We start from the raw sequence: 53,487 nt of genomic DNA on the forward strand, positions 1-53,487 counted from the left end.
CGCTTCGCAACCCTTCGCGGACAAGTCCGCTCCCACGCCCTCCGGGCAGAAGCCCTTATTTCAACTATCGTGTGACGCAGCGCGTCCAGAAATGCCCATTGCAGCGTGAGGAACGAGAGTCGTTACTACTGAACCCGCCTGCAGAATAAAAAAAGGGAAGCCACCAGTGCTTCCCCGAGGTAAACAGTTGAATGTTGTGAACGGCTGATCAGCCTTCGATCTCGACCAGTATCTCGCCCGGATTGACGCGGTCGCCCTTGGCAACGTGGATGGCCACGACCTTGCCGGCCACCGACGCCTGGACTTCGGTTTCCATCTTCATGGCTTCGGTAATCAGCACGGCCTGCCCGGCCTTGACCACATCGCCTTCCTTGACCAGCACGTCGACGATGTTGCCCGGCATGGTGGTGCTGACGTGGCCCGGCGCGCTGGCCTGCTTGCGTTTGCTGGCACCGCCGCCGACAAATTCGTTGAGTGGCTCGAACACCACTTCTTCCGGCATGCCGTCGATGGTCAGGTAAAAGTGGCGCTTGCCCTCGGCCTTGACGCCCACGCCGGTGATGTCCACCCGATAGGTTTCGCCATGTACATCGATAACGAACTCGGTCGGCACACCCTCGCCGCCTGCCTTGGCCACGCTTCCGGCTTCGGGGATCGGCAACAACACTTCCGGCGTCAGGGTCCCGGCAGCGCGCTCTTCCAGAAACTTGCGGCCAATGTCCGGGAACATCGCAAAAGTCAGTACGTCCTCTTCGGATTTGGCCAGCGCACCAATATCGGCGCGCAGCTTGGTCATCTCCGGCCGTAGCAGGTCAGCAGGACGAACATCGATCAGCTCTTCGTTACCAATCGCCTGACGACGCAGCGTTTCATCGACCTGCCCCGGCGCCTTGCCGTACCCGCCTTGCAGATAAAGCTTCACTTCGTTGGTGATGGTCTTGTAGCGCTCCCCCGCCAGCACATTGAAGAACGCCTGAGTGCCTACGATCTGCGAGGTCGGCGTCACCAGCGGTGGATAACCCAGGTCTTTGCGCACGCGCGGAATTTCCGCCAGCACTTCGCTCATGCGATTGAGCGCACCCTGCTCCTTGAGCTGATTGGCGAGGTTGGAAATCATCCCGCCCGGCACTTGATTGACCTGCACGCGGGTATCGACTGCGGTGAATTCGCTCTCGAACTGGTGATATTTCTTACGCACTGCGTAGAAGTACAAACCGATTTCCTGCAACAGCTCCAGATCCAGGCCGGTATCGAACTCGCTGCCTTTGAGCGCCGCGACCATCGACTCGGTGCCCGGATGGCTGGTGCCCCAGGCGAAGCTTGAGATCGCCGTGTCTATATGGTCCGCGCCGCTTTCAATCGCCTTGAGTTGACACATCGCGGCCAGACCGGCGGTGTCATGCGAGTGAATGAACACCGGCAGCGACTGTTCGGCTTTCAGCGCCTTGACCAGCTCGCCGGTGGCATAGGGCGTCAGCAGACCTGCCATGTCCTTGATGGCCACCGAGTCGCAACCCATGGATTCCATTTGCCGAGCCTGCGCGACGAATGCTTCGATGGTGTGAACCGGGCTAGTGGTATACGCGATGGTGCCCTGCGCATGCTTGCCAGCCGCTTTAACCGCTTCGATGGCAACGCGCAGGTTACGCACATCGTTCATCGCATCGAAAATCCGGAACACGTCGATGCCGTTGACCGCCGCCTTGGCCACGAACGCTTTGACCACGTCATCGCTGTAATGCCGATAACCCAGCAGGTTCTGCCCGCGCAGCAGCATTTGCAAACGGGTGTTGGGCAACGCCGCACGCAGCTGGCGCAGACGCTCCCACGGGTCTTCCTTGAGAAACCGCACACAGGCATCGAACGTCGCGCCGCCCCACATTTCCAGCGACCAGTAGCCGACCTTGTCGAGCTTGTCGCAAATCGGCAGCATGTCTTCGGTGCGCATGCGGGTCGCCAGCAACGATTGGTGAGCGTCACGCAGGATGGTGTCGGTTACAAAGATCTTCTTGGTCATTGGTAGCTCCTTTCAAGCTGCACGTTTCAAGCTACAAGCCGCAAGTAAAAGCCGAGTCGCTCTTGCTTGAAGCTTGCAGCTGACAACTTGCAGCTGACTCATTCATAAGCCTGCATGTGCGGCAATGGCGGCAGCGATGGCCAGGGCCAGCTCTTCGGGTTTGCGCTTGATCGAATAATTGGTCAGCTCAGGGTGGCTTTCGACAAAGCTGGTGTTGAACTCACCGCTGCGAAATTCCGGGTTGCGCAGAATTTCCTGGTAATAGGCCGCAGTGGTCTTCACCCCTTGCAGACGCATGTCATCCAGCGCACGCAGGCCGCGGTCCATCGCCTCTTCCCAGGTCAGCGCCCAGACGATCAGCTTCAGACACATCGAGTCGTAGAACGGCGGAATCGTGTAGCCGGTGTAAATCGCCGTGTCGGTGCGCACGCCAGGTCCGCCGGGCGCGTAATACCGGGTGATCTTGCCAAAGCTGGGCAGGAAATTGTTTTTCGGGTCTTCTGCGTTGATCCGAAACTGCAGGGCAAAACCGCGATGAATGATGTCTTCCTGTTTGACCGACAACGGCAAGCCGGACGCAATACGGATCTGCTCGCGAACAATGTCGATACCGGTGATTTCTTCGGTGATGGTGTGCTCGACCTGCACACGGGTATTCATCTCCATGAAGTACACCTCGCCCTCGGCGAGCAGAAACTCCACGGTGCCGGCGTTCTCGTAACCCACAGCCTTGGCGGCACGCACCGACAGATCACCGATGTAAGCGCGCTGCTCCGGGGTCAGTTGCGGGCTTGGCGCGATCTCGATCAGCTTCTGGTTGCGGCGCTGAATCGAACAGTCCCGCTCGAACAGGTGCACAACGTTGCCGAAGCTGTCGCCGAGGATCTGCGCTTCGATGTGCTTGGGATTGACGATGCATTTTTCCAGAAAGACTTCCGCCGAGCCGAAGGCCTTGGTCGCCTCGGAAATCACCCGGGGAAAAGCCTGCTCCAGCTCTTCGCGGCTGTTACAGCGGCGAATGCCACGCCCGCCGCCACCGGAAGTGGCCTTGAGCATCACCGGATACCCGATGCGTTCGCCTTCGGCCAGCGCTTCTTCGATATCCGCGACATTGCCTTCGGTGCCCGGTGTTACCGGTACGCCGGCCTTGATCATGCTGCGCCGCGCTTCGGTCTTGTCACCCATGCGGCGAATCACTTCTGCCGAAGGGCCGATGAACTTGATGCCACGTTCGGCGCAGATGTCGGCCAGTTCAGCGTTTTCCGAAAGAAAGCCATAGCCGGGATGCAGCGCATCGCAGCCGGTTTCCACTGCCAGATTGACCAGTTTGCGTGGGTTCAGGTAACCCGCCAGCGGTTCAGCACCAATGCTGTAGGCCTCGTCGGCACGTTTGACGTGTAACGCATGACGGTCTGCATCGGAGAAGATCGCCACCGAGCGAATGCCCATTTCGGCACAGGCACGCACGATGCGGACGGCGATTTCTCCGCGGTTGGCGATCAGAATTTTTGTTATCACTGATGATTCCTCGACCCTAAAGACCAAACCGGTCAGCACATCCAGGCAAGCACTGCACTCGTGCTTCTTGCAACCAGGCATGCGACTCAATGTCGCAGACACACCCTATGCCGGATCGAGAATTAACAAAAATGAGTAAAAGTTGGGCGATGCATAAGTAAAACCTTATAGTTATCGACCAGCCCGACAGAAAGAATTTTTAGCTATGCGTAAGTCATTGATGCGCATCACATTGCGCCAGCTGCGTATCTTCAACGAAGTGTGTGATCTGCGCTCATACAGCCGCGCCGCAGAAGAAATGTCCCTCACTCAGCCCGCAGTCAGTTTGCAGATACGCCAACTGGAAGAGCTGATCGGGCAGCCGCTGTTCGACTACGTTGGTAAGAAGCTGTACCTGACGGAAGCGGCTGAAGCCCTGCAATCCGCCAGCCGGGATATTTTCGGACGCCTGGAAAGCCTGGATATGCAGCTTTCAGACATGCAGGGCTCGCTGCAGGGGCAGTTGAAACTGGCGGTCGAGTCGAGCTGCAAATACTTCATCCCGCATCTGTTTGCTGCGTTCAAGCGCAACTATCCTGAGGTCAGCCTGAACTTGATGGTGGTCAATCGTGCGCAGATCATCAGGCGATTGTCAGATAACCGCGACGATCTGGTAGTGATGTCGGCCGTGCCGCAGCACATGGGACTGGAGTTTCTGCCGTTTCTGAACAATCCGATTGTCGCCGTCGCACCGGCCGATCATCCATTGAGCAACCGCAAAACCTTGAGCCTGAAAGATCTGGAGCCGTGGCCGCTGCTGACGCGCGAACCGGGGTCGGGCACACGTCTGGCCTGCGAGGAATATTTCAAGGAAAAGCGCGTGCACTTCACGCAGACGCAAGAGGTGGCTTCCAGCGAAGCACAGCGTGAATGCGTGGTGGCCGGGCTGGGCCTGGCGATGCTGACGCGACACGCAGTCTGTCAGGAGCTCGCCACTGGCACTCTGGTGGAGTTGCCCGTGGCGGAGCTTCCGCTCTACCGAAGCTGGTGCGTGGTGCAGGCCAGAGACAAACGCCTGTCACCCGTGGCGCACGCGTTCCTTGCGTTCATCCGCAGCGAACGAGCGCAGATCAGCCAGCTTGTCGAGCGTTTCGACGGTCGACCGCGGGAGGCGTAACGGTCTGCCAGACGGTGTTTTTCACGCCATCCATGTAGTCACAGAGTTCTTGATTGAGCTGACGCGCTTCACTGTAGCTCTCGATTGCCCGACGAAATTCCATGCGACGCTGATCTTCCTGCTGACGGCGGGTTTTCACGGTGCTGTTGGGTAAATCATCGTAATGCCGAGCCATGTCCTGTCTCCCAATACGTTTTGTGGGAGCACCAGAATGGAGCGCGGCAGTGACAGTCAGACGGCGGACACATGACAGCTTGGTTAAATTTTGAAACGTGATAGCCAGCTCGGAAATGAGAAAAATATATATTTACCGCGCTCCAGTGCCCAAAACGACAGAAACTGGCCCTGCAGGACGCAATTAACTCATTGAATCAATTAATAGCAAGGAGCTACCCAATGACTGGCAAAAACAAAAACTGGATTGTGCGCGATGACAGAACGTCAAGCGTGAACACCCTGACAGTAGCCGGCCTCGTGCCAACTACCTCCAGCAACGCGATCCCGATGCTGGCTGTCAGCAACACACGGGGTGGTACCGGCCTACTGGCCCTGAACCTGACTTACAAGACAGAAGGTGCCGGCCTGACAGTCATGGGCGAGGCGCAGGTTGTATACACCCAGCCAAGCGACCCGACCATTACCACCGTCTGTATCTATAAGGATGGTGAGTTGGTGGTAAGCATTGACGACATAACCGTCATACGTTGATCGACGCGCAACAGCTTAAGAACAGCTCTCCCCAGACGCCTCAGGGTTTCCGGGGGGAGCTTTCTTCGTTGCTGCAGCGACTGCGAATAGCATCAATCTTCGTGGGTCTTGATCGACTTTGGCGACAGACGCAAGCCGCGCAGGCTGCGCTTGACGCTCTTGAGGTGGTTGACCAGGCTCGGCCCTCGGGCCATAGCAACGCCCATCGCCAGCACATCAATGACCACTAGATGTGCGATGCGCGAGGTCAACGGCGTGTAGATTTCGGTGTCTTCGTGCACATCGATGGCCAGGTTGACCGAGGACAGCTCGGCCAGCGGCGTCTGGCTCGGGCACAGCGTGATCAACGTCGCGCCGCTCTCGCGGACCAGGTTGGCGGTGATCAGCAAATCCTTGGAGCGCCCAGACTGGGAAATACACACCGCTACATCCGTCGGCTTGAGCGTGACGGCCGACATGGCCTGCATGTGCGGGTCGGAATACGCCGCCGCGGTCAGCAGCAGCCGGAAGAACTTGTGTTGCGCATCGGCAGCCACCGCGCCTGACGCGCCGAAACCGTAAAACTCGACCCTATTGGCGCCGGCCATTGCCGTGACCGCCAGTTGCAAGGCGTGAGGATCAAGGTTCTCGCGCACTTCCATGAGCGTGTGCAGGGTGGTGTCGAAAATCTTCAGGCTGTAATCAGCGACCGAATCGTCTTCGTGAATTGCGAACTGGCCGAAACTGGCTCCCGCCGCCAGACTTTGCGCCAGCTTCAGCTTGAGGTCCTGAAACCCGGTGCAACCAATGGCGCGGCAGAAGCGCACGATGGTCGGTTCGCTGATCCCGACGCTGTGCGCCAGATCAGCCATGGAACTGTGCATCACGGCCGCAGGGTCAAGCAACACATGGTCGGCTACCTTGAGCTCCGATTTGCGCAACAGGTGACGTGACTGGGCGATGTGTTGCAGCAGATTCAAGGGGCAGACTCGGCAAGAGGAAAAGGGGCTGGCTGTAGCTTTCTTGTAGTTATACTACATGACCTGCGAGCCGCCCAGTTAAACGACGCCGGGACACCTTTCACGGGCTTGAAAAAGATAATTCACAAAAAAATGTGGGAATAATCCTACATCACGTATCAGCTCGAGCCAGCGTAGCCTGAGCACAATCGATTCACGCAGCAGGCGACGACCGGTCGTCAGCGCCTCGGTTTTTTTAATGCCTGACGCAAAGCATGGTTTGCCCGTCATCGCGCGGCACCCTAGAATGCGCCGATGCGCGATGATCTCTCTCTCCTTCTGAATTCCCTCAACGATGCCCAACGTCAGGCCGTAGCTGCCTCGCTGGGTCGTCAGTTGGTTCTGGCCGGTGCTGGCTCCGGCAAAACCCGTGTGCTGGTGCATCGCATCGCCTGGCTGATGCAGGTCGAGCAAGCCTCCCCGCATTCGGTCCTGTCGGTGACGTTCACCAACAAGGCGGCTGCCGAGATGCGCCACCGCATCGAGCAACTGATGGGCATCAGCCCGGCCGGCATGTGGGTGGGCACTTTCCACGGTTTGGCGCACCGCTTGCTGCGGGCGCACTGGCAGGAAGCCGGGCTGGTGCAGACCTTCCAGATTCTCGACAGCGATGACCAGCAACGCCTGGTCAAGCGCGTGATGCGTGAGCTGGGCCTGGACGAGCAACGCTGGCCTGCGCGCCAGGCGCAGTGGTTCATCAACGGTCAGAAAGACGAAGGCCTGCGCCCGAAACATATTCAGGCCAGCGGCGATCTGTTTCTGACCACCATGAAAAGTGTCTACGAAGCCTACGAGACCGCCTGCCAGCGAGCGGGCGTCATCGACTTCTCCGAACTGCTGCTGCGCGCCCTGGACCTGTGGCGCGATAATCCGGGCCTGCTCGCGCATTATCAGCGCCGCTTCAGGCACGTGTTGGTCGACGAGTTCCAGGACACCAACGCTGTTCAGTACGCCTGGTTGCGCCTGCTCGCTCAAGGCGGTGACAGCCTGATGGTGGTCGGCGACGACGATCAGTCCATCTACGGTTGGCGCGGTGCGAAGATCGAGAACATCCACCAGTATTCGTCCGACTTCCCGGATACCGAAGTGATCCGCCTGGAGCAGAACTACCGCTCAACGGCGAGCATCCTCAAGGCCGCCAACGCGCTGATCGTCAACAACAGCGGTCGCCTGGGCAAGGAGCTTTGGACCGATGTCGGTGACGGCGAACTGATCAATCTGTATGCCGCCTTCAACGAACACGATGAAGCACGCTACGTGGTCGAGACCATCGAAAGCGCGCTGAAAACCGGTATCTCACGCAACGACATCGCCATTTTGTACCGTTCCAACGCCCAGTCGCGGGTGCTGGAAGAAGCCCTGCTGCGCGAGCGCATTCCGTACCGCATCTATGGCGGGCAGCGCTTCTTCGAGCGCGCCGAGATCAAGAACGCCATGGCCTATATGCGCCTGCTCGAAGGCCGTGGCAACGACGCGGCACTGGAGCGAGTGATCAACGTTCCGGCACGCGGCATCGGTGAAAAAACCGTCGAAGCGATTCGTGAGCATGCGCGACACGCCGACGTCTCGATGTGGGAAGCCATGCGCCTGCTGGTCGCCAACAAGGGCCTGACCGGGCGCGCAGCGACTGCCTTGGGCGGGTTTATAGAACTGATCGAGAACCTGTCGGCGAAGGTCATGGAGATGCCGCTGCACCTGATGACCCAGACAGTCATCGAGCAATCCGGACTAATCACTTATCACGAGCAGGAAAAAGGCGAGAAAGGCCAGGCCCGGGTAGAAAACCTTGAGGAACTGGTCAGCGCCGCACGCGCCTTCGAGAACCATGAGAGCGATGAAGAGCTGACGCCACTGGCGGCCTTCCTCGGCCATGCTTCACTGGAGACTGGAGACACTCAGGCACAGGAGCATGAGGAGAGCATCCAGCTGATGACCCTACACAGCGCCAAGGGTCTGGAGTTCCCGCATGTGTTTCTGGTGGGCATGGAGGAAGGGCTGTTCCCGCACAAGATGAGCCTGGAAGAACCGGGCCGTCTGGAGGAAGAACGGCGCCTGGCCTATGTCGGTATCACCCGCGCGATGAAACAGCTGGTAATGACTTACGCCGAGACGCGTCGTCTGTATGGCAGCGAAACCTACAACAAGGTCTCGCGTTTCGTACGTGAAATCCCGCCAACGCTGATTCAGGAAGTGCGCCTGTCCAACAGCGTCAGCCGCCCGTTCGGCGGCACCCCGAAATTCAACAGCAGCAGCCTGTTCAATGGCACCGGCATTCCAGAGACCGAGTTCACCATGGGCCAGCGCGTCCAGCATGCGGTGTTCGGCGAAGGCGTCATCCTCAACTTCGAAGGCGCCGGCGCCCAGGCACGCGTGCAGGTCAACTTCGCTGATGGCAGCAAGTGGCTGATGATGGGCTATGCGAAGCTGGTGGCGTTGTAGGGTAGGCCGGTCAATCATCGTCCATACGCCCCTGACTATCGTTCCCACGCTCTGCGCTCAGCGTTATACACAAGTCCGCTTTTGATTCTGGCCGGAGGCCGTGGGAGCGTACCGGGCGACGCTTCGCTTGNTGTTCGCGAAGACGGTGGTTCCAGCGATACATATTCGCGGAATGTACCGACCCCTTCGCGGACAAGTCCGCTCCCACGTCCTTCGGACAGAAGCAGGCAGTTGATTCGGCCCCAAAACCGCATCGACAGGCTTAACGCAACCCCTTGTGGGAGCGAACTTGTTCGCGAAGGCGATGTTTCAGTCGATGCATTTTCGGCGATTATAAAGACCTTTTCGCGAACAAGCTCGCTCCCACGCCCTTCGGGCAGAAGCCTAGAGGCCATTTATTCCGGGCGTTCCAAGACCTGTGTATAACCTCGTTGCGTGGGGTTAATCACAAGTCCTACGAAGCGCGCTGAAAAGTCCTACGCTGTCTGTGTAAAAGTCCGAAACACTAACGCGCTGTTCATGTGGTCATCGGCTGTGCAACATGACGCGCGTGCAATCACCAAACGGGAATACCCTTATGCAACGTTTTCTAAGCATCGCGATGGCGCTGTGCATCGGGCTCACCATGAGTCTGGATGTAAACGCCGCGCGCTTCGGTGGCGGCAAGAGCATGGGCTCGGCGCCTACCCATCAGGCGCGTCAGACCGCACCCTCCACTCCGGCAGCCGCGCCTAACGCTGCTGGCCGGCCTGCCGCTGCGGCCAGCGGTGCGTCGCGCTGGCTGGGCCCATTGGCCGGTATCGCTGCCGGTGGCCTGCTCGCGTCGATGTTCATGGGCGACGGCTTCAACGGCCTGCAACTGTTCGACATCCTGATCATGGGTCTCATTGCCTTCCTGATCTTTCGCTTCATCGCGCGTCGTCGCCAGCAGCAACAGCCGAAAATGGCCGCTGCCGGTGCGCCGTACCAGCGTGAAGCCAGTCAGCCTGGGCAAAACCCGATTTTCAGCAGCTCGGCAACTGCTTCCGCCGCGCCCGTGATCAACGCACCGGCCTGGTTCAATGAGGAGCGCTTTCTGGAAGCGGCTCGCGGTCATTTCCAGGCGTTGCAGCAGCACTGGGACGCCAACGAGATGGACAAGATCGCCGAGTTCGTCACTCCGCAGATGCTGCAATTCCTGAAAAAGGAACGTGCGGATCTGGGCGACGGCTTCCAGTCGACCTTCATCGACAACCTCAGCGTTCAGCTGGACGGCGTCGATGATCGTGCCGACAAGACCATCGCCACACTGACCTTCTCCGGTGTTTCCAAGACGTCGCGTTTTGATCAGGGCGAAGTGTTCAGCGAAAGCTGGAACATGGAGCGGCCACAAGGCGACAACCAGCCATGGCTGGTGGCAGGAATTCGCCAGAACGGTTGAACCAGATTCCGTTCTCGCGTTCAGAACCCCGGACATGTCCGGGGTTTTTTGTTTATCCGTTCGGATAGTTATTTTGAGAAAGGCTTTACGCTACTGTATAACCCGCGCCATCAAGTGAAAGGAGCTGTGTCGTGGAAGAAGTCATTGAACAACTGCGTGAAGCAAACGAACCCGTCCCGGTTCCGCTTGAGCTGCCCGATGAAGACCAACTGGTCGAGATCGAGGAACAACTGTTCATCAATATTCCGTTCGTCTTCAAGGAGTTTCTCCTGACGGTCAGTGATGTGGTGTATGGCAGCCTTGAACCCGTCACAGTGACCGATCCGCAGTCGCACACTTACCTGCCGGAAGTCTGCGCGACCGCCTGGGACCTGGGCGTACCGCGCGAGCTGATTCCGATTTGTCAGGACGGCGACGATTATTACTGCGTCGAGGAAGACGGCACCGTGCTGCTGTGGTCCGCTGAAGAAGAGCTGGTGACCGAGGACAGCTGGGAGTCGGTCTGGCATTGGGCTCGGGATGTCTGGCTGGAAAGCTGAGACACCCCTGCTGCACCGCCCCTGAAAAGATCGCCGGGCTCAGTGCCCGGATGACTCCGGATGGTTGCCCAGGGTCTCCAGCAGCGCGATCTGCATCCGCGTATGCACACGGATCAGCCAGCGCCACAGCAAGGCAGCGACCAGAGCGGCTATCAGCGCAATCACCAGCAGCAATTCGCTGGCTGGCACAATGCTCGCCGACAGCGCTGCCAGCATCACGAAGATCACCACCAGCGACAATAGCGGGATCACCTCCGCCACCACTTTGCGCACGCGCACGGTATGCCGACCTGCCATCTCGGGCTTGACCCCCATCTCTGCCAGCAGCATCGACAGCGCCTTGAGCTTGCGGTAGGCCGCGATCAGAAACGGCAACGACAGCAACAGTGCCGCGCCGCAGATCCAGGCTTTCTGATGGCTGATGTCTGGCACCCACTCGCTCATGTAGCCGCCAAGACGCTCGGCGAAGTAGGCACCGCTGAAAAAGATCGCCATCACCAGCGCCAGATTGACCCCCACCTGCAACAGAATTTTTCGGATCATCCCGGCAAGCACTGCGCTCTGCCCCTGCGGCTGAATGCTGCGCAGCCATTCGCCATACATACCGAACACCCGCGCCACTCGCCGGGGCATGATCGCCGCCAGCTTGAGCGACAACGGATCAGCGCCGCGAATCAGATAAGGCGTCAGCAAGGTGGTGATGGCCGAGACGGCGACGGCCACTGGGTAAAGAAAGTCGCTGGTGACCTGCAGCGTCATGCCCAACGCTGCGATGATGAAGGAAAACTCGCCAATCTGTGACAGTCCCATGCCCACGCGCAACGAGGTGCGGCCGTCATTGCCGGCGATAAAGGCCCCGAGACCGCAGGAAATCATTTTGCCCAACACCACGGCGACGGTGATGACCGCGATGGGCCAGGCATAGTCCAGCAGGATGTTCGGGTCGATCATCAAGCCGATGGCGACGAAGAAGATCGCGCTGAACATGTCTCGAATCGGCTCGATCAACCGTTCAATTTTCAGCAGTTCGCGAGACTCGGCCATGATTGCGCCGATCAGAAACGCGCCCAGCACCATGCTGTATTCCAGCTTGACCACCAGCAGGCAGAAGCCGAAGCACAAACCCAGCACAGTAATCAGCAACATCTCGTTGCTTTCGAACCTGGCAACGTAAGACAGCAGCCTTGGAACCAGAAGAATCCCGACGACCAGCGCCACGATCATGAACAGCGACAGCTTGCCCACGGTGGAGAACACTTCGCCCGAACTGACCGAGCCGCTGACCGCGATGCCGGACAGAAGCGCGATGATACCGATGCCGAGGATGTCTTCGACGATCAGCACGCCAAAGATCAACTGCGCGAAATGCTGGTTCTTCATCTTCAGGTCGTTGAGCGCCTTGACGATGATGGTGGTCGAGGAGATCGCCAGAATCGCGCCCAGAAACAGCGAATCCATGGTTTTCCAGCCGAAGAACTGGCCGATCTCGTAGCCGATCCAGATCATCAGGGAGATTTCGAGGAAAGCCGCGATGAACGCCGTCGCACCGACCTTGAACAGTTTGCGCAGGCTGAATTCCAGCCCCAGACAGAACATCAGGAAAATGACCCCGAGCTCGGCCAGGGTTTTAATGGTGTCTTCGTCGTGGATCAGGCTGAACGGCGGCGTGTGCGGGCCGATGATGAACCCGGCAACGATGTAACCCAGTACCACCGGCTGCCTGAGACGATGAAACAGAATGGTCACCACACCGGCCACCAGCATGATCACTGCCAGATCCTGAATGAAGTTGATGGCATGCATGGCGGCAAAGCTCCTTGTGAAGATGACGTCCTGAACCGCTAGCGCCACGCCATCAAAGGCATCAGCCATGCAGTTCGTCACCAAAATCCGATTAAAACGCAGGAAAAAACCCGATCCACGGGTTTTTGCAGGTTATCACTGCCCCCTTCGACATAAAGCCGGTGCAATATATGGAAACAGATAGTTATCAAGCGTGACGGCCGCCTGCCTTCCAGCGTCCCGATAACTGTCGCAAGCCCTTCTGAGCGCCAGCATAGGCGTCCTTTGAACACCTTGACCGTGTGAGTACGCTATGGAACCCGGAAACGCCCAGCTGTCGATGACTGTATTGATGACGCCGGACATGGCCAACTTCTCTGGCAATGTGCACGGCGGTACGTTGCTCAAGTACCTCGATGAAGTCGCCTACGCATGTGCCAGCCGCTACGCCGGACGCTATGTGGTAACGCTGTCCGTGGATCAGGTGATTTTCCGTGAGCCGGTGCATGTCGGCGAACTGGTGACCTTTCTGGCATCGGTCAACTACACCGGCAATACCTCGATGGAAGTCGGCATCAAGGTGGTGACCGAAAATATCCGCGAGCGCTCGGTACGCCATTCCAACAGTTGCTTTTTCACCATGGTTGCCGTGGACGACAACCGCAAACCCGCCAGCGTCCCGCCGCTGGAGCCGGAATCTGCCGATGCGAAGCGTCGTTACATTCAGGCACAGCAACGCCGCCAGATCCGCCAGGAACTGGAAAAGCGTTATCAGGACATCAAGGAAGAAGCACTGTAACCCTGCGGCTCAGGCAGCGATGCCTGAGCTATTGGCCGGGTCTGAAGATTACAAACGTACCGCTTCGAACTTCACCCGTGGGTGTGCAATACGATCCTGGGCGCGGACCAGTTCCAGCTCGTAGCTGCCGCAAGCCTGGGTTTCCAGTAGCACTTCGTGGACCGCTGCTGCGGTGAACTCGAACGCAGCGACCAGATCGTCGCCCAACAGAACCCGCGACAGGAACAACCCGGACGTCAGGTCGCCCACGCCAACCGGCTGGCGGGGAAATGCCAGCAGCGGACGACGCAGGTGCCAACTGGCATCGGCCGTCACCAGCAACATTTCAAAACCATCGGCGGCCTTGCCGGGGTAGTCGAGGTGTTTGACCACCACCGCTTTGGGACCCCGCGCCAGCAACGCGCGGGCCATCGCCAGACAATCGAGCAGTGATTGCGGCTTGCGGCCCGAGAAGCTGTCCAGTTCCAGCTGGTTGGGGCACATGAAGTCGGCCATCGCAGCGGCCTCGTCCAGCAGGAAGTCCCCGACTTCCGGAGCGACGATACAGCCTTTTTCGGGATGGCCCATTACCGGGTCACACAGGTACAACGCCTTGGGGTTGGCGGCCTTGATGCGCGCCACACCGGTCAGAATCGCGCGGCCCTGCGCCGCACTGCCCAGGTACCCGGACAGCACGGCATCACAGTTGCCTAGCTCGCCAATCGCCGCGATGCCGTCGATCAGCGCCGGGATCTGCTGCGGGGCCAGTACTTCGCCCGTCCACTGCTTGTACTGCGTGTGATTGGAGAACTGGACCGTGTTGAGTGGCCAGACATTGACCCCGATACGCTGCATCGGGAACACCGCTGCGCTATTGCCGGCATGGCCGAACACCACATGGGACTGAATGGCGAGCAAGTGGGGCGTACGTTTCATGGGTGTGGAATCCTGAACACGATGCAAATGCAGTAATGAGAAATATAAGTGGCGCAGTATGGCTGTAAATCACTCCGGGCAGTTAAGCTGGTCACTCCTTTGTTGGAGCACCCTGTCATGCTGACCCTGGGAAATATCTTCGTGCTGATGCTGTTCGCAAGCGCTGCGGCCTGGTGGTGGCACGCCCATGGTCTGCGCGAAAAGGCGCTGGCCCGCGTAAAACAGCACTGCGCACGCCTCGAACTCCAGCTATTGGACGACGCCGTCGCACTGCGCCGCCTGACCTTCGCCCGCGATGCACAAGGCCGCAAGCGTCTGGCCCGGGTCTACGGCTTCGAGTTCACGGTGACCGGCGAACAGCGTCACCCCGGCACCATCACGATGTTCGGTGCACATACCGCGCAAATCGAACTGGCCCCCTATCCATTTGAAATCAAAACACCACCACCCAGTGCGGAAGTCATCCAAATGAGTGAATGGCGCCAATCGCATCAGAAGTGGAAGCAGTAGCGGCTGGGCAAATGCAAATCGTTGTGGGGTCGCTTACGCCAGGCAACCCGCCAGCTGCCCCTGTAACTTATCCACACTCTGAGGTGTGGAAAAGATCAGTTCCAGGCGCGAATCCTGTCGCCATTCGCTGATTTGCCAGGCAATCGGTGCGCCATGGACCGCGTTGGCTGAGTACCAGCCGCCTTCGCTGTGGATAACCATCTTCGCCCTTCGCCACGTCAGGCCTTCCAGCCAGTGCAACACGCGCTGTAAGTCGAGCCGCTGCGACGGATGCCAGCGCCAGCCGATGCTCCAGCCTTCGGCACTGCTCTGACTCAGGCAAATGGGCCTACGTGGATCGGTCCACAACGCAGGCAGTTGACCGACACTGTCGGGCAGCGTCAGGTTATCCACAGCCTGTTTATCCACAACCGACCCGACGCTGAATCCGGGCAAGTGATCCAGCGGCAATTCCCCGTGCCGGGTCCAGAACAAACCGTGTGATTTCAACTGCGCGCCCAGCACCTGACGCGCCGCGTGGTCCAGTTGCTCGGACTTGTTCATCACCAACAGCCCCGCTACCGCCAGTGCGTCCTGTTGCGTGGCGGGCAACGGGTGACCTGCGGCCATCGCCGCCGCATCCAGCACCATCACGCCGGGCTGAACCGCTAACACCCCGCGCCACGGCGCTTCGCGCAATTGCGCCATAAGTTGCGCCGGATGACCTAACCCTGAAGGTTCGATCAATAAACGATCAGGTCGGGCCTTGCGCAGCAGGCGTCCCAAACCAATCTGAAAGGGCACACCGTTGACGCAACACAGGCAGCCGCCAGCCACTTCGCCAATTGCGATACCATCGGCAGCCGTGCTCAGCAGCGCGGCGTCAAGACCGATCTGTCCGAACTCGTTGATCAAGATCGCCCAGCGTTCGTTGTCGGGTTTCTGCGCCAGCAGGCGCTTGATCAGGCTGGTTTTGCCGGCGCCCAGCGGGCCGCCGATAACGTGCGTGGGGATGTTCTGCAGCATGGGATCACTTTGGAAGAGTGCGTGGGTCATTGAAGAGCAAGGAAAGGTAACGATGCAAGTGATGCGACTGACCGCTCGCCTGGCGCTGATGCTGCTGGCGATGTCTTCGGGCACCGCGTGGGCGCAAGCGTGTCTGGTGCACAGCCAGGCCGAGCGGCTCGATGTCAAAGTCTGTCAGGAAAATATCAACATCCCGGCCAGCCTGTTCAAAGACGGCTTCTGCCAGCCACAACTGACCGGGCAGAAGACCGAGACGACCTACTCGCAGCAATGCCCGACCGGCGCGTTCGGTGTCTGCCGTAACGCGCAGGTTGCCAACATGCCTTACCGCGAGCACATCCACTATTACGGCGTGGCCAGCGACGCGCTGTACCTCAAGCCTTTTTGCGAAGGCCAGAGCCAAGGCCAGTGGATAACGCCGTAACGCGCCTCATGCCAGCCAGTCCAGGGTCAGAATCAGCCTGCGCTCGTTACGCGCCAACGGCGGCGAACGGTGGATCAGGCCGAAGCCCTCATTGCCGTGCCAGCGCTCGCCTTTCAGCAATGCCACATCGCCGCTGCCGATCTGTTGAACGTCCGCAGCGTCGAACGGCTCCGCTTGCACACGGCCAAGCTGCTTGCGGTCCATCACGTCTTCCTTGAGCCACTGACTGCCAATCCCGCCGTACGTGGTGATCAGGCGCACCGGCACATGATCGACGTGAAAGCGCGGGCACATGGCTTTGTCGAGCACCCGCAGGCGCAACCCGACGCATTCCGCGCCCAGCAAACAAGCATAAGCGCTGACCAGCCATGATACGTCGGCGATGAAACCCTCATAGCCGTGCAGATCGGCATACGCCGACGCCAGTGTGCGCAGATCCGGTTCGGCATCGCCGCCTTTGACGTCCAGCGTCAATGCTTCGGCGAGCGGCTCGCCCATCGACAATAGCAACGTGCTGAAGTCGGCAATGTGCGCAGGTAACTGGCGCTGCCAGAGTGCGAGATTCACGCCCTCTTCGACGATCTCGCTCAAGACCTCGGGCGTTGTGCCTTGGGTCTGTCGTACCAGCGGTCGCTGTTTAAAGGTATACGCAAGCATCAGGCCGCCACCTCGTCCAAGTGCCACGAACCGAACGGGTCGGCCAGTTCGCGCCAGCGCTCGGCGCCCTCCGCCATCTCGACGTCGGTGAGCAGACAGTTGTCCAGTTCAGCCGTCAGCAACGCGAAATCGATGTTCTGACCGATAAACACCAATTCCTGGCGGCAATCGCCGGTTTCGCTCGACCAGTTCTCCAGAATCGATGCGACGCTTTCCTTGTCCTCAGGCCAGCCATCGCGGTTGACGAAACGCCACCAGCGCCCGGCGAAACCATGGCGCATCAAACCGCCCGCCTGCGACCAGCTGCCGGCATCCTTGTACTTGCTGGCCAGCCAGAAAAAACCCTTGGAGCGCAGCAGCTTGCCATTGGTCCACGGACGGTTGATGAAGTCGAAAAAGCGTTGCGGATGAAATGGACGGCGCGCCCGGTAGGCCGTCGACGCAATCCCGTATTCTTCGGTTTCCGGCAGGTGCTCGCCGCGCATTTCCTTCAGCCAGCCCGGTGCCTGAGAGGCACGTTCGAAATCGAAACGACCGGTGTTGAGGATCTTCGCCAGCGGCACCTGCCCCATCACCATCGGCACGATCTCGGCGTCGGGGTTGAGGCGTCTCAGAATTGCCATCAGCTCTTCCCGCTCACTCGAACTGATCAGATCGATCTTGCTGAGCAAAATCACGTCGGCGAACTCGATCTGCTCGATCAGCAAATCAGTGATTGAGCGGTCATCGTCGTCACCGAGTGTTTCGCCACGCGTGTCCAAGCCATCCGCTGCTTCGTAGTCGAGCAGGAAATTCACGCCGTCGACCACCGTGACCATGGTGTCCAGTCGCGCCAGGTCGGTCAGGCTCTTGCCTGCTTCATCGCGGAAGGTAAACGTTTCGGCCACCGGCAGAGGCTCGGAAATTCCAGTGGACTCGATCAATAAATAATCAAAACGCCCTTCCTGGGCAAGACGGCTGACCTCTTCAAGCAGGTCCTCGCGCAAGGTGCAGCAAATACAGCCGTTGCTCATCTCGATCAACTTTTCTTCGGCGCGATTCAGGCTGACATCGCGCTGAACTTCGCCGCCATCGATGTTGATCTCGCTCATATCGTTGACGATCACGGCAACTCGCAAGCTTTCACGATTGCGCAGGATGTAATTGAGTAAAGTGCTTTTACCGGCACCGAGAAAGCCGGAAAGAACGGTAACGGGTAGACGGTCTGACATCAGGATTCTCCACGCAGCGGCAAGGCTTGGGCCTTGTTCAGGTCGGCTGCAACGAATCCATCAGGCAGCCAGCTCTAACCAACGCATGATGTTATAGTATAACAACACAAAATTGCTACAGGCCTTAATGACAGGTTGTTCATGAAACGGTTTACAACAGGACTGATCGCACTTTTGATGCTCCCCGGCACGCTCGCGATGGCGGCTGCCCCGGATCTGGCACGCTGCACCCGCAGTGCCACGGTGCTGGCGTGCGGCGATGCGCTGGGCAATAGCTATAGCGTGGTCACGGACGGACCGACGACTTGGTTGAAGGGTTACGAAGTGCTCGATAAACGTCGCTGGGCGCAGACCAACAGCCGTTATGGGCAACTGACGTTTTTCACCGGGCTGGCCTCGAATGGCGAAGCCTGGATCGGCACCATCCAGCGCGTGGGCTGGACAACCATCACCCGGGTTTCCAGCTCAAGCGGTACGCGCAGCAAAATCACCTGCAGCCGCCTGAACGGCTGCCGCTGAGCCCGTCAGGCCTGCTGTTCCCGTTTTTGCGCCTGCACCCAGGCCATGTGCGAATCCACTGGGGGGTTGCGCTGGAAGTAACGTTGCAGGCCATCGAACAAGCCGTCCGCCACGGCCTGTTGATGGCGCGCCGTGACCAGTCGCTGACTGTCGCGAGTGTTGGAGATGAAACCGGTCTCGACCAGAATCGACGGCACGTCCGGTGACTTGAGCACCGCAAAGCCCGCTTGCTCGACGCGCTTTTGATGCAACGTGGTGATGCCTTCCAGACTGCCCAGGACGGTATGGCCCAATTGCAGACTGGCGGCGATCGTCGCATTCATCGACATGTCGAGAATCACCCCGGCCAGCATCGGGTCTTTGTCTTTGAGGTTGAGCAGCGATGTCGCACCCAACAGGTCCGCGCCATTTTCTCGCTGCGCCATGAAGCGCGCCGTCGCGGAGGTTGCGCCGCCGTCGGACAAGGCAAAGACTGACGCGCCGGAAGCGGTCAGGCGAGGCGCTGCGTCGGCATGCACGGAGATGAACATATCGGCGTTGGATTTGTGCGCGAACTCGACCCGTTTGCGCAGCGGTACGAAAAAGTCATCGTTGCGCACCAAGCGCACATCGAAGCCCTTCTCGCGCTTCAGGCGCCTGGCCAGCAACTGGGCGATGGACAATACGACATCTTTCTCGCGCTCGCCTCGGGAACCGACGGCACCTGGGTCCTTGCCGCCATGACCGGCGTCGACCACCACCATGATGTCGCGGCTGGTGTGAGCCTTGCTCTGAATCGGCACCGGTACGGGCGGTGGCAGTTCGGCCATCTGTACCGGAGCACGAGCAGTGGAACTCATGTCCAGCACCAACCGATGGCCCTGCGCACCGTCGGGACCGAGCAGAAAACTGCTGAGCTGCACTGGCGCAGTCAGGTCCAGCACGATGCGCGTGTCATCGCCCGTGCCGTAATGCCCGGAGCGAATCGATTTGATGACGGTGCGGTCCAGCGCCAACTGACTGAAATCGCCGGTCAACCGCGAGCCACTGACATCAATGATCAAGCGGTCGGGCGCGGTCAGCGTGAAAGTTTTGTATTGCACTGGCCCGCTCAGATCGAGCACCAGCCGCAGCTTGTCGTTGGTGCGCCACAGGCGTGCGTTACTGATCTGCGTGGCGTAGGCACCCAATGGCAGCGTCAGGGCGGCGCTGGCCAGCAGCATATTGAGCAACACTTGGCGTCGGTGCATGGAATGTCTCAAAGAGCAAATCGAGCATCCCGGCTCACGAAGGGTTCATCCACATCAATAGTAACAATATAACATGCAGTTACAGATGGAAGATGAAGCCCTTCATGAAGATTGCGTTATAAATGTTCACCGTAACGACGACAAATCATCGCAATCGCTATGGATGTTCCACGTGGAACATAAAGCTATGAATTTGATCAGGTACGCGGCGCTACGGCGCCACACTGCGGGCCCAACCAGACAGCGCGGGTGTCCATGCTGCCGTTCTGTTGCTGGCCAGTAGCATTGAATGTGCCGATCACTTTGGTAGTGAATTCACGATCACTGAGAAATTGCGCTTGTCCTGTGCCCTGCGCTTTGGGGCAGCTGAACTGGAAATTCCAGGTCTTGCCGTTGCGCGCCGTGATTTTCTGCGTGCAGCCAGAGGCCGGGTCGGTCAGCGGGATGTCGTCCGATTTCACTTGAGCTTCGGTCAAGCAGGCTCGCACGCCTTTGCCGCCGAGCGAGACGCCCTGCTTTTTCATCATTTGTTCCATCATGACGCGCTGTTCGGGCGGTAGATTCTGCAACTGCCCCAGCATCAATTGCAGGTCCGGTAGCTGCTGGCCATCGACCTTCATGTTGCTGGTAGTCAGTTCCCACAAGCCTGGTTGCAGCATCTGCGCTTGAGCCAACGGGGTTGCCAGACAAAACATCCAGGCCACTATGCGTTTGTTCATTTCAAGATTCCTGATCGAGCAGTTGAAGGCAGAAAAGACCGACGCAATCCGGCCGGACGATGAACCTTAGACGGTATAAGCGAAGCCCAGTTGCACCGGGAATAAAATAGCGACATTCCTGTTCAGCTGTGGTCTTTTAAGCGATCAAGGCGAGGAGCATTGTTCCACATGGATTATCACGACCCGTACTTTTTCGGTTATGTCCTCGGCTTTATTCATTTACTGGGCACCGTCGCAGCCATTCATGCGCTGTTGACGGTGCGCACCTCCCAAGGCGCGATTGCCTGGGCGATGCCGCTGCTGTTCATTCCCTACTTCACCCTGTTGCCTTATATGATCTTTGGGCGCAGCTCGTTCGATGCGTATATCAAGGCACGGCGTGATGCCAACAAGGAAATGCGGGCGGCCATTGGCAATCTGAACTGGCGACCCTGGATCGAAGAGGCTGTGGCGGCCCGACGCTCGGATGCCTATGCAGCGCTGCGAGCAATGCCCAAGTTGGGGAACATGCCCGCCCTGGCCAACAACAAGGTGCGGCTGCTGATCAATGGCGAAGAGACCTTCGGCGCGATCTTCCAGGCGATCCGCGAAGCGAAGCAGACCATTCTGGTGCAGTTCTTCATCATTCACGACGACAGGCTCGGCCGTGAACTGCAAACGCTGCTACTGGAAAAAGCAGCGGAAGGCGTGGCGATTTTCGTGCTCTACGATCGTATAGGCAGTCATGCGCTGCCGGGTTCCTACATCGATAAGTTGCGTGAAGGTGGCGTGCAGATAAAAGCGTTCGCCACGCGCGGTGGCTGGCTCAACCGCTTCCAGATCAACTTCCGCAACCACCGCAAGATCGTGGTCGTTGATGGTCTCAAGGGCTACATGGGCGGGCATAACGTCGGCGATGAGTACATGGGCCTGAAACCACCCCTGGCCCCATGGCGGGACACGCACGTGGAAACCATCGGCCCGGTGGTCGCCTGCCTGCAAGAGTCATTTGCCGAAGACTGGTTCTGGGCCACTCGCGAGCTGCCACCGCTGAGCCTGCCTGAGGCGTTTCCGGAAGACGGCGTGCTCTGCCAACTGCTGACCACCGGCCCGGCCGACGCCCAGGAAACCTGCTCGCTGTTCTTCGTCGAAGCCATTCATGCTGCCGAAGAGCGCGTGTGGATCACCAGCCCCTACTTCGTGCCCGACGAAGCAGTGTCGGCCGCACTGGCGCTGGCGGTACTGCGCGGGGTCGATGTGCGGTTGCTGCTGCCCTCACGGCCTGATCATTATGTAGTCTATGCCGCCTCCAGCCTGTACGCGTTCGAAGCCGTGCGCGCCGGCGTTCGGGTGTTTCGCTACGAGCCCGGCTTCCTGCACCAGAAGGTGGTGCTGGTCGACAACGATATCACCGCCATCGGCAGCGCCAACCTCGACAACCGCTCGTTCCGTCTCAACTTCGAACTGATGCTGCTGACGGTCGACAGCGAGTTCTCCAATCAAGTCGAAGCCATGCTCACCGCCGACTTCGCTGCCGCGCGAGAAATCTCCCTGCAGGACAGCCACGACACCCGACGCCTGCACCAACTGGGCATGCGTGTGGCCCGGCTGATTTCGCCGATTTTGTGAGAACACTCTGCGTCAGATCCTGAACGTGCATTGCGACACGAATCTGTGACGCGGAGCGTCACCCAGCGCATTCCCACGCAGCGTGAGGAACGAGAGGTGTCAGGCTTACGTACTCTCGTGCCACTCCGCATTGGCATGGATTTCTGGACGCTTTGAGTCCGGCCTAAAGGGTTGCAATGCAAATCTGAAATGCGGAGCATCACCCTGCGCATCTCCACACGGCGGAGCGTGAAAAAAAGAGTTGGGCCGCATCACCGATAAACATCCTCCCGCGTCAGCGGCAAACCGGTCGAGCCATCTGCGAAGGGTTTCACTGCCAGTATCTGGTGCAGGTTGATCCAGCCTTTGGCGAAGCCATACGCGCAGCCTGCCAGATACAGGCGCCAGATGCGTAGCGTTTGTTCGGGGACGATACGTGCGGATTCGTCGAGCCGAGACTCAAGGCGGGCGCTCCAGTGTTCCAGGGTTTTGGCGTAGTGCGGGCGCAGGCTTTCGACGTCGACCACTTCCAGCCCGGCATCGCTGAGGTGGGCGCTGATCATTGCCAGATGCGGCAGCTCGCCGTTGGGGAATACGTAGCGGTCGATGAATTCTCCCGCTCCACGTCCCACGGGGCGACCGTCCGTATGCAGGGCGGTGATCCCATGGTTCATCACCAGCCCGCCCTCCTTCACCGCACCGAACAGGCATCGCGCGTAGAGCGGCAGATTGGCATGCCCGACGTGCTCGAACATGCCGACACTGACCACCTTGTCAAAACGCGCATCCTGCGGCAAATCGCGGTAGTCGAGCAGTTGCAGGTCAACCCTGCCTTGCAGGCCTTCGGCCAGAATTCTTTCCCGGGCCAGCGCCAACTGCTGCTGGCTGAGGGTGATGCCGAACACTTTCACGCCATATTCACGGGCAGCGAACCGCGCCAGTCCGCCCCAACCGCAGCCGACGTCCAGCAGGTATTCACCGGGTTTGAGACGCAGCTTGCGACACAGATGGTGAAATTTGTCCTGCTGCGCCTGATCCAGCGACTCATCGCCTGTCTTGAAGTAGGCGCAGGAATAGACCATCTCCCGGTCGAGCCACAGTTGGTAAAAATCGTTGGAAACGTCGTAATGGTAGGCAATCGATGCCGCGTCGGTGTCTTTGTCGTGGCGGATGCGCGATGGAGCGTTGGCGCTGTCATCGTCGTTCACCAAAGCGTGGATCAGTTCATCGCAGACTCGCACGACCTCGCTGATCGAGCCTTCCAGTTCCAGACGACCTTCGACGAATGCGCTGCCCAGCAGGCCGAGGCTGGGGTGACTGAAATCGGCCACCAGTTGCGGGTCCTTGACGACGATGGTGACACTGGGCGCGGGCCCCAGGTCCATTTCGTGACCGTCCCAGAGCTTGAGCCGCAATGGCAGGTGAAGGTTCTGCAAGACCGTTGGAAGTTGCGTAAGCATTTAACATCACCCCCTTATCCAGAAACTCAAAAAGAGTCATCCAGCAAAGACCCCGAAAGAGGCCCGAAAGGCTATTGGCGACGGCAAAACTGCATGAATCAACTTCGGAGGAACGGCCTTGTGCCCACTGATCCGAGCCGGGGAACAGCCTGAATTTGGATTACACACTCACCTCTTGCACTTAATCTGTAACAGAACGCTTCAAAGCTCAAGCCATTTTCAGCCCTGCCGACTGTCGTCGGCCATGCCTCGATGCGGCGCATTACCCATTCAAAGCTTCAGCAGCGGCTCCTGAAAGCGCAGCAAACGGCCAGCGTTGCCCAACACCAGCAAGGTGCTGAGATTGTGCAGGATAGCTGCGACCATGGCACCCGCCGCGCCCAGCAGACCAAAGGCGGCCAGCGCTACAATAGCCAGCGTCCAGCCCAGCCCGATGATGACGTTGACCTGCAATGTCTGGCGGCACTGGCGGCTGAGGCGCACGCAGGTGCCCAGTCGACGCAGGTCACTGCCGATCAGTACGATGTCAGCGGAGGCCAGCGCGATGTCCGCCCCGCCCGCCCCCATGGCAAAGCCCACTACACCGGCCTTGAGCGCCAGCGAGTCATTGATGCCATCACCTACAACCATCGGCCGGAAACCACTGGCGATTTCACTCATGACGCGGTTGAGCTTGTCTTCCGGCAGCGCCTGCGCCTGAACGTCGGCGATGCCGATGTCCCGGGCCAGCGTATCAGCCACGCTTTGCCGGTCACCCGTCAGCAGCAATTGGCGCCCAAGGCCCAGCTCACGCAGTTCCAGCAGCGCAACCTGCGCCTCAGGTTTGACGCTGTCAGCCAGCAGCAGCCATGCCAGAAAAACACCATCCAGCGCCAGACCGGCCAGCGGGCCGTCATGTGCAGGAACGGCCGACGTGACGATACCCAGTTGTGCAAACAGCTCCGGACGACCCAAGGCTGCTTCGCCATGCTCGGTCGATGCGACGACGCCCAGGCCTTGTCGTTCGCGGGTGTCGCTCAACGGCAGCAACCGGCTGTTATCCACCAGCCCGGCCAATGCCCGACTGACCGGATGACTGCTGGCCGAACCCAGGCTCGCTGCCAGCTCCAGCAGTTGGGGATGCGGCGGCCCATCAGCCTGCACCGACTGCAGACGCAGGCGCCCGAATGTGAGGGTGCCGGTCTTGTCGACCACCAGCGAGGTGAGGTCCGCCAGCTCTTCCAGAAACGCAGAGCTGCGAATCAGAATCCCGTGGCGCGCCGCCACAGCGATACCCGCGATGGCGGTTGCCGGCGCCGAGAGCACCAGCGCACAGGGACACGCCGCAACCAGCACCGCGAGCATTGCCTGTGCGTCCTGAGTGATGAACCAGGTCAGCGCCGCGATCAGCAACACCAGCACCATATAGCTGCCTGCGTAACGCTCCAGCAAACGGGTGATCGGTGGCTTGGAACGTTCGGCGCTCTGCATCAGCGCGATGACCTTGCCCAGCGTTGACTGATCGCCGATGCGCGTCACTTCGATGCGCAGCAAGCCATCCAGATTGATCGCACCGCCGAAGACCTCGACGCCAACGCTGGCTTCAAGCGGTACCGACTCCCCCGTAATGGACGACGTATCCAGACTGGCTTGCCCGGACAGCACCCGACCATCCGCCGGAACCCGGTCACCGGCACGCACTTCGACCTGATCGCCGGCCTTCAGCGTGGTGTTGTCGACCTCGCGAATGCTGCCGTCCGCCGCCAGCAAACGCGCCTGACTAAGCGTCAGGCGCCCCAATGCCTGGATAGCTTCCTGTGAACCGATCACGCTGCGCTCTTCCAGCACATGACCGAAGATCATGATGATCGGCAGCAACGCCGCAGTCATCAGATCGCCCGTGGCCCAGGCACCGAGCATGGCCAGTGCGATCAGTTGATCGGTGATGCCATGCAGACTCGGATGCCGCAGGCTGTGCCAACCGGCGCTGACCACCGGGATCGCCACCAGTAACGACGCCGCGCCCAACAGTAACTGACTGACGCCGGTCTGCTGCGGTGCGACAAAACGCCAGATCAGGCCCAGCCCCAACAGCCCCAGGGCCAGCATCGCCAGGGTCAGTTGCCGGGCTGCGCTGCGCTGCTCGGCGTTGCTCAGCAAACTGCCCACTGCCTCAGGCTTGGCGGCGTGGTGGGTGTGAACGGCTTCGCCACTCATTGCGGTGCTCCCTGGATGATCAGGCGGGAATCGTCTTTGGGGTCGACGGTGGTCACCGAACCGGCCTGCCGCAGAATGCCCGGCACGCGCTCGCGATAAAGACGCTGCATCAGACCGGGATCGCTGTGGTTCTTGGCCGACTCCGACAGGCTGACAACGGTGGCCGTGGCAGCCTGCGCCTTGGCCAGACGCTCCGAAGCCTGTGCATGCGCCACTTGCAGGGTGCGGTCAGCTTGCTGGTTGGCGGTCTGGGTCAGTTTCTCGGCATCGGTGCGGGCATTGGCTACGGCTTGATCGGCCTGTTGACTGGCGGTCAGTACCGCATTGAACGCATTGACCGCCGAGGTGGGCAGGCTCGATTGCACGTCCACCCGCGCGACTTCGACGCCGATGCCCATGCCGGTTGCCGCAAGCTCCGCCAGACGTTGATTGATGCCGCGTACCAGATCACCACGCAGCCGTTCGCGGCGTTCGGCGGCCTGACTGTCTGCACGGATCAGCTCGGGTCTGGCTACCAGAATGGTATCCAGATCCCGCGCTGCGGTCAGCGCCACAGCGCTGCGATTGACCAGTCGATCCATCGCGGGCACGACGTGATCGCCCTGCAGAACAAAGGCCCGCGGATCAATCACTTTGTAGAACACAGTCACATCCAGTTGCACGACGCCCGCGTCGCCCGTCAGCAGAAAACCCGAGCCCGCCAGCGCGTCGCTCATCGGTGCCGAGAGGGTGGCGATCTCATCCGCTTTCAACGCGGCAGGCGAACGCAACAAGGTTTCCACGCGCCGCTCGATTACTCGATCCGCCGAGGGCAGCAGCACCACCTGTTCGAACGGCTGCGGCCAGGCAGTCAACAGACCGGCGTTCTGCACCCGATCCAGCGCACCGAAGCGCATGATCACAGCGCGGTTCTGCGGGTCGATTTCGCGCACATTGGACGTCACCCAGCCCAGCGCCGCCAGCAGTGTGATGCCATACAGCCCGAGGAACGCCAGACGACTGGCCTGCAACCACGGGCTGCTCATGGCTGCGTTCCGCCCTTGGCGTCCAGTGTCGGCGGGCCGTCCACCAGCACACGGAATGGCGCGGCGTCGGTGCGCAGAATCAGGCGCGTACCCGGCGTCACGATGGTGCCCAGGGTGTCCAGTGAGCGCAGCAGGTTGTAGAGCTGAGGCGAACCGGCGTAGGCGCGGCCATAAATCTGCGCCGCTTCGACACTGGACTGCGCCTCGATGTCGGCGGCCTTGACCGTCGCATCCGCTTCGACGATGCGCGCATCGCGCTCAGCCGCCGACCGAATCTGCGCCGCCTCACGCTTGCCCACCGCGGTGCGCTCGGTGGCGATGGTTTCGCGCTCGGCGCGCATGCGGTCCACCGTGGCGTTGAGCGTCACCGATGGCAGGGTCAGGCGCTCGACACCCACTTGCAGCACGCGAACCCCGTAAGTCGCCAGCAACTGCTGATCGATCTGCTGGCGCAGCTGGTTTTCGAACGCCGTGATGTTCACTTTGCTGGCGTCGGTATTCACCAGGCTGGAAAGGTCGAAGCTGCTCGCCGTGGTTTCCAGCGCCGAGCCGACGAAGGTGCGAATCTGCCGCGCCGCTTCGTCCGGCTGGTTCTGCACGGCACGCATGAAGCGCTGCACGTTGGCCGCGTCGCCTTGTACCTGCCAGGCCACATACGCCTGAACGATAATGCGCAGGCCGTCGCGGGTGCCGACATCCTGCAGGCCGCTGGACGTAGTGCGCAGGCGCAGGTCCACCGGGATGGTCGCCTCGAACGGCGCAGGCCAGCGCCAGTTCAAACCTGGCTCGAGCAGCACACGGGACGGATTGCCGAAACGGGTGACGACTGTCGCCTCGCCCGAACGCACCTGCACCAGGCTGGCGGCTGCGATGGCGAAAGCGATCAGCACCGCTGCGAGGCTTGCCCGTCGCCACGGAAAAGTCGCCGGGCCGGCCGCTTCGTGATGATGATGGTGGTGTCCATGACCGCCATGGCCATGGTTGTCGTGGCTGTCATGGTCGCTGTGATCGTGATGATGATGAAACAGACTCAAGGGACGACTCCTTACTGTACGGCTTTACGCGGCGCCGGTGGGTCTGCCGGTGGGGTAAAAGAACGCAGGTCGATGGTCGGCGCGTTATCGCCGCCCAGACGGTGATCGAGTATCAATAACTTGGCGTTACCCAGCCCTTCGGTGAGTTGCGCCAGGTATTGCTCCAGCAGAAAAGCCTGACCGGCCTTGGCGTAAGCTTGCCGCTCTGCGCTGAAACGCAGGTCTGCGCCTTGCGCGATGGCCATCACTTCACGCGCACCGGCAGTGGCCTGATCGCGGGCAACGCTGGCGTTGAGCTGCGCCTGATTAGCCTTGTCGCTGGCCGCACCGCGCTCGCGAGCGATCAATGCCTGCGCGCTGATCTGCGCAGCCTGCACCGCGTGATAGGCATTGGCCGCACCGGCAGGCGGATGGATCGCCTCGACCACGGTGGCGAGCAATTCCACGCCGCTGTCCAGACGCTTCAAGTCAGCCTGCACGGCCTTGCCGATGTCATCGGCCAGACCGCTGCGCTGTTCGCCGAGCAATTCATCCAGCGTGCGCGAGGCGAAGTCATGCACCAGCACGCGGCTGGCGGTGCTGCGGATCAGGGCCGGAATATCGGCGCTGTGGTATGTCGAGGCCATCGCCGCCGCATCTGTCAGACCGATGCGATAGACGAAGCGCACGTCCATGTTGACGATCTGGAAGCTCTGCTTGTCGCCCGCGCTGCTGGCAATCACTTGGGATTTTTCGTTGATGTGGCTGGCATCCCACAGGCGGTTGGCGCTGTTGGGAGGCGGTCCCTCGGCCGGGTCCAAAGCCTGCTCACTGGCATCGGCCGCAGAAACGCTGGTCGCCAACTCATGAACCACTCCGTTTTCAACCGCCAGCACTCGGCCGAATGGCCAGGGCAGCCCTGCATGCAGGCCTGGCCCGAACACCTCGACCGGTTTGCCGAATCGCTCGTAGATGCCCCGACCCTGCATCGGTATTTCATGCACGCCACTCAGCGCCCAACCCAACGCAGCGACCACCGCCAGCACTGGCAGAAAAGCGCGGCGCATGTAGCTGAACGCCCAGATCTGGCGCAGGTCGATGCCAAAGCGGTTGTGTAATTCGTGCTGCAAGGCGAGCAGTGGACGCGGTGGCCAGCGCAGCAGGTCGGCGATGAAACTGCTGGCCAGCAAGCGTGGCTCGATACGCGGATTGCGCGGGCTGAAAACGGACAGACCGGCACGCAAGAGAAACTCGAGCGCGACGCCCAGTGGCAGCAGGCCGATCAACACCGGCAGTCGCACAGGCCAGACTCTGTCTGAGCTGGAGAAAAACAGGCACAGCGCGCCGATCAGCATGACGATGATTGCCATGCGCACCAGTTGCGCCAGCGGTCCGGCTTCCGGTGACTGGCCGTCAGGTTCGCCACTCAATTGCCGCTCGATGACCAGCAAGCCGAACGCCAGCAGCAACATCACGCTGCCGGCCAGATTGCTCAGCGCGGAGAGGTCCGTGCCAAGCAATGACAGGTTCCAGAGCGAACGGATGACGACCAGCACCAGCAGCGCCCACGCAGCCAGCCACAGGGTCGAACGGCCGATGTGTCTGATCAGTGATTCGCCGGACTCGCTTAGCCGGGTAAGCAGGCGCTCGTACCAGCCGCTTTCGTCGATGGCCGGTGCGGCTTCAACCGGCTGGACTGGATCAGGCGAACCCAGCGCGCGCGCTCGCCATATCGCCACATGCCGCGCCGATTGCAGGCCCGCCGTGAGCAAGAACAACGCCGCTGCGGCGTTGCACAGCACTGCCATCCACAACGAGCCCGGAGAAAACAGATCGATAGCCAGCGCGAGCAGCAGCCCAAAAGCCGCTGCTCCGCCGGTCAGGTACATCAACCGCCCAAAGCGTTTGACCTGCTGCATCGCCATTTGAAAACGCGGCAGACCTTCCAGGCCTGCATGCTCATCCAGATCAACCCGCATCAACACCCCGGAACCCGCTGATTATCGCCCTGCGCAGAGCGCGCTGCATTTGTCTGCACGTGGCCTATGAATGGCCGTGCATCTTAGCGTTACGATATAACACGCAGAGTGAAACTTTCGTCAGGTCTGTTAGCTGAACGAATGCGAAATTTCGGAGATTGACGCTACTCCACACAGTGCGTTGTGCTGGTTGGAGCCGTCCGCGCGTCAGCAAAATGATTGCTGAATATTGCCTGGCAAAAAAGTTTTTAACGGCTGTGGAAGAGGTCGAGTGGGCGCGCCCTGCTTACCCCGCTCGTCTGGAAGCCTTGCGCCAAGCGGCGATGCACTTAATCGATTAGTTTACAGGGACGTAAAAATAAGCGCTTTAGCCTCACTTGCGCCGAATTCGTTGTGCGTGAGTGGCGTTTTTTTTTGGCCGATTTCCGAACCGCATCTCGTCTTTGTTATCTGTTGTGGGTAGTTTGCGTTCGGCAAGGAGTCGTTGGCGCGCCATTTTTTGTGCAGGACGCACAGAATTACTCAGAGGCTTCACCCTTATGAATCGCAGAAATCTCCTGAAAGCGTCCATGGCGTTGGCCGCTTACAGCAGCGTGTCGGCTTCAGGGCTATTCGCTGCGCGAGCACTGGCCGCAGCAGCCGATGGCGAGATCGAGCATTTCGATTTTGCAGAGTTGCAAGCCCATGCCAAGAAGCTCGCGAGTAAAGGCTATGTGAGCAACAAGCAGGTGCTACCGCCCGTCCTGGCAAACATGACGCCCCAGCAGTTCAATGCCATTCGCTACGACCCGAACCACTCGCTGTGGAAAGACGTCAATGGCCAGCTGGACGTGCACTTCTTCCACGTCGGCATGGGTTTCAAGACGCCCGTGCGCATGTACAGCGTCGACCCTCAGAACAAACAGGCGCGGGAAGTGCATTTCCGCCATGACCTGTTCAATTACGAAAACAGCGGCATCGACAAGAACCTGGTCAAGGGCGACCTGGGCTTTGCCGGCTTCAAACTGTTCAAAGCGCCTGAAATCGCCATCAATGACGTGGTTTCGTTCCTCGGCGCGAGCTACTTCCGGGCGGTGGACAGCAACAAGCAATACGGCCTGTCGGCGCGTGGTCTGGCTATCGACAGCTACGCCAAGCGTCAAGAAGAATTCCCCGATTTCACCAAGTTCTGGTTCGAGACCCCGGACAAGAATGCCACCCGCTTCGTGGTCTACGCGCTGCTCGATTCGCCCAGCGCGACGGGCGCGTACCGCTTCGACATCGATTGCCAGGCCGGTCAGGTGGTCATGGAGATCGATGCGCACGTCAATGCGCGGACCGATATCCAGCAACTGGGCATCTCGCCGATGACCAGCATGTTCAGCTGCGGCACTCACGAACGCCGCATGTGCGACACCATCCACCCACAGATTCACGACTCGGATCGCCTGTCCATGTGGCGCGGCAACGGCGAGTGGATCTGCCGCCCACTGAACAACCCGGTCAAGCCGCAGTTCAGTGCGTTCTCCGACAAGGACCCGAAAGGCTTCGGCCTGGTGCAGAGCGATCACGAGTTCTCCAGCTATCAGGACACGGTTGTCTGGTACAGCCGTCGCCCGAGCCTGTGGGTCGAGCCGATCACCGCATGGGGTGAAGGCGAGGTCAGCCTGCTGGAACTGCCGACCACTGGCGAGACGATGGACAATATCGTGGTGTTCTGGACGCCGAAGACGCCGGTCAAGGCTGGGGATTCGATGAACTACGGCTACAGGCTGTTCTGGAGCCCGCTACCACCGGTCAGCACGCCACTGGCGCAGGTTCACGCCACGCGCTCGGGCATGGGCGGTTTCCTCGAAGGCTGGGCGCCGGGCGAGCATTACCCGAAAACCTGGGCCCGCCGCTTTGCGGTGGACTTCCATGGCGGAGGTCTGGACCGTCTGCCGGAAGGCACGGGCATCGAGCCTATCGTCACGGTCACCCACGGCAAGGTGCAGGATTTCAACATCCTCGTGCTGCCGGACATCAAGGGCTACCGCATCACCTTCGACTGGGTGCCGGACAGCGATTCGGTCGAGCCGGTGGAGATGCGCATGTTCATCCGTACCGGCGACCGCACGCTGAGCGAGACCTGGTTGTACCAATACTTCCCGCCAGCCCCGGACAGACGCAAGTACCCTTGATGGGTGAGCGTTGCCAGGTTTTGTGGGACCGGGCGACGCTTCGCTCCCACGGCCTCGGGCCAGAATCAAACACGGATATAACGCGTAGCGCTGCATGTAGAACGAGGGTATCTGCCGGATACCCCCAACAATCCCGACCAATTAATTGACAGTTCGCCTATCTGCGACTGATATACCTCTTGTCATGCCGTTGCGAGCATTCGCTCCAGACGTTCTCCACCTCCCGAAGCTTCGCTGATCGATGCGCCTGTTTGCGCGTCGGGCGGTAGCTTTGTCCGCGGCATAATCCCGATGCATCCGAGAAGGCAGCCCTCATGGCGTTCAACCCTGTGCGCAGTGCCGATGCTGGCACGTCGATTCTGTCCATTGATAAATCGACGGTGGTGGCCTGGGTCGCCATCAGCCTGATTCTGGTCGAGACGCTGTCCGGCGCCCTGCGCTTCTATTTCGATCAGGCAGGCATCGGCCCGTTGCTGTACCTGCCCAAAGTTGCCTGCATCCTGTTGTTCGTAATTGAGCTGCGCACGTTCAAGGCCGGAGCGCTGTTCTGGACGTTCATGATGGTGTGGTTGATTTCCTGCCTGCTGGCCATGCTGCATCGCGCCAGTGTGCACAATCTGGCGTTCAGCCTGTTCGCACTGAGCCCGCTGGTGTTCGGTCTGGTGTGCTGCAAGGATCTGCTGCATCGTAAAAAGCTGTTGTCGTGGGCCATCGGCTTTTGCCTGATCGCTTCGCTGATCGGAATCGCCCTGGACAAATTCACCTACGTGCCGTGGAAAGGCTACAGCTACGTCGTCGGCGAAACCGAATTGAGTGCCAACACCACCTGGAGTGCCGACGACGTGGACCGCATTGCCGGTTTCGCCAGGGTGTCCAATGTGCTGTCGATCCTGATCGCGTTCTACACGCTGTACCTGTTCATGTTCCTGCGCTCGCGTCTCCTGATGCTGCTGCTGAGCGCCGTGACGCTGTATGCGATTGTACTGACAACCAGCAAGGCGCCGGCCGCTGCATTCGCGTTGACCATGGTGTTGCTGCTGATCCAGCGATCAGGCTGGAGCTGTCGGTTGCTGTGCGTGCTGGTGGTGTCCATCGGCCTGCTGTTGCCGGCGCTGGGTCTGGTGCTGAATCTGGAAGGCTACGCAGTGAGCAGCGGCGGTGTGCTGGGCTCGCTGTATGACCGTTTGATCAATACCTGGCCCAACCTGATTGCCGCGATGGACAGCGAGGGATGGATGCTGACCGGCGCGGGCTTCGGCATGGTCGGCAGCACGATGGGCATATTCCCGGTGGAAGGCGCAGGTGTGTTGTTGGGCATGGATAACTCTGCCCTGTACCTGTGGGCCATGCTGGGGCTGGTCGGCCTGCTGCTGTATGCGTTGCAGGTGCCGCTGCTGTTCAAACTGATCGACGATCGCACGCGCGTCGGCCGCATGCTGCTGGCAATCAGCTTCTGCTGGTGCCTGATCGGCTGGACCACCGACATGTTCGAGGTGGCCGTGGCCAATCTGTTCGCCGGGCTGGCCGTCGGTTACGGGATTGCCGCGAGAACCCGCTCGCCACGCCGAATGCCCTGAGTGCTGCTGACAGCGACTCCAGAATGCAGCGCCCTTCCCTGCCACCCCTTCAACGGCTGACCCTCATGGACTTCAGAAAAGACATCAATGGCCTGCGCGCCATCGCGGTCATCGCCGTGCTGGTGTTCCATTTCCGCCCGGCCTGGCTGCCGGGTGGTTTCGCCGGCGTGGATGTGTTTTTCGTGATCTCCGGCTACCTGATCACCGGGATCATTATGCGCGGCCTGAAAGCAGGCAGATTCAGCCTGCTGACGTTTTACACGTCCAGGGCTAGGCGTATCATTCCGGCGCTGGCGGCACTGTGTTTTGTGCTGTTGCTGGCGGGCTGGTTCTACCTGCTGCCGCTGGACTACAGCGCGCTGGGTACTCATGTGGCCAGCAGCCTGGGGTTCGTGTCCAATCTCGTTTACTGGCGCGAAGCCGGTTATTTCACCGCCAGTGCCCACGAAAAATGGTTGCTGCACACCTGGTCGCTGTCGGTCGAATGGCAGTTCTATCTGCTGTACCCGGTGGCGCTGCTGACCGTCAGCCGCTTCGTGGCGCTGCATAACCTGCGCTGGTGGGTAATGGGCTCGAGCGTGACAGGGTTGCTGGTCTGCGTGCTGGCGTCGTCGCAATGGCCGGAGGCGGCGTTCTACCTGCTGCCGACCCGCGCCTGGGAATTGCTGCTGGGCGGCGTGGCGTGCCTGTTCCCTTTCCAGCTGCGGGCCTTGCCGCAACGGATGCTGGAGCAGGTCGGGCTGCTGCTGATCGTATGCAGCTTTTTTCTGCTCTCGGTGCAAGACACCTGGCCGGGCTATCTGGTGCTGCTTCCGGTACTCGGGACTTTCGCGGTGATCGTCGCTGCACGCAACGATTCGCTGCTGACCGGCAATCCGCTTTCGCAGTGGGCAGGCAAGCTGTCTTACTCGATCTACCTTTGGCACTGGCCGGTGGTGGTGTGGATGAATTATGCCGGCCGGCTGGGCGATACCCTTGATGTGTTGGTGGGTATCGGTGTGGCACTGGTGTTGGGGCTGGCGTCGTGGTGGCTGATCGAGAGGCCCACGGGTACGCGCCAGCATCACGAGCGCTGGAGACTTGCCACCCTCGGTACGGCGATTGCGCTGGTGTTCGTCGGTGGCACTGTCATCAGCGCGACCCGAGGGGCCATGACGACGCTGCGGCCGATCAGTCTGTCGGACAAGGCTCATTTCATCCAGGAGTACGTCGACCTTCAGCACAACCTGTATGAGCCTTACTGGCTGAAATGTGACGCCTTTTCCGCACTGACCCAACGAGGTCAATCAGGTATCGACGAGGCCTGCACGCGCCGCCAGGGTGTTGGCGGCGTGTTTCTGTGGGGCGATTCTCATGCGCAGGCTTTGTCACTCGGGCTGCGTACTTTGCTGGCGAAAAACACGCCGTTCTATCAGGTGGCCGCGGCCAGTTGCCGGCCCAGCCTCAGCGACCATGAAGGACGAATCTCTGCGACCAGCCAGGCCTGTGATTACTCCAACAGCACGGCCCTGCACGGCATCGAGCGGTTGCGGCCTGAGGTTGTGGTCATCGCACAGAAGGATCGGCACGACCAGACCGACTGGCACCAGATCGCGGTCCGGCTCAAGGGCTACGGTGTGAAACATATCGTGCTGATCGGCCCGTTGCCGCTGTGGAATCCTTCGCTGCCGAGCGTCATTGCCAACCGCCATTGGGGGCTTACCGGCGCGTACATTAGCGATCCGGCGCTGGATCAGAGCGTCATGGTCCTGGATCAGGCCACCCGCAAGCTGGCGGTTTCGGCGGGCATCCAGTTCGTGTCGCTGATCGACGAGCTGTGCGTCGCCAATGCCTGTCGGGTGCGCCCGGAAAACAGCACCTCATTGCTGCAGATCGACTCCGGCCACCTGAGCGTAGAGGGCTCGCTGTACGTCGTACGCAACTACGTGCTGCCGCAGTTGTGACGCGGAGCTTCAGGCACGGCATTCCGCTGTGGGCGGACTTGTCCGCGAAGACGGTAGTTCAGACGATGCATTTTTGGAGAATATGCCGGCCCTTTCGCGAACAAGCGAAGCGTCACCCGCTCAGCCCCCACGCCATCAAAGCTCTTTGAGCCGCTCGGCAAACTTGACCAGATCAGCCAGTGAATCGGCTTGCATCTTGCGCATGACCGAGCCGCGGCGGACTTTGACGGTGATTTCGCTGACGTTCAGGCGTGCCGCGATTTGCTTGTTCAGCAGGCCGCTGACCACCAGGTCCATCACCTGCTGTTCGCCTTGATTGAGGCTTGTGTAACGGCGCTGCAACTCGGCTTCGACAGCCGCGCTCTGGCGGCGGCTGCGATCCTGCGCCAGCCCTTGCTGGATGGCGTCCAGCAAGTCCTGCTCGCGAAAAGGTTTGGTCAGAAACTCCACAGCACCGGCTTTCATTGCGCGGACCGACATCGGAATGTCGCCATGCCCGGTAATGAAAATGACTGGCAGGAAAATCCCCGATCTGGCCATGTGCTCCTGAAAATCCAGGCCGCTCATGCCCGGCATGCGGATGTCCAGAATCAGACAGCCCGGCGCGTCGGGACGCGACGTTTCCAGAAACGCCTGGGTCGAGCCGAACAACAGGCTGCGCAACCCGACCGACGCCAGCAGATCCTCCAGCGAAGAGCGCACCGACAGGTCGTCGTCGATGACGTAGACGATCGGCTCCTCAAGCGGCGTGGCGTTAGCGACTGTGTTCATCAGGTTTCCATCTTTCCGGTGGGCAGAGTGAAGTGAAACGTAGCACCGATTGACGGGTTGGGCATGACCCAGATACGCCCGCCGTGGGCCTCGATGATCGAGCGGCTGATCGCCAGACCAATTCCCATGCCCTCTTCCTTGGTGGTATAGAACGCGTCGAACAAGCGATGGGTGTTTTCCGGCTGCACGCCGATGCCATTGTCGCTGACCGCGAACCCGATATCGCCGCCGTCTCGCCAGTCCACCCGAATTTTCAGCTGCGCCTGATCCGGCTCGACCTTCTTCATCGCGTCCACGCCGTTGAGCATCAGGTTCAGCAGCACTTGCTGGATCTGCACCCGGTCAGCCAGCAACGGCGGCAGACCTTCCGGAACCTCGACCGTCAGCGCGACGCCCTGCTCTTCTATCTCGCTGTGCGCCAACGCAACGATTTCGGCGACGGTATCGGCAACGCTGATCCATTCCTTGTGGGTCGATGAACGCTTCGCCAGAGCGCGCACGCGCACGATGATATCGCCGGCCCGGTTGGCGTCGCCGATCATGCGTTCGACAGCTTGCCGGGCTTTGTCCAGATTGACCGGGTCGGTGGCCAGCCAGCGCTGGCAGGCGTTGCCGCTGATAACGATGGCGGACAGCGGCTGGTTGAGCTCATGGGCGATGGAAGCCGTCAGTTCACCCAATTGATTGACCCGTGCGATGTGCGCCAGTTGTGAACGCGCTTCATGAACCGTGCGGATGGCCAGCGCCATGCGCAACGCCAGCCAAGTGGTCATGGCGATGGCCGCCAGGCTGATCATGCAGTTGACCAGCCCCGACGCTTCACTGCCTCTGGAGGTCGTCATCTCGTAACTGATCACAGTCAGCACCATGCACAGCAGCGCGACGGCGATCACTCCGCCGACCGGCAGAAACCTGACAGCCAGCAGCACCACGGCGATCTGGAACACGCCCACGGCGATTTCCAGATCGGTCAAAGTGTCGGCAACCGCAATAGCCAGCGCCAACGTCAGCAAGGCGATCAGCCGCGCCGCCAGCACGGCTTTGCCACCGGATTCAGGTTCACGCATGCGCATCATCCCGCTCGTTTCAAAAGGCCTGTTGAGTATGTCGTACAAACCTCAGGACGGGTTGTCCAGGCTGAACTGATCGGCCAGCTCATCATAGGCAAACAACTCGGCGTAGCGCCCCCATTGAGTCACGGCGTTGAGGGTCTGCATGGCATCACTCTCGGACATGAAATCTTCCAGTTGATCCCGAAAGCGCCGCGCCGGTGCCGTGTGCGTGGGACGGTCATCCAGCACCCGGCGGATATGCGCCACCAGCGGCACGAAGCTCAGCAGATGCTGGGCGAACAGTTGTTTACGCTCATCCACATCGGCCAGCGCATAACGCTCCGCCGCAGGCAGCAAGCGCAGGTCGCCGCCCTTCAATTCAGCGAAGCGCAACAGTTGCAGCACCTCGGCAATCGGGAACAGTTCGTCGGCGTTGTAGTGCAGCGCAGCGGCCAGCTCCGGCAGGTCGGCTTTCAGGTTATGGGGCGGCGCGTGAATTGCCTCGATCAGCCCGGCCAGGGCGTTGGTGGAAACCTGTGGCAACACCATGCCCAGCCCGGTGCCGGGAAACACTCCCTGACGGATTTCGCCGGCGTCGTTGTCCTGAGTCATCAGCACGTAGATTTCTTCGACCAGCGCACGAAAAATCGGGTCCTGACGGTTGCGCGGCTGAGGCAGATCGACCTTGATCTCGCTGATCACCCGCCCAGGATTGGAGGAGAACAGCAGGATGCGATCGCACATCAGCACCGCTTCGGCGATGTTGTGCGTCACCATCAGGATCGACTTGATGGGCATGCGCCCCTCGCTCCACATGTCCAGCAGGTCGGTGCGCAGGGTTTCGGCGGTCAATACGTCGAGCGCGGAAAACGGCTCGTCCATCAGCAGCACATCCGGATCGATGACCAGCGCACGCGCCATGCCGACGCGCTGGCGCATGCCTCCGGAAAGCTCCTTGGGGTAGGCGCTCTCGAAACCGTCCAGCCCGATCAGATCAATCGCTGCCAGTGCACGCTTGCGACGCACGGCCGCCGGCACGCGCTGCGCTTCGAGGCCGACTTCAACATTCTCCAGCACGGTCAGCCAGGGAAACAGAGCGAAGCTCTGGAACACCATGCCCACCGACATCGCCTGCCCTTGCGCGACGCGAGGAAACTTCACCTGGCCTTCAGTCGGCACCACCAGCCCTGCGATGGAGCGCAACAGGGTGGATTTGCCCGAGCCGGAGCGCCCCAGCAGGCCGACGATTTCGTTCTCGTTGAGTTGCAGGGTCACGTCATCCAGCACTAGGCGCTCTTTGCTGGCCTTGCCGTACACATGTCGAACTTTCTGAACATCTACCAGGCAACGCGTTTCGACAGTCATCATGATGGCGCCCTCCCTACTCAAAATCACACAAGACTCAGACGGCGCTCGGCGAACCCGTACAGCGGGCGCCACAGCAGCCGGTTGAAAGCGATCACGAAGACCGACATGACGGCGATGCCCAGCGCCACACGCGGAAAGTCTCCCGCCTGGGTCGCACTGGCGATGTGCGAACCCAACCCCGCCGCCTGCAGATGCTGATCACCCCAGGACACCGCCTCGGCGACGATGCTGGCGTTCCACGAGCCGCCGGACGCGGTCAGTGCGCCGGTCACGTAATAGGGAAACACCCCCGGCAATGCCACGCGGCGCCACCACTGCCAGCCGCGCATGTTGAACATGCTGGCCGCTTCGCGCAGGTCGGTCGGCAAGGCGCTGGCCCCGGCGATCACGTTGAACAGGATGTACCACTGCGTACCCAGCACCATCAGCGGCGACAGCCAGATGTCCGGGTTCAGGTGCAGCCCGACGATGGCGATCACGGCGAAGGGAAACAGCACATTGGCCGGAAACGCCGCCATGAATTGCGCAATCGGTTGCAAGCGCTCGGCCCAGACCGGGCGCAGGCCGATCCAGACCCCGACGGGCACCCAGATCAGGCTGGCAACCACGATCAGCACAATCACCCGCAGCATGGTCGCCAGGCCCAGACCGAAGGCGGTGATCATGTCGCTCAAGCCAAGTGATGCTTCGATAAAACGGAACAGGTAAAGACTGGCGGTCAGGCATGCTGCCATGACCATCCCCAGCCACATGTAGTCGATCAACCGGGCGACCCATGGCGTCGGTTTGACTTTCCAGAACCGGGACACCACCCGCCAGTCGATCAGCATCAGGCCTTTCCACGGTGCGGCCAGCAGTGCGCCAAGCAGGGGCGCCAGTCGCGAGCGGCCCAGTACGCTGTACACCCACGAACGCGGACGCTTAGAAGATGCGGTTTGCTCGAAGCGGAATTTGTCCGCCCAGGCCACCACCGGCCTGAACAGCAGTTGGTCGTAAGCCAGGATGACCAACGCCATCGCGCCGACGGCCCAGCCAATCGCAGGCAGGTTTTTCTGCTCGACCGCCAGCGCCAGCCATGAGCCGATACCGGGCAGATTGACCGTGGTGTCGCCGACCGAAATCGCTTCACAGGCGACCACGAAAAACCAGCCCCCGGACATCGACATCATCATGTTCCACACCAGCCCCGGTATGGCGAACGGTAGCTCCAGCCGAGTGAACCGCAGCACGGGCGAGAGCCCGAACTGGCGACTGACTTCACTCAGGTCATTCGGCACAGTGCGCAATGACTGATAGAAACTGAATGCGATATTCCAGGCCTGGCTGGTGAAGATGGCAAAGATCGCCGCGCATTCGACGCCCAGTTGCCGACCGGGAAACAGCCCCATGAAGAACGTGACGGTAAAAGTCAGAAAACCCAGCACCGGGACAGATTGAAGAATATCCAGCGCGGGAATAATGACCTGTTCCGCCTTGCGACTTTTAGCGGCCAGGGTGGCGACGATGAAGGTGAATATCAGCGAAGCCGCCAGCGCGATAAACATGCGCAATGTGGTACGCAGGGCGTATTCCGGAAGCCGCGCCGGATCGAGTGTCACCGGGCTTGAGTCAAGCACTGCGAGGGGCTGTAGCATCTGGCCCACGCCATACCACAACAGCGCAATGAGGACGGCCAATATGACGACACATATACCGTCGGCTACATAAGCGTTGCGCGCGCCAGCCCTGACAAAACGGGGCGTGCGCAGGCTTTTACCAAATTCAGTCATCGAATGCATTGCTCACCTCGTGTCGGCAGCACAGGCGCAGGCCAGCCGTTTGATAAACAAACAGGCGGTCAGCGTTTACTGATCAAAGGGCATGAAGGCTGCCGGATAGTGAGGTAAAGCTTATCGAGTTTTGAACAACAGTTAAAACCTGCAAAAGTAGGTCATGTTTATCGGTCAGTATGGGTTATTTATACGAAGGTATAGGGATATGAATAACTCAGTGCGGGCACGGTTATGTAACACAACGCTAAAACAGCAGCATCAGGCCGTAGTATGAATACCTGTGGGAGCGCACTTGTTCGCGAAGACGGTCGGTCGTGTCGTTCAGACAATGCATTTTCGTCGATGATACTGGCCCTTTCGCGAACAAGCGAAGCCTCGCCCGGTCCGCTCCCACGACCTTCGGCCAGAATCAAAAGCAGACGTGTGTGTGACGCTCAGCGCCGGAGCATGGGACGAGTCTTGTAGTTCTCGTTCCCATGCCCGCCAGTTGGGCTGTGGCATCAAACCCGGAAGTGGCTGACCATCATTTGCAACTGTCCACCCAGGCGGGCCAGTTCGACGCTGGAGGCGGCGGTTTCTTCGCTGGCTTCGGCGGTCTGTTCGGACACGTCGCGGACATTGACAATGCTGCGACTGATTTCGTCGGCAACCGAGCTTTGTTGCTCGGCGGCCGCCGCGATCTGCTGGTTCATGGCCTGAATGTTCGACACGGTCCGGGTGATGTTTTCCAGCGACGCGCCCGCCTTGCGGGTCAGCTCGACACTGCTGTCGGTCAGTGCCCGGCTGCCCAGCATGATGCCCGATACCTGACGCGTACCGTTCTGCAGCGCAGCAACCAGCCCTTCGATTTCCTCGGTGGACTGCTGGGTGCGCTGGGCCAGGCCGCGTACTTCATCGGCAACCACGGCAAAACCACGCCCCGCCTCACCGGCACGCGCTGCTTCGATAGCGGCGTTGAGCGCCAGCAGATTAGTCTGCTCGGCCACCGCTTTGATCACGTCCATGACCTTGCCGATCTTGGCGCTTTCCTGCTCCAGCACATTCATTGCGTCGGACGAACGAGCCACTTCAGTGGCCAGCCGTTCGATCTGCTGAATGGCCTCACCCACCACTTTGTCGCCTTCGCGCGCCTGTTTGTCGGCATCGGATGCCGCAACGGAGGCCTGCTCGGCATTGCGGGCGACTTCATGGACAGTGGCCGACATTTCATGCATCGCCGTCGCAACCTGATCGGTCTCGACCTTCTGGCTGTTGACGCCGGCGCTGGTCTGCTCTGTCACCGCCGACAGCTCTTCGGCAGCACTGGCAATCTGCGTGACGCCGTCGCGAATACCGGAAATCAGCTCACGCAATGTGTTGCCCATGCGCTGAATACCCTGTTGCAATACGCCCAGCTCATCACGTCGGGTGATGGCTGCCGTATGAGTCAGATCGCCGGAAGCGATGCGCTCGACGATCGCCAGCGTATCGCGTATCGGGCGAGTGATCTGCCGGGTGATGACAACTGCTGCCAGAATGCCGAGCAGCATGACCAGCACCACGCAGCCGATCTGCAGATCACGTGCCTGGTCAGTTTCAGCCTGGGCCAGTTGCATCTGCAGCCCGTACAACTGCTCTCCCAGCTTGACGATGGTAGCGCCCTGAGTCGTCAGGTCCTTGCGCACATCGCCTGCGGTCTGCGCGGTCGCCTTGAAGGCATCCAGAGCGGTGCGGTAGTTGCGAAGTGCAGTTTCAAATTGCGCAACCTGCGCGCCATTGCTGGCACCGAACGCGGCTTTGAGCGTGTCCAGACGACTGATGGCGGCATCCAGTTGCTGGAAAGCGGCCTTTTCGCTTTTCTCGTCAGGCTTGGTGGTATAGCCGCGAACTTCATTCCCTGCCAGCAAGACATCCTGCCTGGCCGCATTGACCCGCTGTGACAGATCAAAACGTGTCGGGTCCGAGGGGTCCATGCGCGTGGCCGTCTCGTTCAGCGCTTCAACCATCTGAGTCGCAGTGGCTGCATTTGAAGTGATATCGGTGCGTACTTTTACAGCATCCCGGTAAACCGCACGCATGCTGTTGAGCGAGGCTTCGTAATCACGAGTGACCTGCGCCAGTTCGCCCAACGGCTTCAGATTGAGAGGGTTGGTGAAGCGGCTGCGCAGTGAGTCCTGTTGCGCCTTGAAAGCGTCCAGCTTGCTTTGCATGTTCTGCGCAGCGGTCTCGTCACCATCGGTGAGCATGTATTGCAGACGCGCAACGCGCAGGTTGGTCAGGTTGCTGCTGAGTTGAGCGATGTCACTGATTCTATCGATACGGTTGATGAGCTTGTCGAGGCTGGTCCAGCCGACGAGCGCAAGAATTGCCGTGAAAAAAAGAACGGTCCCAAAGCCCAGTGCCAACTTTTTGTTGACGCTGATATTCGCAAAACTGCTGTTCATAACATCTCCTGATTATGCTTTTTTATGCGCATCGACAGAGCTGAGAATTTGTTTTTATGAACAGCAAAACCGCGCGCCAGAGCTATCGGCCGCAGAAGTACAAAACTTGATAAAAAAGACGGCACTCGAACACTGATTTTTCAACAAAAAACGGGGGCTGCAGGCCCCCGGTCCGGTTAACCAACCAGTTTGAATCGTGCAACGACATTGCGCATATCGTTTGCAACCCGAGCCAGTTCGTCGGCAGTTACGGCGTTGTTGTCGATACCCAGCATCAAGGTACCGGAGCTGTTACGGATCTCCATGACGTTACGGTTGATGTCTTCGGAAACGGCATGCTGCTGTACGGCAGCGCTGGCGATCTGGGTGTTCATTTCGACAATACGCTCGACCCCCTCGCTGATGCTCGACAGGCTGCCCGATGCTTCGCTGGCCGCACTGATGCATGCTTGAGCCTTGTGCTGCCCGGCCTGCATCTGCTGCACCGCGGCATCGGTCGCGCTTTGCAATTGCTGGATGATGCTGCGGATCTCCTCAGTAGATGCCTGAGTACGCGATGCCAGCGTGCGGACCTCATCGGCCACGACCGCAAAACCGCGACCCTGCTCACCGGCACGCGCCGCCTCAATGGCGGCGTTGAGCGCCAGCAGATTAGTCTGATCGGCAATGGTGCTGATCACCTGGATAACGCCGCCAATCGACTGGCTGTGCAACGCGAGCGCCTGCACCTTTTGAGCGCTGACTTCCACTTCATCGGCCAACGCCTGAATCGTCGTGTGCGCCTGATGCATGATGCGCAAACCGTTACGCGAAGCCGTATTGGCCTCATCAGCGGCCAATGCTGCACCTTCAGTGTTCTGCGCCACATCGGCCACGCTCGCGGTCATCTCGTTGATGGCCGTGGCGACTTGCTCGGTTTCAGCCTGTTGCGCGTTCATCGATTGCTTGGCCAGACCGATGGAGGTGCCCAGTCGCGCGGCCACGTCAGACAGCTCGTGCGAGGTGCGATCCATGTGCGAGATAGAGCTGGAAAACGCCTCTGCCATGAGGTTCAGACCGTTGCCGATATCGGCCACTTCGTCCTTGCTGGTCACCTGCACTCGCGCACTCAGATCACCTTCAGCCAGACGACGGGTGACATTCAAAAGATTATCGATGGCCAGTCGCAAGGCGCGGTAGATGCTGAGGAACGCATAGAGCAGCAACAGCCCCATGATCACGCACATGGCGATAACGACTTCGAGCTGCAGCAGAAGCGCGTCATAGCGCGTATCCAATTCACCCAGAAGCGCGGTCTGAATTTCATCCTGAGCCTTATAAAGGCCCGCTATCACCACATTACCGCGAGCACTGAGCGCTTGACCCTGCTGAACCGAGAATTCCGAGCCTTTTACGTAGGCATGCAAGTCATTGCGAAAGCTGTCCATCGTCGAGGTCGCAGCCGCAATAGGCTCGCCAATGCGAGTGGCGAGCTCTGGTGAGCGGCGCTTGAGCAGTCGAACGCTTTGTTCCAGCTCGGCACGAAATTGCAGCTCGATTTTCAACAGGCTTTCAAGCGAACCGCGCATCGATACACTCAGACCCTGACCGGTGCTCAAACCCGCCGTGATACCGCGAATCTGGCCGGCCACGTTGATTTCTCTGGGCATACGAATGGTGCTCAAATCAATCAGGAACAGCGAAGCGTAATCTTCGTCCAGAACCATGCCCGAGGTGGCCGAGACGTAATAGATGAAGTTGAGCGTCTGAGCCAGTTGCTCGTTCCACTTTGCAAACAGCTCATCTTGCGAAAGACCTGGCTTGACACTTTCCATCAATGATCTGGCGCTCTCACGGAGCTGCTGAACACGATTTTCCGTTTCCAGCAGGCGTCCCTGGCGGGCATCCATGTCAGCAAGGTTATTGAGGGCTGCCTCAAGCTGACCACGATTGCTGATCAGGTCTTGAGTGGCAGATGCGTCACCGGAGAGCAGCCGGTTAGTGTGCGCACGTTGCAGCATGGACAGTTTCAGAACAGGCGTGACGACTTGCAGATACTCACGGCCAATGCGCTCTTGCTCAACGGTGTCGATGCTCGAATTCAGGCTACTGAATACCCGCAAACCGAGAACGATCAGCGGAATAACGATAATGACGGCCAAGACAGAAAATTTGGCAGGGAAACGCAGCCGGTTGGTGAGGCTGATACCAGGCGAAAGAATATTCATGTTTTTCTCGTTTAATGAAGGCGCCTGATCCGGCTGAAAAAACTCCTTTCTTTGCATTACGGCAAGTGCAGATCATTTTTTGCGATCCCGAACAGATCATCCATTCGAGTGAAGGCACTGTGACATCATTTCAGAGCGAGGCATCATTGAGAAGTTCAATGAGGGTCATCATCTGATACCGACCTATCGGCAGGGCCGCGCAGAACGTGAGCGTGAGAAAGATATGCAGTTGCGAAGGGGATGCAGCAAGCACAGGACTTCAGGCGGGAAGGGGTGACTCAAACGAGGGCGTGGGTGAATGACGGAGAGCATGAAACCGAGAATCTGGCTGGCGAAACTGCGAGTCTGTACCGTCGTGCGACAACCTGGCTGCACGACGGTTGGCGTCATTCTGCTTCGAGGGATGACAGGTCTTTCAAGCCCTCGCCCACTCCACATTCGACAAGCCAAGTTTTTCAGCTTGAGGTTTGCTCAGTTTGGGCACCGGATCTGAACGGTATTTGGGAATAGCACCAAAACCTGCATCAACCGAAGCCCAATGCCAGGCCTCCCGATTGTCCATGGCAACAGCCCTTATATAGAACGTTTTGTAACTGCCATGCAGCAGGTAATCGATACGGTAGTGTTTTTCATCAGCCATGGGGGTCGCTCCTGCTTTGTCAACTCGCAAAACAGATCATGGGCGTTTCAAAAAATTCCAAATATTATTACTATAATCTAACCGATATCATACTGCCATCAATCCACACACTCAAATGAATAGGCTCTCGCGTAAGTTAGTTAATAGACCCTGTTTATAACGCGAATCAGTTCATTGCATTAATGATTAAATCGTTGCCGGTCCACGCCTCCCGATCTGCGAGCTTTTAACTAAGAATTTTGACGTTGACCTGATTAACCGCTGGATAAGCAAACTCTATTGAACTCCGGATTTTATACCGCTCGTCCCATAAAAATAAAATTTCGAGCAACGTTTACAGGCGCCCCCTCTCATACCCAGTGACTGCGTTGAATCAAGCCCATTCGTATGGGTTAACGCTTCCCGAAGAGACAAAGCCTGAGGAAACGACATGTTCATTCATAACAAACGACTTCAATATACCGTCCGCGTAGCCCGTCCAAATCCAGGACTCGCCAATTTGCTGCTGGAGCAATTTGGTGGCGCTCAAGGTGAACTGGCTGCCGCCGGACGTTACTTCACCCAAGGCCTGAGCGAAGATGATCCAGGCCGTAAAGATTTGCTGATGAGCATCGCCACCGAGGAACTCAGCCACCTCGAAATCGTGGGTTCGATTATCGTTATGCTCAACAAGGGTGCCAAAGGCCAACTGGCTGAAGGTATTGAAGAAGAAGGCGAGCTGTATCGGGCCATTAACGGCGACGGTAACGATTCGCACATCACCAGCCTGCTTTATGGAGCTGGTGCGCCTTTGACCAACTCGGCAGGTGTGCCGTGGACCGCTGCCTACATCGACACTATTGGCGAACCCACTGCCGACTTCCGCTCCAACATCGCCGCCGAAGCACGGGCGAAGATCGTTTACGAGCGTTTGATGAATGTCACCGATGATCCGGGCGTGAAAGAAGCGCTGGGCTTTCTCATGACGCGTGAGATCGCGCACCAGTTGTCTTTCGAAAAAGCCCTGCACGCTATTCAGCCGAACTTCCCGCAAGGCAAGCTGCCTGGCGTGCCGGAGTTCACCAACAAATTTTACAACATGTCCGGCGAGCCAAATGTACGTGGCCCGTGGAACCAGGGTGGCGAGTGGGAGTTCGTCAAGTCGCCTGAGCCGGCAGTCGATGGCGGTGACGGTTCTGCGACTGTAGAGCTGAATGCCGAAGATACGGAAGTTCTGGAAATGATGAAGGAACGGACCCAATCCGATCCGGCATCCAATCCTATTACCGGCGCTGACCTTGGGTCGGGATTCGTTCAGGGTAGAGACCGTTAAGAGATCTTGCTTGCGTGGCTGTCCTGCAAAGGGCAGCCCCTTGAAAGGCTCTGAACAGTTCGGACGTCGCGATCAGGAGAAAGGATCATGAAGCACACACGCTCCAACAAGCACCTCTTGCCTGATGGCGAGTTCAAGCACGCACTAACAGATGCGGTATTCGTGAACGGGCTTCGTGCTTTCGAGGCACAGGCGCTTCTGGCACGCAGAGGCTTTCAGGTGGTCATGGCCGCCAAAGTCTTTGGTGTCGGGACGTTGCTTGATAACAACTTGCCCAGACGCTGATTACCCGGTTTTTGTAGCACGTTTCAACCTTTTAGATACCTGTAAGCGAGGCTGAATATCAGCCTCGCCTGTGGATAACTTCACGTGCAAAAAGGATTAACGACATGGCTCGTACCACCATACAAGATCTGTTCATTCATGAACTTTCGGATGTTTATAGCGCCGAAAAGCAAATCACCAAAGCACTGCCAAAGCTGGCACGTGCCTCGACCAACCCGCTGCTCGCCGAAGCGTTCAAGATGCATCTGGAAGAAACTCTAGGCCAGATCGAGCGTATCGACCAATTGGTAGAAGCTGAAGGCCTGAAGCTCAAGCGTATGAAATGCATGGCGATGGAAGGTCTGATCGAAGAAAGCAAAGAATTGCTGGATGAGATCGAAAAAGGCGAGGTACTTGATGCAGGCTTGATTGGCGCCTGTCAGAAAGTCGAGCACTACGAGATCGCCGCTTACGGCACACTTATCGCCATGGCTAAACATCTGGGTATGAAAGACGCTGTGAAATTACTGAGTGAGACACTGGCTGAGGAAAAGGGCGCTGATGAGAAACTGACCGCCATCGCTGAACAAGGCGGCGCTCAGGCAGCCACTTCCAAGAAGTAATCAGTGCACCTGTGCACCAATAGCCGCATGACCTGCTCTCTCGCGAGGGAGTTCCGGGCATGCGGCATAATCACGTCATCCTGTTGCAGCTACATTACTTTTTCGCAGCGTCGCCGCCGTGCTCAGCCGCCAGCTTCTTCGCGTGGGTCAGATGATCTTTCAGGGTCGGCAGGGTCGCTTTTGCAAACGCCATCAACTCTGGATCCTTGCCGTTATTGGCTTCTTCTTCAAACAATTTGATGGTTTCTTCATGCGCAACAACCTGATTGTTCGCGTACGCCTGATCGAATGACTTCTTGCGCATTTCCAGGATCAGCGCCTTGGCTTTGTCCATCAGCATGGGATCGTCAGACACCTCAAGCTTTTTGTCCTTGGCAATCGTCGCCAGCTTCTCGTTGGCGGCGGTGTGATCCTTGACCATCTGCTCTGCAAACTCTTTTACTGCTGGGGATATGTCCTTCTCATCCAGTGCCAGCTTGCCCAGCTGGACTTCCGCGATACCTTTGGCAGAGGCATCCTTTACAAAGTCATCAGCATCCTGGGCGGCAACAGCCACCTGAGAACCAAGCGAAAGTACAATGGCAATGGCGCTCATGCGAAAATAATTATTCATTTTCGGTCATCCTTTTGTGGACTACTTCTGTGGGCTAAAAATGCCATCGTGATCGACGGCATACAGGTTCGGACCCACCTCGAAAATCTGCGTTCCGCGTTTTTGACTATTCGTGTCGTGAGCGGCTGAACGCTCAAGCGTACAGCACCTATAAAACCTGAAGCCGGCTTTCTCTGACGGTATTTACCTTTATGGAATAACGGTATTGCCACCCATCGGTCCCCGATAAAATTCGCTGAATTTTCCCTGTGCTGCAGTACTCCTTTCTCTACGCTTTATAGAAAACAGAAAGTCTCGCGTGACCGCGTCTATCGTGATTTTCAACTGCCGAGGTAAGATTTTCATGACGTCTCTTCAAGTGATGACCGGCACCACCGTCGTCCAAACCGTCGTTGAAGAAGCCCGTTCAAAAACCATCTACCAGTCATGGATGAATGATCGGGCTCCAGAACATCAACATGATGCGGTCACGTTTCTGAATCACTGCCTGGCTCGCGCAGAGCGGGAAGCCTGCGATCTTCCGGCACAACCGGAAGCGCTCGAGCAGTGGATGGAACACAACGTCGGGGTCGTCGCCGATCAATACGCGCGTTATCTGGAAGAGCGGCGCAACGGCCAGCCGCGACGGTTTTTCAAGACCAAGGCGCAGGCGATGTATTTCATCCAGCACGTTGCGCCGGTGAAGCTGGTCGACGGTGCCTGGTTGTACGGGCTGCTGCCGCACTGGGCGGACTATCGATTCCACGGCCTGATTCGGACCTATCTGGAAGAGTTGGGTGATGGCGAGCAGGCGCAGAATCACGTGTCGCTGTACCGCAAACTGCTGGCCGATCTTGACTGCGACACCAGCGCCCCGCTGCCGGATGAAGCGTATCTGCAAGCCGCCATTCAGCTGTCGCTGGGCCAGTTGAGTGATCAGTACCTTCCCGAAGTTATTGGCTACAACCTTGGCTATGAACAACTGCCGCTGCACTTGCTCATTACCTCGTTCGAACTGAACGAGCTGGGCATCGACCCTTATTATTTCACCCTGCACGTCACGATCGATAACGCCAGCACCGGGCATGCACGCAAGGCTGCGCAAAGCGTCATCGAACTGATGCCGGTCGGTCAGGAGCGCGATGAGTTCTATCGACGGGTCGCCAACGGCTATCGCTTGAATGAACTGGGCATGGGTTCTTGCGAGGTCATTCAGTCGTTCGATCTGGAGCAGGAAGTGGTGGCCATGCTCGAGCGCAAGCGGACGTTCGGTCAGCATATGCATTCCGACTACTGCCGGCTGGATGGCAAGACTGTCAACGAGTGGCTTGCCGAGCCGGATCAGATTCCGGAGTTTCTTGCTGTGCTGGAGAACCGAGGCTGGATCAAGCGTCACGAAGATCCGCTGCACAGCCGCTTCTGGAAGTTGTTCGAAGGCGCTGGTGCGCCGATGTTCGGCGTATTCAATGGCTATGAAAAGCAACTTGTGCACGACTGGATTGCGGGCGACTGGCTCTCCGATGGCAGCGCCCAGGCAACTAATGGCAAACGCTTGCCCGAAGCGTTTCGTTCGCGTTTTCGTAACGTGCAGGGCGGCCAGCCCTCGCCTGCCATCGCGCAGCCGACCTCGGCAGATATCGACCCGGACGTTCGCGAGTTACTCATGAAGCTCGAATCAGCGCCGGCGACTGAAAGGATGTCGACCTTGATCGCAAGCATGTCGCCCGCACGGCATGCGACGGCGGCCGGTCTGCACGCCACTCGCCTGTTTGTCAGCAGCATGGCCGAACGGCTGACGGGAGCGCACGCATGAGTCATCCGCTGCCCGACCGCACCGCGCTGATCACGTTGGCAGAACGCCTGAAAACCACCGGCTACCGCTTCATTACGCCGACGCCACTGACCCACCGTCACGTCAATCAGCGCCCGGAAAATCGCGTCGCCGCCTCATTGCGGGATATTTTTGGCTGGAGCCGTCTGATCCCGGAATTCATGCTGCCGGTCTCGGAAGCGCAAGGCCTGCTGGACGCCGGTGTTCTTGAACGCAGCGAAGACGGCCTGAAGAGCCGGGTCAGATTTTCGAGCCTGAATGATCTGCTGCTGGTGCACTCAGCGTTCCCGACAACCGATGAAGATTCAGTGTTTTTCGGTCCTGATACTTACCGCTTTGCGCAATCGATCAATCGCCATCTGCAAGACACTTCGCATCCGATCAGCCGCGCCGTGGACATCGGCTGCGGCACCGGAGCCGGCGGCCTGCTGATTGCCGTCGCCCGCCCCGACGCCCAGGTGTATGCCGTCGACATCAACCCGAAAGCGCTGCACTTCGCCGAGACCAACGCTGCTGTAGCCGGTCTGCACAATGTGGAGTGCTGCCCAAGCGATATCCTCTCGGGCGTGACCGACAATTTCGACCTGATCGTCGCCAACCCGCCGTACATGAAGGACAGCAAGCGCCGGGCTTACCGCCATGGCGGTGATGCACTTGGCGCGGACCTTTCGGTGCGCATCCTGCGTGAATCCCTGGACCGCCTCACGCCGGGCGGCTCGCTGGTGCTTTATACCGGCGTGGCAATGGTCGGCGAGCATGACCCGTTCTTCGATGCAGTCCGCAGCGATATCGACCATACAGCGCTGGCATGGACCTACCGCGAACTGGACCCGGATGTGTTCGGCGAGGAACTGCTGGAAGACGGTTACGAAGACGTGGACCGCATCGCTGCCGTGGAATTGATTGTCACTCGGCGTTCATAAGCAGGCTGGGCTATGCAGCCCAGCATCTCGTCCATTATTTCCAGCGCTCCACTATTTCCAACACTCTAATGCAAACGTCCCGACACTCGGAGACGCTGCATTTTATCGCCCGCCTTTTCTTGATAGTCCGTGTCAATGCCGTGCATAAGAACCTGAAATTGGTCAGTGACTGTTCATTCCGGTAGTACTGGACAGGCGCCTTGGGTCACCCAGCGCTAACTGGATAGCCAGCAGCAACTATTCACGGCATCAAGGAGGACAGCACATGCCACGACTGAACAGGATCATTGAAACAGCGCTTTATGTAGAAGACCTTGCAACGGCGGGACGCTTCTATCAGCAGACACTTGAACTGGAGGTCATGTTCGAAAGCCCGACATTGATAGCACTCAATGTCGGAGGCTCGAATACTTTACTGTTGTTCAAGCGCGGGGCGTCACTTGAAACCCAATACCTGAGTGACGGAGAAATTCCGCCGCACGATGCACAGGGACGAATTCACGTGTGCTTTGCCATCGACGCTGACCAGTTGCAGTCATGGGTTGATCGGCTCGTTCAAGCCAACGTCGCCATCGAAGGCCGGACCCAATGGCCAAAGGGCGGTTCGAGCATTTATTTCCGCGATCCGGATCAACATCTGGTAGAGCTGCTGACGCCGGGATGCTGGGCGATTTATTGAACTGGTTCTGGTTGCTGGGTCTGGTCGCAATAGTGACTTTAACGAACAGCGGCTGTCTGGTACGTCTCCAAACCCGTCGCTGCGACAAACGCCACGACCTCAACGACAGCCCAATCTCCGCCTGCTAATGTCGCACCAAGTGGCCACGTTGTGCTGCCGGTTGACAGGAGGTCACTGTGCGTCGGGATTACCTGGCTTTCTTCATCTCGCTGTTTCTGTCACGGCTGGCCGACCAGATTCTGCTCTTCATCGTGCCGCTGGTCGTGTTCCAGACCACCAAAAGCGCGTCCTGGGCCGGGCTGGCGTTTTTTGCCGAATCGCTACCGCGCTACCTCGCGTTTCCGCCATGCGGCGCTTTGTGTGACAGGTTCTCGCCCGTCAGGATTCTGCACATCAGTCAGGCCTGCCGCGCGCTACTGTGCGTCGTGGCAACGCTGCTCTATGCGATCTTTGGCGGCATCGCCTGGCTGGTGGTGCTGTCGGCACTGTGCGGGATACTGACCACCCAAGGCATCATGGCCCGCGAGGTGCTGATGCCGCACATCTTTCAGCACTACTGCTACACCGAAACCCTGTCCTACTCACAAATCGCCGATCAGACGGGGCTGGTTCTCGGGCCACTGGTGGCAGCGCTATGGCTGAATATCTGGGCCTGGTACTGGGTGGTGATGTGGGTAGCCGGGTTGTTCGTGCTGGCCGACCTGAGCATGCGGGTATGGCAGCGTCTCAGCAACATCACACTTGAGGTCCACGCGCAGCATCAGGACATCTGGCTGCAACCCCTGCGAATTGCCTTCGGCCACATCCACGCGTTGGCCGAACTGAAAAAGATCATCACCCTGGCCGTCGGCGTGAACCTGATCGTCGGCGTCACGCTGGCGACTTCGGCAGCTATGGTGATCGGCGAGTACCGCGCCGACACGAACGACTACGCCGGGCTGCAGACGGCGGGGGCGGTGGCAACCATCGTCATTCTGTTGCTCCTCGCCCGACTGCCAGCGCCTCTTCGGATTCTTGGCGGCGTCGCTTATCCCATGATCGCCGCTGGTGCGTTCATTACGGCCATGAGCCCGAATCTGGCGGGCTATACAACAGGTTTCCTGCTGATCGTCAGCTTCGACAAAATGTTCAACGTCTACATGCGCAGCATCCGCCAGCGCGTCATTCCACCTCAGGACTTCGGCAAAACCTTGGGCGTGATCACCTTGCTCAACAACCTGTCACAACCGCTGGCTGGATTGCTGGTGGCATTATTGGCAGCGCCTTTGGGTGTGCAAGGGGTTATTCTGGGAATGGCTGCGGTGACTGCGTTGCTGGGGGTGTTTGCGGTGTGGTGGTTTGTCGGGGTGGGAAGCCGGTATGGCGCTGCAAAGGTCGAGAGGCAGTGATCTTAAACAATTAAGTCAGTCTCGTCGGCTAGCGTAGATTGGCGTCTGTAGGCTGCCAGTTTGAGTTTTAAAGTCAGTCTCGCGAGGCCGCCAACTTGGGTTTGCGCCTCGCAAAAAGGGACTGTCAGATTTTTTGTG

44 protein-coding genes and 2 pseudogenes are annotated in these 53,487 nt (G+C 59.2%); 20 read left to right on the top strand and 26 right to left on the bottom strand.

Annotated elements, in window-relative coordinates:
* Positions 1–208: 208 nt before the first annotated feature.
* Both oadA and ABJ99_RS12380 read right to left on the bottom strand, forming a co-directional pair.
* Complete coding sequence (gene oadA / locus ABJ99_RS12375; protein ID WP_054086086.1) at positions 209–2,017, bottom strand: sodium-extruding oxaloacetate decarboxylase subunit alpha; 1,809 nt, start codon at positions 2,015–2,017, stop codon at positions 209–211.
* 102 nt (positions 2,018–2,119) lie between these two features.
* Positions 2,120–3,535 (bottom strand): acetyl-CoA carboxylase biotin carboxylase subunit, encoded by a 1,416-nt coding sequence (locus ABJ99_RS12380; RefSeq protein ID WP_054086087.1) that lies wholly within the window; start codon positions 3,533–3,535, stop codon positions 2,120–2,122.
* Positions 3,536–3,740: 205 nt separating this feature from the next.
* Here ABJ99_RS12380 and ABJ99_RS12385 point away from each other — a divergent pair, with 205 nt between their 5' ends.
* A complete protein-coding gene (locus ABJ99_RS12385; protein ID WP_054086088.1) occupies positions 3,741–4,691 on the top strand; it encodes a LysR family transcriptional regulator in 951 nt (316 codons plus the stop codon).
* Here ABJ99_RS12385 and ABJ99_RS27020 read toward each other — a convergent pair.
* The gene (locus tag ABJ99_RS27020) at positions 4,645–4,830 is read right to left on the bottom strand and encodes a PA3496 family putative envelope integrity protein (protein WP_162234993.1); all 186 of its coding nucleotides are present in this window, start codon (positions 4,828–4,830) and stop codon (positions 4,645–4,647) included. The genes ABJ99_RS12385 and ABJ99_RS27020 overlap by 47 nt on opposite strands.
* 257 nt (positions 4,831–5,087) lie before the next feature.
* Here ABJ99_RS27020 and ABJ99_RS12390 point away from each other — a divergent pair, with 257 nt between their 5' ends.
* Positions 5,088–5,399: a hypothetical protein gene (locus ABJ99_RS12390; RefSeq protein ID WP_054086089.1), complete on the top strand. Its 312-nt coding sequence runs from the start codon at positions 5,088–5,090 to the stop codon at positions 5,397–5,399.
* Positions 5,400–5,491: 92 nt separating this feature from the next.
* Here ABJ99_RS12390 and hexR read toward each other — a convergent pair whose 3' ends face one another.
* The gene (gene hexR / locus ABJ99_RS12395) at positions 5,492–6,358 is read right to left on the bottom strand and encodes a transcriptional regulator HexR (protein ID WP_054086090.1); all 867 of its coding nucleotides are present in this window, start codon (positions 6,356–6,358) and stop codon (positions 5,492–5,494) included.
* A 294-nt stretch (positions 6,359–6,652) separates the two neighbouring features.
* Between hexR and uvrD the strand changes: the two genes are divergently transcribed.
* The 3 genes from uvrD (at position 6,653) to ABJ99_RS12410 (ending at position 10,795) form a co-directional block, all read left to right on the top strand.
* On the top strand, positions 6,653–8,836 hold the full coding sequence (gene uvrD / locus ABJ99_RS12400; protein WP_054086091.1) for a DNA helicase II: 2,184 nt from the start codon (positions 6,653–6,655) through the stop codon (positions 8,834–8,836).
* 577 nt (positions 8,837–9,413) lie between these two features.
* The gene (locus ABJ99_RS12405; protein ID WP_054086092.1) at positions 9,414–10,256 is read left to right on the top strand and encodes a Tim44 domain-containing protein; all 843 of its coding nucleotides are present in this window, start codon (positions 9,414–9,416) and stop codon (positions 10,254–10,256) included.
* A 131-nt stretch (positions 10,257–10,387) separates the two neighbouring features.
* On the top strand, positions 10,388–10,795 hold the full coding sequence (locus ABJ99_RS12410; protein ID WP_007252280.1) for an SMI1/KNR4 family protein: 408 nt from the start codon (positions 10,388–10,390) through the stop codon (positions 10,793–10,795).
* Between the two features lie 39 nt (positions 10,796–10,834).
* On the opposite strand, the gene ABJ99_RS12415 is transcribed toward ABJ99_RS12410, so the two are convergent.
* Complete coding sequence (locus tag ABJ99_RS12415; protein ID WP_054086093.1) at positions 10,835–12,598, bottom strand: cation:proton antiporter; 1,764 nt, start codon at positions 12,596–12,598, stop codon at positions 10,835–10,837.
* 292 nt (positions 12,599–12,890) lie between these two features.
* On the opposite strand from ABJ99_RS12415, the gene ABJ99_RS12420 reads away from it, so the two are divergent.
* Positions 12,891–13,376: an acyl-CoA thioesterase gene (locus ABJ99_RS12420; RefSeq protein ID WP_005895029.1), complete on the top strand. Its 486-nt coding sequence runs from the start codon at positions 12,891–12,893 to the stop codon at positions 13,374–13,376.
* A 48-nt stretch (positions 13,377–13,424) separates the two neighbouring features.
* On the opposite strand, the gene pdxY is transcribed toward ABJ99_RS12420, so the two are convergent.
* Positions 13,425–14,291 (bottom strand): pyridoxal kinase PdxY, encoded by an 867-nt coding sequence (pdxY, locus tag ABJ99_RS12425; RefSeq protein ID WP_007252283.1) that lies wholly within the window; start codon positions 14,289–14,291, stop codon positions 13,425–13,427.
* A gap of 117 nt (positions 14,292–14,408) precedes the next feature.
* Between pdxY and ABJ99_RS12430 the strand changes: the two genes are divergently transcribed.
* A complete protein-coding gene (locus tag ABJ99_RS12430; protein ID WP_010434068.1) occupies positions 14,409–14,801 on the top strand; it encodes a DUF3301 domain-containing protein in 393 nt (130 codons plus the stop codon).
* A gap of 33 nt (positions 14,802–14,834) precedes the next feature.
* Here the strand turns inward: ABJ99_RS12430 and ABJ99_RS12435 are convergent, their stop codons facing one another.
* Positions 14,835–15,806, bottom strand: a complete 972-nt coding sequence (locus ABJ99_RS12435) for a CobW family GTP-binding protein (RefSeq protein ID WP_054086094.1) — start codon at positions 15,804–15,806, stop codon at positions 14,835–14,837.
* Positions 15,807–15,858: 52 nt separating this feature from the next.
* On the opposite strand from ABJ99_RS12435, the gene ABJ99_RS12440 reads away from it, so the two are divergent.
* Positions 15,859–16,230, top strand: coding sequence for a hypothetical protein (locus ABJ99_RS12440; RefSeq protein WP_054086095.1), 372 nt, complete (start codon positions 15,859–15,861; stop codon positions 16,228–16,230).
* 6 nt (positions 16,231–16,236) lie between these two features.
* Here ABJ99_RS12440 and ABJ99_RS12445 read toward each other — a convergent pair whose 3' ends face one another.
* The gene (locus tag ABJ99_RS12445) at positions 16,237–16,887 is read right to left on the bottom strand and encodes a DUF1826 domain-containing protein (protein ID WP_054086096.1); all 651 of its coding nucleotides are present in this window, start codon (positions 16,885–16,887) and stop codon (positions 16,237–16,239) included.
* Positions 16,887–18,098 (bottom strand): zinc metallochaperone GTPase ZigA, encoded by a 1,212-nt coding sequence (gene zigA / locus ABJ99_RS12450; RefSeq protein WP_054086097.1) that lies wholly within the window; start codon positions 18,096–18,098, stop codon positions 16,887–16,889. The genes ABJ99_RS12445 and zigA overlap by 1 nt, the downstream gene beginning before the upstream one ends.
* Before the next feature lie 141 nt (positions 18,099–18,239).
* Here zigA and ABJ99_RS12455 point away from each other — a divergent pair, with 141 nt between their 5' ends.
* The gene (locus ABJ99_RS12455) at positions 18,240–18,617 is read left to right on the top strand and encodes a hypothetical protein (protein ID WP_054086098.1); all 378 of its coding nucleotides are present in this window, start codon (positions 18,240–18,242) and stop codon (positions 18,615–18,617) included.
* Between the two features lie 5 nt (positions 18,618–18,622).
* On the opposite strand, the gene ABJ99_RS12460 is transcribed toward ABJ99_RS12455, so the two are convergent.
* Both ABJ99_RS12460 and ABJ99_RS12465 read right to left on the bottom strand, forming a co-directional pair.
* Entirely contained in the window at positions 18,623–19,846 is a 1,224-nt protein-coding gene (locus tag ABJ99_RS12460; RefSeq protein ID WP_054086099.1) for an N-acetylmuramoyl-L-alanine amidase, read from the bottom strand.
* Between the two features lie 197 nt (positions 19,847–20,043).
* Positions 20,044–20,565 (bottom strand): DUF3617 domain-containing protein, encoded by a 522-nt coding sequence (locus ABJ99_RS12465; RefSeq protein WP_054086100.1) that lies wholly within the window; start codon positions 20,563–20,565, stop codon positions 20,044–20,046.
* A 168-nt stretch (positions 20,566–20,733) separates the two neighbouring features.
* Here ABJ99_RS12465 and cls point away from each other — a divergent pair, with 168 nt between their 5' ends.
* The gene (gene cls / locus ABJ99_RS12470) at positions 20,734–22,173 is read left to right on the top strand and encodes a cardiolipin synthase (protein WP_054086101.1); all 1,440 of its coding nucleotides are present in this window, start codon (positions 20,734–20,736) and stop codon (positions 22,171–22,173) included.
* A gap of 251 nt (positions 22,174–22,424) precedes the next feature.
* Here the strand turns inward: cls and cfaB are convergent, their stop codons facing one another.
* From cfaB to hflK (ABJ99_RS12495), 5 genes are all read right to left on the bottom strand, one after another.
* Complete coding sequence (cfaB, locus tag ABJ99_RS12475; protein WP_054086102.1) at positions 22,425–23,612, bottom strand: C17 cyclopropane fatty acid synthase CfaB; 1,188 nt, start codon at positions 23,610–23,612, stop codon at positions 22,425–22,427.
* A 270-nt stretch (positions 23,613–23,882) separates the two neighbouring features.
* The gene (locus tag ABJ99_RS12480) at positions 23,883–25,808 is read right to left on the bottom strand and encodes a heavy metal translocating P-type ATPase (RefSeq protein WP_054086103.1); all 1,926 of its coding nucleotides are present in this window, start codon (positions 25,806–25,808) and stop codon (positions 23,883–23,885) included.
* Positions 25,805–26,833, bottom strand: coding sequence for a protease modulator HflK (gene hflK / locus ABJ99_RS12485; RefSeq protein ID WP_054086104.1), 1,029 nt, complete (start codon positions 26,831–26,833; stop codon positions 25,805–25,807). Before hflK (ABJ99_RS12485) ends, ABJ99_RS12480 begins: the two co-directional genes overlap by 4 nt.
* Entirely contained in the window at positions 26,830–27,867 is a 1,038-nt protein-coding gene (hflC, locus tag ABJ99_RS12490) for a protease modulator HflC (protein ID WP_054086105.1), read from the bottom strand. Before hflC ends, hflK (ABJ99_RS12485) begins: the two co-directional genes overlap by 4 nt.
* A gap of 11 nt (positions 27,868–27,878) precedes the next feature.
* The gene (gene hflK, locus ABJ99_RS12495) at positions 27,879–29,825 is read right to left on the bottom strand and encodes a protease modulator HflK (RefSeq protein ID WP_054086106.1); all 1,947 of its coding nucleotides are present in this window, start codon (positions 29,823–29,825) and stop codon (positions 27,879–27,881) included.
* Positions 29,826–30,364: 539 nt separating this feature from the next.
* On the opposite strand from hflK (ABJ99_RS12495), the gene ABJ99_RS12500 reads away from it, so the two are divergent.
* From ABJ99_RS12500 to ABJ99_RS12510, 3 genes are all read left to right on the top strand, one after another.
* Entirely contained in the window at positions 30,365–31,984 is a 1,620-nt protein-coding gene (locus tag ABJ99_RS12500) for a glucan biosynthesis protein D (protein ID WP_054086107.1), read from the top strand.
* Between the two features lie 314 nt (positions 31,985–32,298).
* Complete coding sequence (locus tag ABJ99_RS12505) at positions 32,299–33,561, top strand: hypothetical protein (RefSeq protein WP_054086108.1); 1,263 nt, start codon at positions 32,299–32,301, stop codon at positions 33,559–33,561.
* Positions 33,562–33,626: 65 nt separating this feature from the next.
* On the top strand, positions 33,627–35,504 hold the full coding sequence (locus ABJ99_RS12510; protein ID WP_054086109.1) for an acyltransferase family protein: 1,878 nt from the start codon (positions 33,627–33,629) through the stop codon (positions 35,502–35,504).
* A gap of 135 nt (positions 35,505–35,639) precedes the next feature.
* On the opposite strand, the gene ABJ99_RS12515 is transcribed toward ABJ99_RS12510, so the two are convergent.
* The 9 genes and pseudogenes from ABJ99_RS12515 to ABJ99_RS12545 form a co-directional block, all read right to left on the bottom strand.
* The gene (locus ABJ99_RS12515) at positions 35,640–36,275 is read right to left on the bottom strand and encodes a response regulator transcription factor (protein WP_054086110.1); all 636 of its coding nucleotides are present in this window, start codon (positions 36,273–36,275) and stop codon (positions 35,640–35,642) included.
* Entirely contained in the window at positions 36,275–37,342 is a 1,068-nt protein-coding gene (locus ABJ99_RS12520) for a sensor histidine kinase (protein ID WP_054086136.1), read from the bottom strand. The genes ABJ99_RS12515 and ABJ99_RS12520 overlap by 1 nt, the downstream gene beginning before the upstream one ends.
* A 51-nt stretch (positions 37,343–37,393) precedes the next feature.
* The gene (locus tag ABJ99_RS12525) at positions 37,394–38,698 is read right to left on the bottom strand and encodes an ABC transporter ATP-binding protein (RefSeq protein WP_174518440.1); all 1,305 of its coding nucleotides are present in this window, start codon (positions 38,696–38,698) and stop codon (positions 37,394–37,396) included.
* Positions 38,699–38,718: 20 nt separating this feature from the next.
* On the bottom strand, positions 38,719–40,473 hold the full coding sequence (locus ABJ99_RS12530) for an ABC transporter permease (RefSeq protein WP_054086112.1): 1,755 nt from the start codon (positions 40,471–40,473) through the stop codon (positions 38,719–38,721).
* A gap of 494 nt (positions 40,474–40,967) precedes the next feature.
* Positions 40,968–41,831, bottom strand: a complete 864-nt coding sequence (locus ABJ99_RS29810; RefSeq protein WP_412032780.1) for a methyl-accepting chemotaxis protein — start codon at positions 41,829–41,831, stop codon at positions 40,968–40,970.
* Positions 41,832–41,870: 39 nt separating this feature from the next.
* A pseudogene (locus ABJ99_RS29815) lies at positions 41,871–42,890 on the bottom strand (methyl-accepting chemotaxis protein); the annotation flags it as partial.
* A gap of 176 nt (positions 42,891–43,066) precedes the next feature.
* Entirely contained in the window at positions 43,067–43,936 is an 870-nt protein-coding gene (locus ABJ99_RS29820) for a methyl-accepting chemotaxis protein (protein ID WP_412032781.1), read from the bottom strand.
* Positions 43,937–45,154, bottom strand: a pseudogene (locus ABJ99_RS29825) (HAMP domain-containing protein); the annotation flags it as partial.
* Positions 45,155–45,512: 358 nt separating this feature from the next.
* Positions 45,513–45,737: a DUF6555 family protein gene (locus ABJ99_RS12545; RefSeq protein ID WP_007252311.1), complete on the bottom strand. Its 225-nt coding sequence runs from the start codon at positions 45,735–45,737 to the stop codon at positions 45,513–45,515.
* A 430-nt stretch (positions 45,738–46,167) separates the two neighbouring features.
* Here ABJ99_RS12545 and ABJ99_RS12550 point away from each other — a divergent pair, with 430 nt between their 5' ends.
* The 3 genes from ABJ99_RS12550 (at position 46,168) to ABJ99_RS12560 (ending at position 47,936) form a co-directional block, all read left to right on the top strand.
* Positions 46,168–47,049 (top strand): manganese catalase family protein, encoded by an 882-nt coding sequence (locus ABJ99_RS12550; protein ID WP_054086114.1) that lies wholly within the window; start codon positions 46,168–46,170, stop codon positions 47,047–47,049.
* An 87-nt stretch (positions 47,050–47,136) separates the two neighbouring features.
* Complete coding sequence (locus tag ABJ99_RS12555; RefSeq protein WP_054086115.1) at positions 47,137–47,334, top strand: hypothetical protein; 198 nt, start codon at positions 47,137–47,139, stop codon at positions 47,332–47,334.
* Positions 47,335–47,438: 104 nt separating this feature from the next.
* Positions 47,439–47,936, top strand: a complete 498-nt coding sequence (locus ABJ99_RS12560; protein ID WP_054086116.1) for a YciE/YciF ferroxidase family protein — start codon at positions 47,439–47,441, stop codon at positions 47,934–47,936.
* A 94-nt stretch (positions 47,937–48,030) separates the two neighbouring features.
* Here ABJ99_RS12560 and ABJ99_RS12565 read toward each other — a convergent pair whose 3' ends face one another.
* Positions 48,031–48,549 carry a DUF4142 domain-containing protein gene (locus tag ABJ99_RS12565; RefSeq protein ID WP_054086117.1) on the bottom strand — a complete coding sequence of 173 codons (519 nt, stop codon included), beginning with the start codon at positions 48,547–48,549 and terminating at the stop codon, positions 48,031–48,033.
* Between the two features lie 343 nt (positions 48,550–48,892).
* On the opposite strand from ABJ99_RS12565, the gene ABJ99_RS12570 reads away from it, so the two are divergent.
* From ABJ99_RS12570 to ABJ99_RS12585, 4 genes are all read left to right on the top strand, one after another.
* The gene (locus ABJ99_RS12570) at positions 48,893–50,341 is read left to right on the top strand and encodes an iron-containing redox enzyme family protein (protein WP_054086138.1); all 1,449 of its coding nucleotides are present in this window, start codon (positions 48,893–48,895) and stop codon (positions 50,339–50,341) included.
* Positions 50,338–51,282, top strand: coding sequence for a methyltransferase (locus ABJ99_RS12575; protein ID WP_054086118.1), 945 nt, complete (start codon positions 50,338–50,340; stop codon positions 51,280–51,282). The genes ABJ99_RS12570 and ABJ99_RS12575 overlap by 4 nt, the downstream gene beginning before the upstream one ends.
* 265 nt (positions 51,283–51,547) lie before the next feature.
* Positions 51,548–51,961 carry a VOC family protein gene (locus tag ABJ99_RS12580; protein WP_054086119.1) on the top strand — a complete coding sequence of 138 codons (414 nt, stop codon included), beginning with the start codon at positions 51,548–51,550 and terminating at the stop codon, positions 51,959–51,961.
* Positions 51,962–52,137: 176 nt separating this feature from the next.
* Entirely contained in the window at positions 52,138–53,349 is a 1,212-nt protein-coding gene (locus ABJ99_RS12585) for an MFS transporter (RefSeq protein ID WP_054086120.1), read from the top strand.
* Positions 53,350–53,487: the final 138 nt, after the last annotated feature.

The organism is Pseudomonas syringae pv. cilantro (assembly GCF_001293775.1).
GTDB classification, from domain to species: Bacteria; Pseudomonadota; Gammaproteobacteria; order Pseudomonadales; family Pseudomonadaceae; genus Aquipseudomonas; species Aquipseudomonas syringae_P.

Bases quoted from the DNA above. Each gene is read 5' to 3' on its own strand.
- cls (WP_054086101.1), top strand. From the start codon at position 20,734: ATGGATTATCACGACCCGTACTTTTTCGGTTATGTCCTCGGCTTTATT.
- ABJ99_RS12580 (WP_054086119.1), top strand. From the start codon at position 51,548: ATGCCACGACTGAACAGGATCATTGAAACAGCGCTTTATGTAGAAGAC.
- ABJ99_RS12445 (WP_054086096.1), bottom strand. From the start codon at position 16,887: ATGCTTGCGTATACCTTTAAACAGCGACCGCTGGTACGACAGACCCAA.
- ABJ99_RS29810 (WP_412032780.1), bottom strand. From the start codon at position 41,831: ATGGGCAACACATTGCGTGAGCTGATTTCCGGTATTCGCGACGGCGTC.
- ABJ99_RS12530 (WP_054086112.1), bottom strand. From the start codon at position 40,473: ATGCATTCGATGACTGAATTTGGTAAAAGCCTGCGCACGCCCCGTTTT.
- ABJ99_RS12565 (WP_054086117.1), bottom strand. From the start codon at position 48,549: ATGAATAATTATTTTCGCATGAGCGCCATTGCCATTGTACTTTCGCTT.
- ABJ99_RS12500 (WP_054086107.1), top strand. From the start codon at position 30,365: ATGAATCGCAGAAATCTCCTGAAAGCGTCCATGGCGTTGGCCGCTTAC.
- ABJ99_RS29820 (WP_412032781.1), bottom strand. From the start codon at position 43,936: ATGGCAGAGGCGTTTTCCAGCTCTATCTCGCACATGGATCGCACCTCG.
- ABJ99_RS12405 (WP_054086092.1), top strand. From the start codon at position 9,414: ATGCAACGTTTTCTAAGCATCGCGATGGCGCTGTGCATCGGGCTCACC.
- ABJ99_RS12420 (WP_005895029.1), top strand. From the start codon at position 12,891: ATGGAACCCGGAAACGCCCAGCTGTCGATGACTGTATTGATGACGCCG.
- ABJ99_RS12415 (WP_054086093.1), bottom strand. From the start codon at position 12,598: ATGCATGCCATCAACTTCATTCAGGATCTGGCAGTGATCATGCTGGTG.
- ABJ99_RS12515 (WP_054086110.1), bottom strand. From the start codon at position 36,275: ATGAACACAGTCGCTAACGCCACGCCGCTTGAGGAGCCGATCGTCTAC.
- ABJ99_RS12560 (WP_054086116.1), top strand. From the start codon at position 47,439: ATGGCTCGTACCACCATACAAGATCTGTTCATTCATGAACTTTCGGAT.
- ABJ99_RS12460 (WP_054086099.1), bottom strand. From the start codon at position 19,846: ATGCACCGACGCCAAGTGTTGCTCAATATGCTGCTGGCCAGCGCCGCC.
- ABJ99_RS12505 (WP_054086108.1), top strand. From the start codon at position 32,299: ATGGCGTTCAACCCTGTGCGCAGTGCCGATGCTGGCACGTCGATTCTG.
- ABJ99_RS12430 (WP_010434068.1), top strand. From the start codon at position 14,409: ATGCTGACCCTGGGAAATATCTTCGTGCTGATGCTGTTCGCAAGCGCT.
- cfaB (WP_054086102.1), bottom strand. From the start codon at position 23,612: ATGCTTACGCAACTTCCAACGGTCTTGCAGAACCTTCACCTGCCATTG.
- ABJ99_RS12480 (WP_054086103.1), bottom strand. From the start codon at position 25,808: ATGAGTGGCGAAGCCGTTCACACCCACCACGCCGCCAAGCCTGAGGCA.
- ABJ99_RS12455 (WP_054086098.1), top strand. From the start codon at position 18,240: ATGAAACGGTTTACAACAGGACTGATCGCACTTTTGATGCTCCCCGGC.
- ABJ99_RS12570 (WP_054086138.1), top strand. From the start codon at position 48,893: ATGACGTCTCTTCAAGTGATGACCGGCACCACCGTCGTCCAAACCGTC.
- ABJ99_RS12510 (WP_054086109.1), top strand. From the start codon at position 33,627: ATGGACTTCAGAAAAGACATCAATGGCCTGCGCGCCATCGCGGTCATC.
- ABJ99_RS12435 (WP_054086094.1), bottom strand. From the start codon at position 15,806: ATGCTGCAGAACATCCCCACGCACGTTATCGGCGGCCCGCTGGGCGCC.
- ABJ99_RS12385 (WP_054086088.1), top strand. From the start codon at position 3,741: ATGCGTAAGTCATTGATGCGCATCACATTGCGCCAGCTGCGTATCTTC.
- ABJ99_RS12520 (WP_054086136.1), bottom strand. From the start codon at position 37,342: ATGCGTGAACCTGAATCCGGTGGCAAAGCCGTGCTGGCGGCGCGGCTG.
- uvrD (WP_054086091.1), top strand. From the start codon at position 6,653: ATGCGCGATGATCTCTCTCTCCTTCTGAATTCCCTCAACGATGCCCAA.
- ABJ99_RS12390 (WP_054086089.1), top strand. From the start codon at position 5,088: ATGACTGGCAAAAACAAAAACTGGATTGTGCGCGATGACAGAACGTCA.
- ABJ99_RS12440 (WP_054086095.1), top strand. From the start codon at position 15,859: ATGCAAGTGATGCGACTGACCGCTCGCCTGGCGCTGATGCTGCTGGCG.
- ABJ99_RS12465 (WP_054086100.1), bottom strand. From the start codon at position 20,565: ATGAACAAACGCATAGTGGCCTGGATGTTTTGTCTGGCAACCCCGTTG.
- ABJ99_RS12550 (WP_054086114.1), top strand. From the start codon at position 46,168: ATGTTCATTCATAACAAACGACTTCAATATACCGTCCGCGTAGCCCGT.
- hflK (WP_054086104.1), bottom strand. From the start codon at position 26,833: ATGAGCAGCCCGTGGTTGCAGGCCAGTCGTCTGGCGTTCCTCGGGCTG.
- oadA (WP_054086086.1), bottom strand. From the start codon at position 2,017: ATGACCAAGAAGATCTTTGTAACCGACACCATCCTGCGTGACGCTCAC.
- zigA (WP_054086097.1), bottom strand. From the start codon at position 18,098: ATGTCAGACCGTCTACCCGTTACCGTTCTTTCCGGCTTTCTCGGTGCC.
- ABJ99_RS12555 (WP_054086115.1), top strand. From the start codon at position 47,137: ATGAAGCACACACGCTCCAACAAGCACCTCTTGCCTGATGGCGAGTTC.
- pdxY (WP_007252283.1), bottom strand. From the start codon at position 14,291: ATGAAACGTACGCCCCACTTGCTCGCCATTCAGTCCCATGTGGTGTTC.
- ABJ99_RS12545 (WP_007252311.1), bottom strand. From the start codon at position 45,737: ATGGCTGATGAAAAACACTACCGTATCGATTACCTGCTGCATGGCAGT.
- ABJ99_RS12575 (WP_054086118.1), top strand. From the start codon at position 50,338: ATGAGTCATCCGCTGCCCGACCGCACCGCGCTGATCACGTTGGCAGAA.
- hflK (WP_054086106.1), bottom strand. From the start codon at position 29,825: ATGCGGGTTGATCTGGATGAGCATGCAGGCCTGGAAGGTCTGCCGCGT.